This window comes from Vibrio sp. 1159, assembly GCF_033340395.1.
Classification (GTDB): Bacteria; Pseudomonadota; Gammaproteobacteria; order Enterobacterales; family Vibrionaceae; genus Vibrio; species Vibrio alginolyticus.
Map to the genome: position 1 here is coordinate 1 of NZ_JAWOWL010000024.1, position 57,671 is coordinate 57,671.

At 44.3% G+C, this 57,671-nt stretch carries 45 protein-coding genes (1 of these 45 running past the window's edge); 20 read left to right on the forward strand and 25 right to left on the reverse strand.

What is annotated here, in order from left to right:
* Nucleotides 1-88: 88 nt before the first annotated feature.
* Both R7127_RS17525 and R7127_RS17530 read right to left on the reverse strand, forming a co-directional pair.
* Nucleotides 89-541 carry a bactofilin family protein gene (locus tag R7127_RS17525; protein ID WP_080276973.1) on the reverse strand — a complete coding sequence of 151 codons (453 nt, stop codon included), beginning with the start codon at nt 539-541 and terminating at the stop codon, nt 89-91.
* Nucleotides 445-1,398 (reverse strand): M23 family metallopeptidase, encoded by a 954-nt coding sequence (locus R7127_RS17530; RefSeq protein WP_005374721.1) that lies wholly within the window; start codon nt 1,396-1,398, stop codon nt 445-447. Before R7127_RS17530 ends, R7127_RS17525 begins: the two co-directional genes overlap by 97 nt.
* 427 nt (nt 1,399-1,825) lie before the next feature.
* On the opposite strand from R7127_RS17530, the gene R7127_RS17535 reads away from it, so the two are divergent.
* On the forward strand, nt 1,826-3,580 hold the full coding sequence (locus tag R7127_RS17535) for a hypothetical protein (RefSeq protein ID WP_017634495.1): 1,755 nt from the start codon (nt 1,826-1,828) through the stop codon (nt 3,578-3,580).
* A gap of 80 nt (nt 3,581-3,660) precedes the next feature.
* Here R7127_RS17535 and R7127_RS17540 read toward each other — a convergent pair whose 3' ends face one another.
* The 12 genes from R7127_RS17540 to R7127_RS17595 form a co-directional block, all read right to left on the reverse strand.
* Nucleotides 3,661-4,305 carry an START domain-containing protein gene (locus R7127_RS17540; RefSeq protein ID WP_149191699.1) on the reverse strand — a complete coding sequence of 215 codons (645 nt, stop codon included), beginning with the start codon at nt 4,303-4,305 and terminating at the stop codon, nt 3,661-3,663.
* Nucleotides 4,306-4,382: 77 nt separating this feature from the next.
* The gene (locus R7127_RS17545; protein WP_064376320.1) at nt 4,383-5,567 is read right to left on the reverse strand and encodes a multidrug effflux MFS transporter; all 1,185 of its coding nucleotides are present in this window, start codon (nt 5,565-5,567) and stop codon (nt 4,383-4,385) included.
* On the reverse strand, nt 5,564-6,208 hold the full coding sequence (locus R7127_RS17550; protein WP_054576561.1) for a recombinase family protein: 645 nt from the start codon (nt 6,206-6,208) through the stop codon (nt 5,564-5,566). The genes R7127_RS17545 and R7127_RS17550 overlap by 4 nt, the downstream gene beginning before the upstream one ends.
* Nucleotides 6,209-6,354: 146 nt before the next feature.
* Nucleotides 6,355-7,362, reverse strand: coding sequence for a LacI family DNA-binding transcriptional regulator (locus tag R7127_RS17555; protein WP_017820101.1), 1,008 nt, complete (start codon nt 7,360-7,362; stop codon nt 6,355-6,357).
* Nucleotides 7,363-7,579: 217 nt separating this feature from the next.
* Nucleotides 7,580-9,313: a sodium:solute symporter family transporter gene (locus tag R7127_RS17560; protein ID WP_005374733.1), complete on the reverse strand. Its 1,734-nt coding sequence runs from the start codon at nt 9,311-9,313 to the stop codon at nt 7,580-7,582.
* Complete coding sequence (locus R7127_RS17565; RefSeq protein ID WP_017634491.1) at nt 9,306-10,301, reverse strand: ester cyclase; 996 nt, start codon at nt 10,299-10,301, stop codon at nt 9,306-9,308. Before R7127_RS17565 ends, R7127_RS17560 begins: the two co-directional genes overlap by 8 nt.
* Before the next feature lie 49 nt (nt 10,302-10,350).
* A complete protein-coding gene (locus tag R7127_RS17570; protein ID WP_064376319.1) occupies nt 10,351-11,325 on the reverse strand; it encodes an ester cyclase in 975 nt (324 codons plus the stop codon).
* Nucleotides 11,326-11,838: 513 nt separating this feature from the next.
* The gene (locus tag R7127_RS17575; protein WP_041059739.1) at nt 11,839-13,119 is read right to left on the reverse strand and encodes a TRAP transporter large permease; all 1,281 of its coding nucleotides are present in this window, start codon (nt 13,117-13,119) and stop codon (nt 11,839-11,841) included.
* Nucleotides 13,116-13,679, reverse strand: a complete 564-nt coding sequence (locus R7127_RS17580) for a TRAP transporter small permease (RefSeq protein WP_025768663.1) — start codon at nt 13,677-13,679, stop codon at nt 13,116-13,118. The genes R7127_RS17575 and R7127_RS17580 overlap by 4 nt, the downstream gene beginning before the upstream one ends.
* Before the next feature lie 58 nt (nt 13,680-13,737).
* Complete coding sequence (locus R7127_RS17585) at nt 13,738-14,733, reverse strand: TRAP transporter substrate-binding protein (protein ID WP_025768662.1); 996 nt, start codon at nt 14,731-14,733, stop codon at nt 13,738-13,740.
* Nucleotides 14,734-15,001: 268 nt separating this feature from the next.
* Nucleotides 15,002-15,958 (reverse strand): LacI family DNA-binding transcriptional regulator, encoded by a 957-nt coding sequence (locus R7127_RS17590; RefSeq protein ID WP_025768661.1) that lies wholly within the window; start codon nt 15,956-15,958, stop codon nt 15,002-15,004.
* A 150-nt stretch (nt 15,959-16,108) separates the two neighbouring features.
* Nucleotides 16,109-16,858 (reverse strand): HpcH/HpaI aldolase family protein, encoded by a 750-nt coding sequence (locus tag R7127_RS17595; protein WP_053307977.1) that lies wholly within the window; start codon nt 16,856-16,858, stop codon nt 16,109-16,111.
* Between the two features lie 289 nt (nt 16,859-17,147).
* On the opposite strand from R7127_RS17595, the gene hisD reads away from it, so the two are divergent.
* The 4 genes from hisD to R7127_RS17615 all read left to right on the forward strand — a co-directional run bounded on the left by hisD (nt 17,148) and on the right by R7127_RS17615 (nt 20,961).
* Nucleotides 17,148-18,440, forward strand: a complete 1,293-nt coding sequence (gene hisD / locus R7127_RS17600; RefSeq protein WP_170897379.1) for a histidinol dehydrogenase — start codon at nt 17,148-17,150, stop codon at nt 18,438-18,440.
* Between the two features lies 1 nt (nt 18,441).
* Nucleotides 18,442-19,176 (forward strand): SDR family NAD(P)-dependent oxidoreductase, encoded by a 735-nt coding sequence (locus tag R7127_RS17605; RefSeq protein WP_033906644.1) that lies wholly within the window; start codon nt 18,442-18,444, stop codon nt 19,174-19,176.
* A 65-nt stretch (nt 19,177-19,241) separates the two neighbouring features.
* On the forward strand, nt 19,242-20,246 hold the full coding sequence (locus R7127_RS17610) for a cupin (RefSeq protein WP_033906645.1): 1,005 nt from the start codon (nt 19,242-19,244) through the stop codon (nt 20,244-20,246).
* A 1-nt stretch (nt 20,247) separates the two neighbouring features.
* A complete protein-coding gene (locus tag R7127_RS17615; RefSeq protein WP_138939483.1) occupies nt 20,248-20,961 on the forward strand; it encodes an alpha/beta fold hydrolase in 714 nt (237 codons plus the stop codon).
* A 69-nt stretch (nt 20,962-21,030) separates the two neighbouring features.
* Here R7127_RS17615 and R7127_RS17620 read toward each other — a convergent pair whose 3' ends face one another.
* The 3 genes from R7127_RS17620 to R7127_RS17630 all read right to left on the reverse strand — a co-directional run bounded on the left by R7127_RS17620 (nt 21,031) and on the right by R7127_RS17630 (nt 24,707).
* Nucleotides 21,031-22,116 (reverse strand): porin, encoded by a 1,086-nt coding sequence (locus R7127_RS17620; protein ID WP_017634480.1) that lies wholly within the window; start codon nt 22,114-22,116, stop codon nt 21,031-21,033.
* Between the two features lie 177 nt (nt 22,117-22,293).
* Nucleotides 22,294-23,310 carry a nuclear transport factor 2 family protein gene (locus R7127_RS17625; protein WP_005374772.1) on the reverse strand — a complete coding sequence of 339 codons (1,017 nt, stop codon included), beginning with the start codon at nt 23,308-23,310 and terminating at the stop codon, nt 22,294-22,296.
* A 101-nt stretch (nt 23,311-23,411) separates the two neighbouring features.
* On the reverse strand, nt 23,412-24,707 hold the full coding sequence (locus R7127_RS17630) for an MFS transporter (RefSeq protein ID WP_149191701.1): 1,296 nt from the start codon (nt 24,705-24,707) through the stop codon (nt 23,412-23,414).
* Nucleotides 24,708-25,046: 339 nt separating this feature from the next.
* Between R7127_RS17630 and R7127_RS17635 the strand changes: the two genes are divergently transcribed.
* From R7127_RS17635 to R7127_RS17650, 4 genes are read left to right on the forward strand one after another with little or no spacing between them, the layout of a single operon-like run.
* Nucleotides 25,047-26,588: a sodium:solute symporter gene (locus tag R7127_RS17635; protein ID WP_104980220.1), complete on the forward strand. Its 1,542-nt coding sequence runs from the start codon at nt 25,047-25,049 to the stop codon at nt 26,586-26,588.
* A gap of 11 nt (nt 26,589-26,599) precedes the next feature.
* Nucleotides 26,600-27,958: an L-serine ammonia-lyase gene (locus R7127_RS17640; RefSeq protein ID WP_318142083.1), complete on the forward strand. Its 1,359-nt coding sequence runs from the start codon at nt 26,600-26,602 to the stop codon at nt 27,956-27,958.
* 33 nt (nt 27,959-27,991) lie between these two features.
* Nucleotides 27,992-29,419, forward strand: coding sequence for a recombinase family protein (locus R7127_RS17645; protein ID WP_318142082.1), 1,428 nt, complete (start codon nt 27,992-27,994; stop codon nt 29,417-29,419).
* A 50-nt stretch (nt 29,420-29,469) separates the two neighbouring features.
* On the forward strand, nt 29,470-29,790 hold the full coding sequence (locus R7127_RS17650) for a hypothetical protein (protein ID WP_318142081.1): 321 nt from the start codon (nt 29,470-29,472) through the stop codon (nt 29,788-29,790).
* Between the two features lie 142 nt (nt 29,791-29,932).
* Here the strand turns inward: R7127_RS17650 and R7127_RS17655 are convergent, their stop codons facing one another.
* The 3 genes from R7127_RS17655 to glgX form a co-directional block, all read right to left on the reverse strand.
* A complete protein-coding gene (locus R7127_RS17655) occupies nt 29,933-30,235 on the reverse strand; it encodes a hypothetical protein (protein ID WP_282175365.1) in 303 nt (100 codons plus the stop codon).
* An 879-nt stretch (nt 30,236-31,114) separates the two neighbouring features.
* Nucleotides 31,115-32,653 (reverse strand): hypothetical protein, encoded by a 1,539-nt coding sequence (locus R7127_RS17660; RefSeq protein ID WP_318142080.1) that lies wholly within the window; start codon nt 32,651-32,653, stop codon nt 31,115-31,117.
* A gap of 432 nt (nt 32,654-33,085) precedes the next feature.
* Nucleotides 33,086-35,077, reverse strand: coding sequence for a glycogen debranching protein GlgX (gene glgX, locus R7127_RS17665; RefSeq protein WP_318142079.1), 1,992 nt, complete (start codon nt 35,075-35,077; stop codon nt 33,086-33,088).
* Nucleotides 35,078-35,523: 446 nt separating this feature from the next.
* Between glgX and lamB the strand changes: the two genes are divergently transcribed.
* The 5 genes from lamB (at nt 35,524) to R7127_RS17690 (ending at nt 42,095) form a co-directional block, all read left to right on the forward strand.
* Nucleotides 35,524-36,744, forward strand: coding sequence for a maltoporin LamB (lamB, locus tag R7127_RS17670; RefSeq protein ID WP_053307973.1), 1,221 nt, complete (start codon nt 35,524-35,526; stop codon nt 36,742-36,744).
* A gap of 156 nt (nt 36,745-36,900) precedes the next feature.
* Nucleotides 36,901-37,731, forward strand: coding sequence for a MalM family protein (locus R7127_RS17675; RefSeq protein ID WP_053307972.1), 831 nt, complete (start codon nt 36,901-36,903; stop codon nt 37,729-37,731).
* A gap of 163 nt (nt 37,732-37,894) precedes the next feature.
* Nucleotides 37,895-38,413 (forward strand): glycosidase, encoded by a 519-nt coding sequence (locus tag R7127_RS17680; protein WP_225452420.1) that lies wholly within the window; start codon nt 37,895-37,897, stop codon nt 38,411-38,413.
* Between the two features lie 120 nt (nt 38,414-38,533).
* Nucleotides 38,534-40,147, forward strand: a complete 1,614-nt coding sequence (locus tag R7127_RS17685; protein WP_047102415.1) for an alpha-amylase family glycosyl hydrolase — start codon at nt 38,534-38,536, stop codon at nt 40,145-40,147.
* Nucleotides 40,148-40,478: 331 nt separating this feature from the next.
* On the forward strand, nt 40,479-42,095 hold the full coding sequence (locus tag R7127_RS17690) for an endonuclease (protein ID WP_172563946.1): 1,617 nt from the start codon (nt 40,479-40,481) through the stop codon (nt 42,093-42,095).
* A gap of 99 nt (nt 42,096-42,194) precedes the next feature.
* Here the strand turns inward: R7127_RS17690 and pulA are convergent, their stop codons facing one another.
* Nucleotides 42,195-46,184, reverse strand: a complete 3,990-nt coding sequence (gene pulA / locus R7127_RS17695) for a pullulanase-type alpha-1,6-glucosidase (protein ID WP_318148474.1) — start codon at nt 46,182-46,184, stop codon at nt 42,195-42,197.
* A 546-nt stretch (nt 46,185-46,730) separates the two neighbouring features.
* On the opposite strand from pulA, the gene R7127_RS17700 reads away from it, so the two are divergent.
* The 6 genes from R7127_RS17700 (at nt 46,731) to pdxY (ending at nt 54,181) form a co-directional block, all read left to right on the forward strand.
* Nucleotides 46,731-47,927 (forward strand): tetratricopeptide repeat protein, encoded by a 1,197-nt coding sequence (locus tag R7127_RS17700; protein ID WP_054578624.1) that lies wholly within the window; start codon nt 46,731-46,733, stop codon nt 47,925-47,927.
* 537 nt (nt 47,928-48,464) lie between these two features.
* Nucleotides 48,465-48,911, forward strand: coding sequence for a helix-turn-helix transcriptional regulator (locus tag R7127_RS17705; RefSeq protein WP_005374797.1), 447 nt, complete (start codon nt 48,465-48,467; stop codon nt 48,909-48,911).
* 410 nt (nt 48,912-49,321) lie between these two features.
* Nucleotides 49,322-51,502, forward strand: a complete 2,181-nt coding sequence (speF, locus tag R7127_RS17710; RefSeq protein ID WP_172563944.1) for an ornithine decarboxylase SpeF — start codon at nt 49,322-49,324, stop codon at nt 51,500-51,502.
* Between the two features lie 61 nt (nt 51,503-51,563).
* On the forward strand, nt 51,564-52,874 hold the full coding sequence (potE, locus tag R7127_RS17715) for a putrescine-ornithine antiporter (RefSeq protein WP_005374814.1): 1,311 nt from the start codon (nt 51,564-51,566) through the stop codon (nt 52,872-52,874).
* 147 nt (nt 52,875-53,021) lie between these two features.
* Nucleotides 53,022-53,210 carry an AbrB/MazE/SpoVT family DNA-binding domain-containing protein gene (locus tag R7127_RS17720; RefSeq protein WP_005458312.1) on the forward strand — a complete coding sequence of 63 codons (189 nt, stop codon included), beginning with the start codon at nt 53,022-53,024 and terminating at the stop codon, nt 53,208-53,210.
* Between the two features lie 101 nt (nt 53,211-53,311).
* Complete coding sequence (pdxY, locus tag R7127_RS17725) at nt 53,312-54,181, forward strand: pyridoxal kinase PdxY (protein ID WP_262584365.1); 870 nt, start codon at nt 53,312-53,314, stop codon at nt 54,179-54,181.
* 65 nt (nt 54,182-54,246) lie between these two features.
* On the opposite strand, the gene sstT is transcribed toward pdxY, so the two are convergent.
* The 4 genes from sstT to R7127_RS17745 all read right to left on the reverse strand — a co-directional run.
* The gene (gene sstT, locus R7127_RS17730) at nt 54,247-55,464 is read right to left on the reverse strand and encodes a serine/threonine transporter SstT (protein WP_005374821.1); all 1,218 of its coding nucleotides are present in this window, start codon (nt 55,462-55,464) and stop codon (nt 54,247-54,249) included.
* A gap of 356 nt (nt 55,465-55,820) precedes the next feature.
* Nucleotides 55,821-56,897 (reverse strand): ribosome small subunit-dependent GTPase A, encoded by a 1,077-nt coding sequence (rsgA, locus tag R7127_RS17735; RefSeq protein WP_172563941.1) that lies wholly within the window; start codon nt 56,895-56,897, stop codon nt 55,821-55,823.
* A gap of 275 nt (nt 56,898-57,172) precedes the next feature.
* Nucleotides 57,173-57,481, reverse strand: a complete 309-nt coding sequence (locus tag R7127_RS17740; protein ID WP_054579647.1) for a PTS transporter subunit EIIB — start codon at nt 57,479-57,481, stop codon at nt 57,173-57,175.
* A protein-coding gene (locus tag R7127_RS17745) for an SCO family protein (RefSeq protein ID WP_172563940.1) crosses the window boundary here: on the reverse strand, nt 57,471-57,671 show its end. Its footprint extends 414 nt past the window's final position; 201 of the gene's 615 nt are visible here — the last part of the coding sequence; its start codon lies beyond the right edge, outside the window; its stop codon occupies nt 57,471-57,473. The genes R7127_RS17740 and R7127_RS17745 overlap by 11 nt, the downstream gene beginning before the upstream one ends.

Below are 57,671 nucleotides of genomic sequence, written 5' to 3' on the forward strand. Positions count from 1 at the left end.
TTAAAATACAAAACGCCCGATGAAGTACATCGAGCGTTTTAGTTAAAAAGTGTCAACCCATATCAGGACGGGTCATTAATCAAAGCTTTTATGCTGATTTACGCGAAAGTCGCTTTTCATTGTTGGTGTTATTTTCTTTTGTGATCGCACTGTCTTGAGCCTTACCCTTTAACGTTACCACTTCCTTTTCAGGTAATTCGGCTGCTTCACCAAAGAATTTGCCACCAGGTTCAATGCTGAGGTTATTGCTCCAGATCCTACCGCTTACGCGTCCCTTGGCAAGCACTTGAATGTGTTCTGCGTGACAGTTTCCGTCCATCATGCCATTAATGATCAGCTGTTTAGCGTAGATTTCACCGTTTACTCGCCCGCTTTCTGCGACAACGAGAGTGCCTTCCACGTTAATTTGACCATCGACGATGCCATCAATCTGGACATCGTTTTCTACTTTGAGTTCTCCGCTAAGAGAACAGCCTTTGGCGATGAGAGTTGAAGCTGCTGAGCTACTCGTTGTTCCACTGTTTTGATTAAAGATTCCCATCGTATTCTTCGCTCCTTAGTAAAAATGTCTTCGAAATCATTAAGGCTCCAATCGACAAATGGTTTCGGATTCAGTGCTCGCCCAACAAATCGCACCTCGTAATGCAGGTGAGGGCCAGAAGAGAGCCCACTGTTGCCGGAAATTGCAATCAGCTGCCCTTTTTTGACGAACTGACCACTTTTTACTTTGAACGCTTTCAAGTGCGAATAAGAACTCGAAAAACCGAAAGAATGTTGTAGCCTGAGGAAGTTACCAGAGCCTTTATTACTGCGGCGGGTAACTTCCACTACCCCATCGGCAGGGGCATAAATTTTGGTACCGATATTTACGGCAAAATCGAGCCCACGATGCATTTTGGCAACTTTTGTCACCGGATGGATACGCTTACCGAATCCGGAAGATAGCCGTACGTTGCCGACTGGAGAGCCACTTGGTATTTGGTTTAATAACACCATGCGAACGTTTGAGGTTATCGCCGCTGCATCGAGCCTAGCATCCAAGTTATTTGTCGAGGTATGTTCTCCAACCCCAAGCACTTTCTCTAATTCACCCAAACGTTCCGAAACAAGTTGTACCCGTTCTTCCCGTTCTGAAAGGTCATTTTCTAGCTCTGATTTAAGTGTTTTCAGTGTGCTGAGCTCTTCACCCATGGTGCGTGAATGCTCTGTCAATTCAGCTTGTTTTAACGCTGCATTATCAACGCGAGTGTACAAGTGATGAATTAAGATTACGGTCGCGGCCAGAGCAACAACAAAAAAAACGAAAAACGTTTTTATGTTGCGTTGCATCCTTTTACTGAAGTACCAATGTCTTGAGCCATTGATAGTTGATATAGAGATCGTCAACTGGTCTTTCATCGTCTTCTATTGCTCGTATTTGGTATACGTCTCGTCACTGAGTTAGTAGGAATGTAAGGAAAACGAGTAGGGACTGCCAGAGGCAAATTGGAAAGAAGTGTCAGGTCGTGAGGCGTTTTCAGATATTAGATAAAAGACTCAATAAAGATTTAATATTCTGCTGATTTTGGTCGTAATTACTCCAAATCGCTTCATTTAACTGAATATTATGATTTTTAAGGCGGTTATCCGAGAAATTGGATTGTGAATATTGCCAATAGCATCCGCACGCAATTCAACTTACTTCACGGTTTGCCTTATAAATGTTGGATAATTTATCAAACCGACATTCATTACATCGATAACTTGTTTATGATAGCGGTTGATATAAAGCACTATTCATTGGCTTTAAACCTAAGCGTTACATTTCGTTTAGGAACACATAACTATGACAACGGAGTTGGTCGTGAAAAAACTACTATTGGCTACAGCAGTGGTCGCAGCAGCAGGGGGCGCTGGCTACCTGTACCAAAACAATACTACCGCGAGTGATGCAGGCTCACTGTTAACGCAAGTTCCTGCAGATTCACTTATGGTGACGTATCAGACTGAACCTTTTAACCATTATAAATACATGAACGCATTCGGTACGGCGAATCAAGGCTCGATTGCAGAACTTTTTGCCGATGAACCACTGTCTCCACAACAGCAGTTTGCAGTTAACTTATTCGATGGATACCTAGAGAGTGCTGCGTCGCCAGAAACATTAAAAGCTTATTTGGGCACCGGGGAAAACATTAATCCTGTGTTGTACACAATTGGTATGGTACCGGTGTACAAAGTGGATATTGAAGACCCTGCCGCGTTATGGAAAACACTGGATCATGAAGAGCAGATGAGCGGCGCTAAGCATGAGTTGGTTAAGCTTGGTGAAGTCGAGTATCGTCGTTACGAGATGACTGATTCAATTGACCCGCAGGACGGTATTGGCTTGGTTGTAGCCGTGGTTGATAACGTGCTTACGTTAACGGTTGATGTTCCGCAACTGGGCGTTCAAAACCCGATTAAAATGGCATTAGGGCTTGAAGCACCAAGTCAAAATATTGCTGACAGTGGACGCCTTGAGGCGTTGCAAGCCAAATACGGTGAAAACAACAACTCTTTTGGTTACTTTGATCATCGCGAAGTGATTAAAGGTTTGACGACGAAAGATGGCAATATGTTTGCTCGTCAAATCAGCACGTTGGATGCAATAGATCCTGAACCAACTATTGAGGAAATGCGTTCACCAGCCTGCCATACTGAGCTTACTCAAGTTGCAGAAAACTGGCCTCAGTCCGTCGCGTTTGCAGAATACAAGATGAAAGGCGATCAGGCGTTCATTAAAGGTTCTTTTGTTGTTGAGTCCAACAATAAAGTGATTCTAGATGCGCTCAAGTCAATTCGTGGTGTATTGGCAGAGTCTAAAAGTGATAAGAGTTTCTTTAGTATGGCGCTTGGTTTAGACATTAATACGCTAGCGCCATCGATTGGTCAGATTTGGGCTGACTTGACCCAGCCTCAATATCAATGCTCTTTATTGACACAAATGCAGCAAGAGATGGGCGGCCAGAATCCAGCAGCCGCTGTAAGCATGGGGTCAGGCATGGTTAACGGCCTCAAAGGCTTAAGCCTGCAAATGTTTGATATCAAAGTAGATACTAATGCTCAGCATGGTGAAGTATTTAGCCAGCTAGATGGTATGTTGTCTCTTTCTGCCAATGATCCAATGATGCTTATTCAAACTGCGCAAATGTTCGTTCCTGAACTTGCTCAATTGCAAATTCAACCGGATAACCAACCTGTTAATGTCAGTGACCTATTAGAAATGCATACTGGCATGAAGGTGGACGTGTTTGCTCGTCTAAACGAAAACCATTTCACCCTTTACAGTGGTGATAGTGCTGCGGAAGCAAGCAAAGAAGTGATGGCGCAATCACTTTCTCCAAATGGCTTGTTCAGCTTTGATTTTGATTCAGAGCGTATTTTGGAAGTGTTAGAGAGTGCGTCGTCAATCACTGGGGAGCCGGTTCCGGATGATGTTGTCAAAAGCTTACAAGGCGAGCTTGTTGGTGGTATGACGATGGACGTGACAGACCAAGGTATTGGTTTTGAGTTTGATTACCGTGGTGCAACTAAACCTGTAACGGTTGCACAACAGTAACACATTGAGTAGAAAAAGGCGGCATATGCCGCCTTTTGTTATTATGTACCGCATTAAAAAGCGAGTGGGAAGAGCGACGCTTACTCATCTATTTGAGGATGAGAGTATTGCTGATATTCAGGTAACTCTTTTCTTAAGTTACCAAATGTCGCCCATGCACTTTCTTTTGAAAGTTTGTTGATCAGCCAGTTTGGCAATAGACCTCCGGGATCAGCAAACGCCTTGTATTCCACGAGTGTTGTATCGTTTGTGAGTTTTTGTAACTCCCAAGTCGCATCAACCGAGCGAATTCGAACATAACCATTTTGTTCAGCAAGATATGAGTCAGGTGCGCTTTTGATTTCTATGGTGAATCCCAGCTCATCGACCCAGTACTTTGAGTAGGTGACCATATCCCGATTTTTGGCAGGCCATGGTGCTTTAAACTGGGTGTAAACGATGTTCTCGGTGGCCGATATCTGATTTAAAACCCGGCTATGACTGGCATTGTCAATCCAGTTCGGGATGTTGTCACTGTCTTCCAGTAGCGTTAAAAATGCACCATAGCTGGTGGGTGTGAACATCCGGGCACGGATCTCAACTAAACCGTCACTATGTTCTCGGGAGTAAATTGTGATTCCATTCTTGTCACTCTCGAACTGCCAGTTCTCGTTGGCGCTCGCATCAGTACCAGCGGATATCAATGTGGCGAGTGTTACGGCGCCCATTCTTAAATGCAACATCATGTTAGTATCCGCCAACTTTTCCTAAATTTAAATTTATACGATTTGTTGTAGCTATAAGGACAATAGTATGTTTGTTGTTATTGTTCTGAAGGTTGCTCTGCACTAAAGCCACGTTGAATGTTGGTGAAGGTAAGCGATGCAAATATTACGATAACGATCGCTAGATGCCATGCTTGACTCAATCCAAGCTGCACCAGAGTTAAGCTGACCAATGAGGAGACGACCATTTGTCCACCACCAGACATTGCCGCTGCGGCACCTGCTTGCTTTTTATAAGGTTGCATTACCATCGCTTGTGCACAAGGTAGGGCAATACCATTACCCAAGATCATTAATAGCTGTCCTAGCATCAGAAATAGAGGCTCAACAGGGCAGAAAAATAACCATATTGCGGCAGCGAGGTGAAGAAATGGGGTGCAAAGCAGCATTTTTTTATTGCCAATAATTGGCCTTACTCGGTTACAAATCGTGGTACCACATAACATACCCAAAGCGGGAATGAGCGCCCACATCGCGTATTGAGCGGAGGTCATGCCAATTTGATCTTGCATGATAAATGGCATCACAGAGACTGTCGTAATCATTAAGCTGAAGTTTAACCAACTGATACTGGCGAAACTCATAAAGTAACGAGACGTAAGTAAGCTCTTGTATTGGAGTAACATTTTTCGGGGTGACGGAATGACAGAACGTTTTGTGATGGTTTCTGTGAACTTAAAGGCGATGATTACCCAGGCCAGCGAGACATAGCCCAATAGAGAAATAAACACCATACTCCAACCGAAGTGGAAGTTGATAAAGCCGCCAATCACAGGTGCAATAAGTGGCGTGATTGAAGCCGCCATGGCGATGTAAGACATTGCCACTGGGAGTTCATCCCCGCTAAATCTATCTCGAGTCGACGCCCTCGCGAGTACCGCGCAGCATCCTGTACCTAACCCTTGTAAAAAGCGCCCCATTACCATCCCTGTAAATGTGTCACTGAAGAAAATAATCATCAGCAGACCAGACATCGCGATGAGTAAACCGGTAAGTAATACTCTTTTTCGTCCTAAAGCATCTGACACTGGCCCGTAGATAAATTGAGAGGGGCCAAAGCCGAGCAAATAAATACTCACAAGTAGTTGAGCTTGGTCGAGGGAGATGGAAAAGTCTTTTGCTATCCATGGCAAAGAGGGCATGACTAGCCCCATGCTCAACTGGCCAACGCTAATAATAAGACAGGCGAGTAGTATAGTATGAAAGTTGATTGGGCGACTCATGACTGGTCTCCATTCAAACAACCTTTTTGGCGTCGTGATCTTAAGCCGCCTTCGTCATCCACTTCATTTAGCTTTGCTTTGACCCGCTTCACAGTCGATAGACTGACTTCGCATTGCTCTGCCACGTTTTGCAATGTGTAGCCTTCTAGCAGTAACGTTGCGATCTGTTGGTGTTTGGTTTTGTTTGCGGGGCGGCCGCGAAACTTCTGTTTCCATAATTCTGGCTGCTCTTTAATGGCCTGTCGCCCTTGCTCTGCGGCAAACAGGCGATGTTCAGTCTGCACTTTCCCATATCCAGATAACACTGTGAGTAGTGTTTGAGTTTGAACAGAACCTGGCTCAAAAGTTAGTGATTCACATACGGTTTTCAATGTTACCCCTTTATCGAGTAGCATTTTTATTGTGTTCAATGCTTGACTAAAGTCGCGACCAAATGCGGTCAGCCACCAGAGCACAATCGTATCCCCAGTTCTGACGGAATCGAGCAGTTGTAAGAATGCCTCTCTCTCGGTTGGAGGCATGCAACCACGAACCTTATCCTCAAAATGCTGAGCTTCGGGAGCAAAAGCTTTTAGAGTATTAAGGTGCTCTTGGTAAGCTCGATTTTTTGGCGAATAACGAGTGTAAAGATACGTGGTCATAAGGATTATGAGCCTTTTTTTGTTTGGTTCATATAGTGTAATAGCTCATAAATATACATGGGTTCATTAATGCTTACAACACTAAATGAGCCGTTTGGGAGTCAGAGGCAAATAAAAAAGCCAACCGAATGGCTGGCTATAGCTATTTAAGCTTTTGTTGTCTGGCGCTCGATTAACTTCACTGGCACCATCATTTTTACTAGGCTGCCGTTTTTCGTATTAATTTGATCAACAATGATCTTCACGCACTCGCGAGCGAGGCGACGGAAATCCTGGCGGAACGTGGTTAATTGATAGCTTAACCATTCTGTCTGAGGAATATTATCAAAACCAATGACTTGTAAGTCCTGAGGAATCCTCAACCCGCATTCTATACGGGCGATATCCATGACCGCCATCGCAAGGTTATCGGTTGCACAGAACACTGCTTCAGGCCGATTTTTGTCTGCCAGTATGGCACGGACTTTATCAAGTGAGCTCGCGTAGTCATAGCTGGCTTCAATGATGCGTGGCGTCTTGCCGGTTAGGTCTTCAAATTCAGAGCAGAAGCCGCTTTGGCGTTCGTCATTCGTAAAGGTTGGCACTTCTCCCGTCAAATAAACCGCGTTCTTCACGCCACTTTTGTGCAGAAGTTGCGCGGCTTGTTGGCCTGCTTCGTAGTTGTCACTGATAACGTAGCTACTCCTAGTACCTTCAACAACTCGTGCGTATTGAACAATTGGGATATTAAACTCTTCACATTCTTCATAAAGGGACTTATTGAAGGTTGCGGAAGCAGCAATGACACCATCGACGCGATACTGGAAGATATTTGGGATTGAGTGGCCCTCTTCTTCATCCACTTGCCATGGAATCAATACGGCAGAATAACCTTTTTTCTGTAACTCACTGGAAATTAATTGCAGTGTTTTCATATGGATAGGGTAATCCGCATCAGGAAACACCAAACCTATCAATTTCGATTCGTTTGTGGTCAGGCTACGTGCAAAGGCGTTAGGGCGGTAGTTAAGGGCTTTAGCCGCTTCAAAGACTTTTTGCTTGGTCTTTTCGGATACTGAGCTACCCGGAACAAACACGCGCGATACAGTAGATTGAGAGACGCCTGCCATCTTTGCCACATCTTTTGATGTGACTACGTGTTTAATTGATTTCATGAATAAAACTTAGTTGCCAGTAATTGAGGTCATAAGACTAGCATAAATAGGTACGTATTCATAAATGTTCTGACGGGGTATCCTAAGTAGAATAATGGCTTTGGAGTGTTAAAAAGCAAAATGTGGGTTAACCCATTTGGTTTGCTTTGAGCTAGCACTAGATCTAGAGCGTAGATACTGTCCGTTTGTTGGACGTACAGTATCTGCGTAAAGAACATTAATTTGCTTGTTTGACTGCAACTTTACGTTTTGGGGAGAGGAGTGAATACCCCATGTATCCGATGCAAGCGGTAGCGACAAGAATAGAGCAGCCACGCATAAAGTTAATCAGCATAGGAGCGTTGTCGGTAAACGCGTTGATCCCCCAAAGCATCACGATCGAGAATACAAACATCACTAGTAAGCCATAACATGGAGCATCGATTTTGCCGGGAACGACATACCAACCATCTTCCTTGATTGGTTTATTTAGACGAGCATATTCCGCTTGCTGGCCTTTCACTGTGTAAAGATGCATTTCATCTTGTTTACCCGTCAGGAGAAGGCTAGCAATGTAAGCGACAACGGCATTCACAAGGACGCCAATCACGCAATACCAAGGCCACGCAATATCGGTCGCAACGGCTACATACCAAATCACCAAGAAGCTAGCAGCAACGCCAATTAACAAGCCTTTTTCCGTAATGTGTTTTGAGTAGAAACCAAGGACGAACATACAGAAGCTCGCACCGACAAAGTAAGAGCCTGCCTTACTCAGCACTTCCAGTACCGAGCCTGTGCTGGTGGCAAACATGATCGCTGGAATGATGACCAAAATCGCCCACGCCACCGTGAAGAAACGCGATACCTTTAAGTAATGCTCTTCCGACTCGTTTTGCTTGTAGAAGCGTTTGTAAAAGTCAGCCACAGAAACGGTCGCCATTGAGTTAAATGCGGAATCGAGACTCGACATACTTGCCGCCAGAATCGCAGCGGCAATGATGCCCATCAAGCCTGGCATTCCATATTCACTCGCATAATGAAGAATGATGGTGTTGCCGTTTTCAAACTCTTTACCGTCGTAATAAGCGTTGAATAGGACGCCAAGCAAGATAAAGACAAAGTAAATAAAGAAGGCCACGTAGCCCATCATCAACATTGCCTTTTTCGCATCGCCCATGTTTTTCGCGGCCATACAACGTTGTACCATCATCTGGTTACCGCCATACACGGTGGTGTGGAACATCGTCATTGCGATAACGCCGGCCCATACAGTCGTTACTTGGCTTAGGTCAAAACTTGTTTGTAGGGCATCGGTCATTCCTTTCGCTTTGAGTTCTGCCATGACCTCCGTCATTGGAGCAGGCATGCCATTCCAAACGGCTTCAATGATGATGAATGCGCCAATAAATAAGATTACTGCTTGAATCACATCGGTCCAAATGACAGCCGCGATACCGCCCATTACGGTGTAGATAAGGGCAATTGCAGTGACGATCATGATGCAGTACATCACGTCGATACCAGTAATGAACTCTAAAATCATTGCTGTCGCGTAGAGTACGGCTGCCGAGCTCAATGCTTGTTTGATAAGGAAGATAAACGACAAAGTCAGTCGTGAAGCCTTGCCGAAGCGTCGTTCTTGATACTCGTAGATAGAGGTTAAACCGTTGTTGTAGAAAAACGGCATAAACACAGCCACGATGAAGAAGATCACCAGCGGATAATTGAGGTGAATCGCGATAACCGACAGGCCTTCTTTGTAAGACCAAGCTGGCCCACCAAGGAAAGACATGGCACTCACGTAAGTACAAACGACAGAAATACCGATCGCCCACCAAGGGATGCTCTTATCACCCAAAGCGAATTGGCTAGCTGAAGTTACTCGCTTACCAATCACCGCACCCAATACTAGCGTTAGGGCTATGTATCCCCCAAGGATGCTCCAGTTAAGTGCGCCAAACTCATGCATAATTAGGTCCTTCTAACTGTTCTTTCATTTGTGCAAACACGTCATAGCCAAGTTGCAGCAGGATATGAACGATGTCGATCGCCACCCAGTTTTCTTTCAGTAAATCGCCTTCGCGTCGCCAAATGTCCATAACGCGAAGTTCGATGTGTTTTCCTGTCGGGGCGAGACCGAGCCAGCCACTGTGACCAGTGTGAGTACCATGCATATGTGGCCAACCACCTGTGGATACGTAGTCATTTTTGGCCAAAAAATTGACCTCAATATCGACACTTCGGTCAGGGAAGGCAAACACAAATGGCGCTTGATGGTGGTTACGGAAACCTTTGATACCGCGCGTAGTACCAATACCAGCAGGGCCGTACCACATAAAGTCATTGTGCCAGTAGTTTTCTAAATCCATCGAGAAAAGATCTTTGCCATCAAAACGACCCAAGCAAGACAGCATATCTTCAACCAGCTGGGCGCTCTTTTCACTTTCTTCCAAAGACACAACAGATTGTTGAATACCGTTAGAAGTTGCAGGAGAAGGAACCAAGCCATCGTGACCTAAGCTTTTACGAAGAGGGTTGCAGCCTGCTTGATTCATCGCGTCGATGAAGTCTGGGATCATGTAAGATTCGGTGATTTGGTCGTTCTCCACACACACCATTTCGGTGTAACGCAAGTAGAGTGTTTTCCCTGTTGCTGGGATGCCAAACAGTGGTTGTTCAAATGTACCGATAAAGTAGCCGGTAGAGTTGTACCAAGTGCGGCCTTCGTATTCGCCGTGCATAACAATTATTGGTCGGCGCTCGGCGTCAGGCAAAGCATTAACAAGTGGTGAGAGGAAAGATTCGTGGGTTGCATCTGGGCCATTAAGATCGTTCACAGGGTGCGCCACGCACCATTTTACGTCAGGGTTCAAAGTTTGCAGAGCGGCCTGTTTTTGCTCGATGTCTGCGGCTTTGAAGTAGTTCTGGTAGAACTGTTCGATGATGTTGAGTGACATGTTGCTTCCTTACTGTCCGTGATTTTAATAAATAGTGTTTAGTCAGCCGTTAGCCTTGCTGAAGCAGGATTTGCTTCCAGATTGCGGTCTCGTCAAACAAAGTGAATTCGCGACGAAGACCCCAAGGGCCAAACTCAGCGTGGCTGATCCCCATGATGTAAACCTCTTTTCCTGAAGGCTTACCAAACATCCCATATCCCTCATGCTTACCGTGCAAAGACCATCGAATTGCCGCGCGTGGTGACATCATGTCGTCATCTCGGCCAATACGATGGTGAACGGTAAATTGAGCATTTGGGAAAGACGCACGAAGTGCCATCCAAAAATGATCGACTTCCGAGTGTGATAGGGCAGTTTGACCGCCAGTGTATTCGCCGATGCAAGCGCGGTCGTACTCTTTCGGTACTATTGAGAACTCGGCATTCATAAGGCTTCTGAGAATTGCTTCATATCGATGACCATATTCGTTGTCGTTGCCTACGCCCAAATAAGGTCCAGGAATGTCGACTTCAGGTGTGAACGGAAATGGGCTTGATTCCACGCCACCTTCAAATTCGATTTGTTGGCGTGCAAACTCTTCTGACGTCATGCCCAGTTGGTTCGCGATATCGGCTTGATCGCGAACCAACCATTCGTCATTGATTTGGTTATTGATAGCGTGGCAATCTGCGATAATACGGAAACGAAGTTTGCGGTTCGAGGCTTGCCCGTAGAAGCCGTTGCCACTGTGTGTTGCAGTAGAGATGATTCGATGAGAAGAAAGCATGCCTTGTTCCGGGGTGCCTGACCAAATGACGTCTTCGCCATATAGCGTGCGATCGGGAAACTCGGCCAGTGTCGCCATTGTTGCACTGATCACCCCTTCGTTTCCTTGAACGATAGAGAGTGGAGTACGCACAACAATGTCGGGAGAGTAGTAGTGTTCTAAGGTGTTTAAACCTCGGTCTTCCCAAATCTCTTTTGTGATACCAAGAATGTAGTCGGGAAAATCACGCCACTTTTCATCGAAGCCAACCATGGCCATAAATCACCTCCGTAATTGAATAATTATGTTTTGATTACGTATTCAAAATATATCATGTTGCCATTTTGTCAACGGATTGTTTTTTGATTGTTTAAATAGCGTGCTGATGATCAGACTTTTAACAATTGAGCGGAAAACAAACTAAAAAAGTACAGGAGAGATGGAAGCTATCTCTTATCGAGACGTGTTAATAAGAAAGGAGGTCAAAGTTTTTTGTATGAATTTCCTAATATCTTATTGTTTTTTAATCGCTTAATTTATTTTTATCTGTTTGAATGGAAACAAATGATTAAGCCAAAACTGATAATCATGCAGATCAAGGCACCCAAATAGACTTTATCGCTAATATTCAGCTATTTTGGTGTCAATTATCCTTATATCTTTCAAATTTTCCTTTTGCATACGAATGCTTAAAGGCTTTTTTATTAAATCGGAAGTAAATAACGAATAAGCCACTAGAAAGGTGTTTATCTAGTGGCTATAACAGTCATAAGCGCTCTATGAGTGCAACGATCAGGATAAAAGCGCAGGTAACGATAGCGAGATGGCAGGGATGAAGGTAATCAACATCAAGGCCACTATCATTGCCCCAATCCAGCCCATAATGGCTTTAGAGAGCGACTCTATCGGTACTTTGCCTACCTGACTTGCCATAAACAAGTTGGCACCTAAAGGAGGCGTAACAAAGCCAATGGCCAAGTTCACGATCATCACGATACCAAAATGAACGGGGTCCATGCCGAGTGCTGACGTTATGGGTAGCAGAATTGGCGTGAGAATAACAATGGCCGCCAGCGTTTCCATAAAGGTACCGACGAGCAACAACAGGACATTGATGCAAAGCAGTATCAGAAGTTTGTTTTCGGTAATCGATAGAATGAACTGAGCAATTTCAGTCGGCAGACGTTCTAGGGTCAATATGCGGCCAAACGTCACGGACGCACCCACAATGACGAGCACAGCGCCAACTAACAGTGACGACTCTAGAATGATTTTCACCACTTGCGCTGGTTTGAGTTCTTTATAAACAAACATGCCAAAGAATAAGCCATAGAGAACTCCGATGGCGGCTGATTCGGTAGGCGTGAAGATACCAGAATAGATACCGCCGAGAATGATCACGGGGAGTAGCATTGCCCAACTGGCTTCTTTTAGCGCATCAAGACGCTCTGCCCAGGTCGCTTTGCGCTCGTTACCTGTGTAGCCCCGCATTTTTGACACAATTAGACAATAGCCGATCAATACCATACCGACGACCAAGCCAGGAATGATTCCCGCCATGAACATCTTAGTGACGGAGACTTCAGCAGTGATCGCGTAGACGATCATCACCACAGAGGGTGGAATAATGACGCCAATTCCGCCGGAGGACGCGATTAAAGCACCTGCAAAGCTGCGGTCGTAGCCTTTCTTCACCATCGAAGGAATCATCGTCAGGCCGATAGCGGCAACAGTGGCAGACCCTGTACCAGAGATGGATGCGAAGAACATACACGCCACAATGGCCACGATACCAAGCCCGCCAGTAAAGTGGCCAAAGAAGACCTCCGCCACATGCAATAATCGTTTTGAGATCCCTCCTTGGCTCATAAGGTTACCTGCTAAGGTAAAAAGAACGACGGCGAGGAGAGGGAAGGAGTCGAGCCCTGTCACCAAGCCTTGTACTAAAAACTCGATGTTAAGGAATGGCAGGCTTAATATCGCGACCATACTGGCTGCCGCCAGAGCAATACCGACCGGAACGCCAATGAGCAGAAGCAGACCAAAGCTGCCAAACAAAAGTGCAGACGTCATGCGTTAAACTCCAATAGTCGGTTAGAAGTACGATACTTTGCTTTGATGTGGCGATAGCGTTGGCGAGAAAAGCGAACTCGTTCATTGCTGGTGGAGCACGCGTTCACACGTTGATAAATGCTTGTCACTAGGCGCGCGCAGCTTAATAGTGCGCAAACTAAAACAGAGGCATACAAACACGCAATAGGAATTTCCATTGCGGGTGCAATCTGACCGAGTTGCAGGCTGCGGTTTATAACCTTAAATCCAAACCAGGCGACAGTGGCACTAAAGGCAAGGTAGATAAGATCAGAGACAATCAAACTGAATTGCGTCCAATTGCCCGGAAGTTTATCGATGAACACACGAATGCGGATGTGTCGATCATCTCGGATACAGTAGCTGATGCTCAGGTACATCGCCCATACGAATAAATAACGAGCCAGCTCTTCAGCCCACGCGATCGTTGCATCGAACAGGCGTAGGGCGATTTGCAAGCACAGTAAAGTTGTCATCGTTGAGATCGCGATAACGATAAGGGTTGGTTCTAGGTATTTGTCTAGTAAGCGAAACCACTTCATGTTCACCTCCAAAACGAGAAAGCACGACCTGTTGCCAGATCGTGCAAAAGAGTGGGAGTTATAGGCGTTCTATCTCGGCAATCACGTTGTCAAACAAGTCTTCACCTGTCTTGCTACGCAGATCTTGGTACACGGCTGCATTCATTTTTTCTTTCATGATGCTGCGTACCTCGTCTGGGACGATGTTAACCGTCATGCCTTTTGCTTCGAGCTCTTTGATTACTTCTTGGTTTTGCTTAGCGGCGAGCTCACGCTGTTTTGCGATGGTTTCTTTGCTTACTTCACTGATCAGCGCTTGTTGTGCGGCCGGCAGTGAATCCCAAAACGATTTGTTCATGAACAACACGTAGTTGGTGTATATATGGTTAGTTAAAGAGAGGTACTTTTGTGCCTCGTAAAAACGTTCGGCATAAATAGAGTAGATAGCACTTTCTTGAGCGTTAATCAGGCCTTGTTGTAACGAGGTGAAAATTTCTCCCCAAGACAGAGGTGTTGGCGCAGTACCAATAGATTTCCACGCGCTTATTTGAGTGGGGTTAGATGCCGAGCGAATCTTTAGCCCTTTCAGGTCCTCAATACTATCAATTGGCTGTTTGTTGTTGGTCACGCTACGAAAGCCGACCTCCATAAAGCCAAGTCCATGAAAGCCTTTTGATTCCATAGCATTCAACAATGGTTGTCCGATCTTCTCACTGTCGAGCGCTTTGTGTGCTTGCTCTTCGCTATCAAAAAGGTAGAACACGTCGAGCACGTTAAACTCTGGGACGTAGGGAGAGAGTAAAACTGACGCACCAAACGTCATTTGTAAGTTGCCTTGCTGTACGAGTTCAGTCGTCTCACGCACATCGCCTAGTTGTCTTGCCGGATAGATTTCAACTTCTATCTCACCGTTTGAGCGAGCTTCCACTTCTTGTTCGAAATAGAGCATTGCTTTGTGTACGGGAGAGGTTTCTTGACTGTCATGAGCAAGACGAATAACACTGGTTGCAAACGTATTCATGCTGCTAAATGCAAGCCCCAATGCGGTAAGTGAAGTAAGGATTGCTTTCTTCATCGTTCTTCCTTGTTTCTGGTATGACCTGCCATGGGCATTCGTTGGCAAGTCACACAACTTTTTATGTTTTTATAAATTAGTTGAGCAATTCATATCCATTTTGCATACGAATCCAAAATAAAACATTAAAGTAACAAGTCAATAACAAGATTGATGAATTGATGAGGTATTAAATAACGATTGGTGAAAATTTAATCGCGATCACAGAAAATGCCTTACTCGAAAGCAAGGCATTTTGTTTTATGAAGAATGAATAAAAATGGATTTATTAAATGGTGCTACTACGTTCGATCAAGGTGCCTTGCTCGAAAAGGTATTCGCCAGTTGCATCCAGGTTGCCGTTGATTCGATTCATCAAGTCTTCAACCGCTCGTTTAACAATTTTGTCGACTGGTTGAGCAATGGTGGTCAAATCATAGCTCGGCCATGCAGACATCGGAATGTTATCTACACCCATCACAGAGAAGTCTTGGGGGATCTTTGCTCCGGCTTGTCGCAAGCCATCCATCACACCCATGGCGAGGATGTCGTTTGCACAAAAAATTGCATCGGGTTTGCTAGTGTGCGACAAGATCGCTTTCGCCGCTTCTAAGCCTGCTTCAAAGCTGTACTTGGCTTGGATAAAGGTTGGTGACGGGGAGCCGAGTTCTTGCAATTTTGAAGAGAAACCCAGCCAACGCTCTTCACTGGTCATGGAGCCAGCATCGCCACTGATGTAAGCACACTGTTTTGCGCCTTTCTGCGTTAAATACTCGGCTGCTTGTTGGCCCGCCAATCGGTTATCAATACCAGAGCTATTGGCATTAATACCCTCGGCGTAGCGGTTGATCAAGCTTAAATGAACGCCAAACTTTTCGCATTGGGCAAACGCGCGTGAGGTTAAACGGCTGGTGGCGATAACGAGTCCGTCCACTTGGTATTCAATGGCGCGTGAAATGGCGAGATCGAGGTCGTCCTTGTCGATAGGGCAAAGCACAACTTGTCCGCCTCGCTTTTGAATTTCGACAGCCAAAGCACGAGATTGCATGTCGTACATTGGGTTTGATTCGCTATCTAACGCAATCGCCACTAAGCCTGAACGATTCGAAATCAGACCTCGGGCGATGGCATTCGGTGTGTATCCGAGCTTAGCTGCGGCATCCATCACCATTTTGCGTTTCTTCTCGCTAATACTCGCAGTCGGGCTGAATGCTCTAGATACCGTCGATTGAGAGACGCCGAGCATCTTCGCGACGTCGATCGAAGTTACTTTCGCTTTAATGGTGATACTCCTTATTTAAGGCCATTGAACCTTCTCATACGTGCTGAGTGTATGGGCTAGGGGATTTCTGTGTCTAGAGCATTACATTGATAAGGCGTAAATATCAGAGAAAACTCAAGAATTCATCACATTTCTCTCTTGCTTGAAGCCATCAATGATCATTTTGTGTTCAGAGCCAACACAAAAGAAGCTAACGCCGAGTTCACGCCATTCCCGAGCTTGTTGAGCCGTCGCGACAAACATGCCAACAGGTTTATTGGCGGCTCTGGCCGCTTCGATTACTCGCATACTTGCTTGTGCGACTTTCTCATCATGAACGCTATCAGCACCATAAGCGACAGTGAGATCAACTTGGCCAATGAAGAGCGCATCAATTCCTTCAACATTGGCAATCGCTTCAACATTTTCAACCCCTTGAGGGTCTTCAATTTGTGCAATGACAATCGTATTCGCACGGCTGTCTTTTAAGTGTTCAACCATGGGCTTAGTGGCGTATTGCGCTGCTCGACTGGAACCAGCATACCCTCGGCCACCTTCTCCGTAATGGCAGATTTTCGCCAGTTGCGTCGCTTGCTCAGCAGTACAAACATGGGGAATTTGTACACCCGCCGCGCCACAGTCAAGCGCGTTCAAAATGGTTGAAGGGGCGCTGTCTTGTACTCGTACCACGCACGCGAGGTCATTCGCTCTGGCCGCCATGATGCACAGATCAAGCGAGGAGCGATCGAAAGGTGCGTGCTCTGCATCCAGTACCACAAAAGGCAACTCTGCCAGTGCCAATACTTCGATAATGTGAGGGTGAGGGGTTTTAACAAATGTACCTAATATCGTTTCTTGATTCAGACGTTGTTTAAAATTGCTCATGATTCTCTCCTTTGCAAAGGTATGCAAAAACTAACATGTAGAAATGTAAATGATGAGTAAAAATGATGTGATCTAAAACTCATTTTTGATTAAAAATTAAACTCAATTAAGGTCCTTATTACTTGCTTTTATTTGTTTAAACTAATAAATGCAAAGGCTTAAGGATTGTTTTTGTGGTTTGTTGACTTAACTTGTCAAATGTTAATTAAGTGTTTAATCTGATTTTGCATTCGTATCCAAAAGCATAAAAATAACCGTTCGTCAGCCTCAATGTTCAAGGAGAAACCCAATGGCACGCATTTTAAAAAACGGAATCACTGAAGAAGTATCAGCATCAAACGACGCAAAAGTGCGTCAGATTGTTGAAAACATTCTTGCTGATATTGAATCGAAAGGTGATAGCGCTGTACGTGAGTTGTCTGAAAAGTTTGATAACTGGTCGCCGGAGCAATTCCGCCTGTCAGAAGAGCAAATCCAAGCCTGTGTGGATGCGCTTGATGAATCGACTCGTCATGATATCGAGTTCGCTCAGCAACAAGTTCGAAACTTTGCTCAAATTCAACGTGACTCAATGAAAGACGTCGAAGTAGAAACCATGCCTGGTGTGGTACTGGGGCATAAAAATATTCCAGTCAACAGCGTGGGTTGTTACATCCCTGGTGGAAAATACCCATTGGTTGCATCCGCTCACATGAGTGTACTGACGGCGAAAGTCGCGGGCGTAAAACGTGTTATTGCTTGTGCGCCTCCGTTTAACGGCCAGCCGAACGTCGCGATTGTCGCTGCGATGGCAATGGCGGGTGCGGATGAAATCTACTGCTTCGGTGGTGTTCAGGCGGTAGGTGCAATGGCTCTTGGTACAGAGACTATTGCGCCAGTCGATATGATTGTAGGGCCGGGTAACGCATTTGTGGCAGAGGCAAAACGTCAGTTGTTTGGTCGCGTTGGTATCGATTTGTTTGCAGGGCCAACGGAAACCTTGGTCATTGCTGATGAGAAAGGCTGTGACCCGGAATTGGCAGCGGCAGACTTGCTTGGTCAGGCTGAGCATGGTTACAACTCTCCCGCTGTATTGTTGACCAATAGCGAAACATTTGCGCAAGAAACCATTAAAGAGATCGAACGTCAGTTAACCATTCTCCCAACGGCTGAAGTCGCGGGTAAAGCGTGGGCAGATTACGGACAAGTGATTGTGTGTGATAGCTACGAAGAAATGGTGGAAGTGGCAGACGATATCGCTTCTGAACACGTTCAAGTGATGACGGAAGATCCTAAATACTTCCTAGATAACATGACCAACTACGGTGCCTTGTTCCTAGGTCGTGAAACCAACGTTTCTTACGGCGATAAATGTATTGGTACCAACCATACACTGCCAACGAAGAAAGCGGCGCGATACACCGGTGGTCTTTGGGTAGGTAAATTTATCAAAACCTGTACTTACCAGCGTGTAACGGAAGCTGCGTCCCTCAAAGTCGGTGAGTATTGCTCTCGCTTGTGTGCACTCGAAGGTTTTGCTGGCCACAAAGAGCAAGCGGATATTCGTGTGCGCCGTTACAAAGGCAAAGTAGAAGAGGCGTAATATGTCGAAACTTGCCTTAGTCACAGGCGGCAGTGGCGGACTGGGTGCCGCCATTTGTCGCAAGCTAGCTGAATCGGGATATCGCGTAATTCTGACTTACAACAGTAATCATAAAGCGGCCGAGGATGTGCTTTCCTCGCTGCCACGTAACGAGCATCTAGCATTCAAATTGAACGTGGCAGATTCTAGTGCGATTGAACAGCTTAAACATCAAGTCAGTGAAATAAGCGACAAGCTGGATTTGTTGGTCAACTGTGCGGGGATGACGAAATTCGTCGCGCACTCTGATTTGCAAAGCTTAGATGATCAACTGTTTGACCAAATTTTCCAAGTGAACGTCCGTGCGCCTTTTGCCATGGTTCGAGCGTTTGAGCCTTGGCTTAAGCAAGCCAATGGTTGTGTGGTGAACATTACTTCTATCGCGGCACAGACTGCGATGGGGAGCAACATTGCTTACTGTGCAAGTAAATCTGCCGCGGAGAACATGACCCGTTCTTTAGCTCGCGCTCTGTCTCCCGAGGTTCGCGTTTTGGCTGTTGCTCCAGGGCTTGTCGACACTGAGTTTGTCAAAGGCTTGGATGACGCATGGCGTAATCAACAAGAACAATCCACACCGCTTAAGCGTTTAGCCAATGATGAAGAAGTCGCTCAAGCCGTGTACGCCGCAGCAGAAGTTTTGACCTTCTCGACAGGCAATACCATCGCGGTTGATGGTGGGCGACCTTTAGGTCTGTAACACACTTTCGGTCTGTAACTAACAATTCAAAGGCTAGGTCCAAACAAGGACAACAAGGATTTACAATGACTCTACAATCTAAAATGAATAATAATCTGGTCCGCTACATGGAACTGATTCCGGGTACGAGTGCGTTTATTGATGCGCGCACGCCAGGCAGTGATCTCAAAGATAACTTTTGTATTATCGGTGCAGGGGTGGCAGAGAGCAGTCGTCAGCATGTTCATATTCGCGATACGGCGGGCTTTAATATTGGTGCCGCAGGCCAACCGCCGGGCATCAAAAATTCGTTACATTCTCATCGCACCGCTGAGCTTTTCTTGGTGTTCAAAGGTCAGTTCCGTTTTTATTGGGGGAACGATGGAGAGCACGAGGCGGTGTTGTCTCACGGTGACGTCATCTCGATTCCAACCAATCTCTTCCGTGGATTTGAAGTGGTTGGCCGCGATTACGGCTTTATGTTCTCGGTACTTGGCGGCGACGATTCAGGTGGCGGCGTTATTTGGCATCCAAACGTTATTAAAGACAGTCAAGGTTATGGTTTATACCTCAAAGCCGATGGCACACTCGTGGACACCATTAATGGCGACCCGGTGCCACAAGAATCAGAATTGATACCGCTGCTTACCGAAGAAGAGCTCGCGACCTTCGATACCTACACCGCAGAAGAGATGATGCCATTTGTCGCTCTGCAAAAAGATTATCGTGAAATCAAAGGCGATTTCGGCGGAAGCAACGTGAAACAATACGCCTTAACGGGTCATCCTTTGGCGAGTTATGACTTCCAAGTAAAGAGTGAAGATGAAGTGAGCATCATGGCTTATGAGCTTTCTGAAGGTGGCTCGATTCCTCAACACTGCCGAGAAGAAAAACAAGTGCTTATCAACTTTGATGGCGATACTGAAGTGGTCCTCACGCATCAAGGCGAACAAGCGAGTGTTGTTTTAACGCGCGGTGATGTGCTGAATGTTCCAGAAGGTGCGTCATACTCACTGACGAACTTGCGTGGTAATAGTTTGACGTATTGCATTCTTGGCTCTGATCAACCAAAGCCGCTGGCAGGAGAATAAAATGACGCAACCCACCTCGTTAGTTTGGCTACCCGGACTACTTTGTGATGGCACATTGTTTGAGGAAGTCAACCGAGCGTTGCCAAGTTGGGTTGAGCCTTCATGCCCGACGCTGGCCTCATTGCCGTCAATGGAACAGCTGGCGCAGAAAGTGTTGCAAGACGCACCGCAGGAGTTTGTCTTGGGTGGCCTATCAATGGGTGGGATTCTTGCCTTTGAGGTGTACCGTCAAGCGCCAAACAGAGTCAAAGGCTTGATCCTCATGGATACCAATGCAGCAGATGAAAAGCCAGAGGTGACACAAAAGCGTGATGCACTGGTTAGCCGTGCGTTAAGTGGTGAGTTTGAACGCATTACGCCTGACACTCTGATGCCTGTGCTGATTCATCCAAGCCGTTTGCAAGACAAAGCGTTAACTGAGCGTATAGAAGGCATGGCGGTCAATGTAGGTTTGGAGGCATTTGAAGCACATGCTAAAGCGTTAGCAACTCGCCCGGATGCTCGACCTTTATTGGCGGACATTCAAGCTCCTACGTTGGTGATAACAGGTAAAGAAGATAAGCTTTGTCCGCTAGACAATCATCTGCTCATGGAGAGATGCATCCCAAACGTCACGCTTCATGTTATCCCTGAGTGTGGGCATCTATCTACGCTTGAGCAGCCTTTAATTATTAGTGAAGTGATGACTACTTGGCTTCAAGATAACTTTGCTTAGTGTTGATAAGAACTTCATCACTCACCACCTTAAGGTTACTTGGGTATAGGTGGTGAGCGATGAGTATTATCAGAAGTAGTAGCGAATACCTGCCGCGAATTGATCATCACGGTTTTCGAATTTGCTGCCATCGTACTGATCTTTACCTAGGTCGAACTGGTATTCAGTCCAAACTAGGAATTTGTTCTTCTGGAAGTGGTATTCAAGACCAGGAATCAGCAAGTTACGCTCATAACCTTGTGTCTCGTCACCGCGATCTTCCATGTAGTTGTAGTTCAACGTTGGGCGTAGGCCGTTGTCGAAGTGGTAGTAAGTGTAGATTTCGCCACCTAGGGTATCGAACATCACGTCCGTACCGCCTTGACTCACTGCTTCCCAGTTTTCGCCAACGTGGAAAGTCGCACCCGCGTAGAAGCCACCGTTGCTGTAGTTCGCGCCCAATAGCATGATGCGCATGTTGTCGCCGTTTTCTACGCCAACCACGCTTGCGTCTAGATCCGCAACTTCATTTTGATGGTAAGCCGCACCCAGTGTTACGCCATCAACCGGTTTGTAAGTGATCGACGCACCCATGCCGTTTTTCAATGAGGCTGTCGCATTGCTTGCTAGAGCAACATCTTCACGCGTGGTTTGGTAAGTAAAGCCGTAGCTCACTTTTTCATTGATTGAATTACGGTACGTGATTGAGTTTTCTGCACGACCAGCACCGGATGCGATACCCCAGTCAGCTAGATTGTAAACACCTGAGCCACGAGTACCGAATACACGACCTAAATCGGTGTACCATGCTACGTCGTAGAAGGTAGACCACTGCTTAGTACCCGCAGCAATCTTGCCGTATTTTTCGTGATCAACACCTGCGTATAGCAAGCGGTCGTAAATGTTGTCGCCGTTCGCGCCAGAGTTGTAGCCCCATTCCGCGTGACCGAAACCAGTCCAGCCGTTATCCAGACCCATTTGGCCTTTCAAACCGAAACGTGAGCTGCCGCTGTTCCATTCGCCGTTGTCATCACCGCCACGGTCTTGGTAGCGAAGATCGAAACGGCCATCGATGGTTAGGCTGTCGCCAGCGTCATTAACAAAAGTGTGTGCAGCAAAGGCTGAGCTAGAAGTAAGCGCTGCTAAAATCACTGCAGAAAGGGTCGACTTTTTCATCATCAATCTCATTATTCAGGGCGCAGAAAGCCACCGTGCGTTCATGCCCGTTTTGAATAAGGGTTCTATCTTGAGGTTGTGCCCCATCCTTGAGGCACGAGTTGGGAGCATGTCACCTGAACCGAGAGGGGATTCAGGCAACATAAAGGCGGGTTGACAATCCGCCCCTAGGACTTCTTATAGAGAAGGGTTTAGGATCTGTTGAGTACGCTCGAACACGTCTAGACCTTGCTGTTTTAGCCAGTAAGGAAGGTCGATCAGTACCCAGTTCTCAGATAGCTTGTCGCCGTCACGGTAGTAAACGTCAACCACTTGCATGTCTGCACGTACTTCACCACCTGTCATACCTAGGAAACCACCGATTGGCGTGTTAGATAGGTTTGGCCAGCCGAAGAAACAAGAGAAGTTACCTTCTGCGAAACGACATACGTGGCCGTTAAACTTCTTGTCTTTCAGGTTGTTACGGAACGGCAATTGGTGCTGCTGTTGGTAACGAGGAATTGTGTAAGACGCACCGATACCACATGGACCGTACCAGATCATGTCTTTAGACCAGCTCTTCTCAAGAACTTCTGGTGGGCAACCCATAGCGCCGCTGTCGTTCAGTGCAGATAGGTCATCAACCATCTTGTTCACTAGTGCTAGTGTTGCTACGCCTTCTTCTGGTGCTGCGTCTTCGAACAGTAGACCGTCGTGGTTACGAGGACCAGGGTATACGAAGTGCTTACCTGTTGATGGTGGTAGTGGGTAACAACCCGCTTGGTCCATTGCGCCTAGAAGGTCTAGGAATAGGCCAGTCTTAGTGATCTTGCCGTTTTCAACACAGTTAAATTCTGCGTAACGGATGTTCATGATTTTGCCAGTTGGGCGCATGCCTAGGTATTCAGCGTCGAATAGACCCATGAAGTGACCCATGCTCATTACCCAGATTTCACCTGATGTTACTTCGTTCTCACCACCGATGAAGATGTCTTGACGACGCTGCATGCGAGTCATTGATTTCATCAAAGGAGCCCAGAAAACGTCAGCCGCTGCTTGAGCGCCTTGTTGCTCACGGAATGGGTAAACACCACGCCATAGGTAATCTTCTGAAGTGTGTGCTTTTAGTACTTCTGCCACGTTCTCGTGAGTTGCGTTTTCCATTGCGCTGAAGTATTCACGTACAACGCGTTTCGCTTCTTGATATTTAGACATAATAAACTCTCTTATTTGCTGTCGAGTCGGCTTTGGGAACAGGACTCGAAATTAAGTTTTTTCATCCGGCCGGGGAGCCAGCCGGAGTTTTTGAAATTCAGTTACGCTTTTGCTGCTTCGGCTTTTTTGCTCTTATCGAACACGCCGCCTTTTAGTGTCTCTGGCAGTGATAGCCATAGAAGACCAGCAAGGATCCATACGATTGGTGAACCCCACATTGCGGTTTGTAGGTCGGTACGCTCTTGGATGAAGATAAGTACCATTGGTGCCCACATACCGAGGATACGACCGCCGTGGAATAGCGCCGCGCCGTAGCTACGTAGGTGTGCTGGGAACAGTTCTGAGAAGTAACCACCCCATACCGCAGAAGAAGACAGACCGAAGTTGTAAATCAGACCAAGTAGAGCCAGCATGTTTAGGCCGCCAATCACCATGTCGCCAGGTGCAACAAAGAAGATTGAAACCATGATGCCCGCTAGGATGAAGCCAAACGCGTTCACCTTACGACCGAATTTGTCAGCTACCCAACCCCAGAACCACGCACCAAACAGTGAACCAAATGCTGAGATAGAGAAGATGAGACCGATGGTTGCACCGTCGAACATACGTACATCACGTAGGTAAGTGGTTACGAAGCCACCAAAGAATTGGAAACCGTAGAAGTTAAGGCCAGCCAGTAATAGACACGTTAATGTGATCTTACGGTAAGGCTTACTTAGCATTTCGCCCCAAGAGCCTCTTTTCGCTGGTGCATTTGATTCTTCTACTTTTGCTTGCTCTTCTTCACCGTAAGCGATCACTTTGCTGTCGCTAGGTAGTACAAAGATCATGACCACAGCGGCTGCCAATGGTGGGATACCACCTACAAGCATTAGGCTTTCCCATGGTGCATCAATGCTTGCAATAAATGCTGCATACGCACCCATTACCATCAGTGCTACAGAGAACATAGAAGACGCGAATGCCGTCAACTTACCACGTACCGTTGGCGTAAATAGGCCGATCATTAGGCTTACTGCCACGGTGAAGTAACCACCCAGTGACAAACCAATGATGAAACGCATTGCTGCCCATGTTGTGTAGTCGGTGAACATCATATTGATGATCGTTGCGCCACCGTTTAGGGCTGTGATGGTAATAAGAGTGGATTTCTTACCAAATTTTGTTGCGAACCAAGCACAGCTCAATGCACCGATAAGTGCACCAACCGACTGCCATGTATAGAACTGGGCAGTGTCTGACAGGCTAATACCATCATACGCTTCAACGATGTATGGGCGTACGTAGTCAATAATTACAAAGTTATAACAATAGAAAAAGTAACCAACCAGTATCGCTAGATAGGCAGCTACCCTTTGAATCATAGGAACTTCGCTCATGTGTCTTTTGGCATTCATGACCGATAAACCTCTATTTCACTTAGGATTTGTTGCTATTCAAACTTAAAGAACACGATCTTATTGGGATCATCTTCGATTTCGTGTCGTGGTGAATCATAGTTTTTTTAAGGTCATTAGATCCGTGATCAATATCAATTTTAAAATGAATGCGTACCCAATTAGTGGTTTTTAGTGATGGGAGTCTCATTAAATCGGTATTTTTGGCATTTTTGAATATATAACCGTCTATATTGGTGATTATAGTCACATTTATGGTGGGATTATCGTTTAGATATGCTTTTTTAAAGTAATATCCAAGCACAAATAATTAGCACCCAGAATTATGGAAACCCTGAAATGGTTACGTACTCAAGTTTTGTGGTGATTGCGTTATACGTGTTAATCACCATATTAATCAGCTATTTAGTGAATAAGCGCTACAGCAATGGTGGCGACTTTTCTACGGGTGGAAAGCAATTTGGCTGGTTTACGGCAGGTGTTTCGATACTTGCGACTTACATTAGTGCGATGACGTTTGTAGGGATGCCTGGTTGGGTTTATAGCTCTGGCATGGAAGCGATGAGTATTCACCTTAACTATCCCATCGTTATCTTTTTCACTGTTATTTTCTTTGTGCCTGTCTTTTATAAGCTGGGTCTGACTTCGATTTATGAATACCTTGAGCACCGCTTTGGGGTGTACGCAAGAACCATCAACTCGATTGTGTTCATTGTGGTTCAATGTATCTCTGCGGGTGTGATTTTGTATGCCGTGGCGCTGATCTTAGTGCAAGTTCTGCCTATCAGTATTTCTGAAGCCATTATCTACATTAGTATTTTCACCGCTTGCTATACCTATGCGGGCGGGATTTCCACGGTTATCTGGACCGATATGTTGCAATCTGCAGTATTAGTAGCAGGCAGCATCGCTATCTTTGCCATTCTAATGACAGAGATTAATGCGGCAGATTACCTTTCTCGTGATCACCTGAATATCATCAATTTAGACTTTGATTTAGGCGTAGATACCACACTCTGGGCTGGCGTGGTTGCCGTGAGCTTTTTGCATTTGAGTGTGTACGGCACCAACCAATTGATCATCCAACGCACGTTAGCGACGAGATGTGAAAAGACGGCGCAGAAGTCGATGCTGTTGTGTGGTTACGGTGCGTTTTTCGTGTACTTGTTCTTCGCGGTACTCGGTGTTCTTTTGAGTGTTTTCTATCAAGAGCAATCGTTTGAAAACAGCAATGAAGTGATTTTGGATTTTGTATTCAACCACACTAACCCTATTGTGGTTGGTTTGATCATTTCCGCATTGGCGGCGGCCGCAATGTCGACGCTGGACTCGACCTACAACTCAATGGCGACCGTCGCAACGTTCGATATCTACAAGCGTTTCGTTCGCAAAAGTGCCGATGATGAGCACTACGAAAAAGTCGCAAGAAAGATGAGTTTGCTCGCTGCGGCTATGGTGGTAGTGCCAGCTCTTCTGGCGGTATCGAATGAATCGGTACTCAAAACCATAGCTAGCCTGACTTCCATCTTTGTTGGTATCCGTCTTGGGTCATTCGTGCTTGGCTTATTCTGGGCAAAAGCCAATGAGAAAGGCGTGATCGTTGGCAGTATCATGAGTGTGATTGCGGTGTTTACTGCAATGTATCTCGACGTGGCTTGGCCGTGGTTCGCGCCAATTGGTACGTTCGTCTTCCTTTTGTTTGGTGTGTTAGTGAGCCGTCGTTGGGGCGCTGTGACTGCCGAGCAACAAATTTTTATCAATAATCAAAAACATCTTTTTGCAAAGCCAACCGCAAGCCATTACGGGCTGTTGGTGTTCGCCGTGGCGACCATCGCTGCTTGTATGGTTCTCCCTGATTGGCTTTATGCTGCATTGTCGTAATAGGTAAGTTTATGCTGTCCATCTTTGATATTTACAAGATTGGTGTGGGTCCTTCTAGCTCTCACACCAATGGTCCAATGATCGCGGGTTACCACTTCACTCGTTTGATTGAATCGAACTTGGCAAAAGTGGTTCGTATTCAAGTCGATTTATACGGCTCACTCTCGTTAACAGGGATTGGTCACCATACTGACCGTGCAACGATTTTGGGTCTGTTGGGTAACAAACCAGATACCATCAAAATCGCTTCTGCGAATAAAGCGATGCGCAAGGCGATTGAAGAGGGCATGATGTCTGTCGATGGCCGTCATGAAATCGAATTCAACTACAAAACGGACATGTTGTTCCATGAAGAGAACCTTCCTCTGCATGAGAATGGCATGACGATTACTGCGTTAGATGCGCACGGCTATCAGGTTGGGTTTGAAACTTACTACTCTATCGGTGGTGGGTTCATTGCAACGGCGGATGAACTGCAAAATGGCAGTGCGACTGCTCCCGTAGAAGTTGAGTTCCCATTCTCCAGTGCGGACGAAATGTTGGCGCAGGCAGAGAATAACGGCATGAGCCTTGGCGGCATGATTCTGAAAAACGAACAAGCGTTTCAGGATATGGAAGCCATCAATCAACGCGCAGAACAGATCTGGCGTGTGATGACGCGTTGCATGGAGCGTGGTTTCGAAACAGAAGGTATCTTGGATGGCGGCTTGAACGTGACCCGCCGTGCGCCTAACTTGCTGAAGAAGCTTGAAGCAAATGAAGCAATCGAAAACGATCCGATGGAAATCATGGATTGGATTAACCTGTTTGCTTTTGCTGTGAGTGAAGAAAACGCTGCTGGTGGACAAGTCGTAACGTCGCCAACTAATGGTGCGGCGGGTGTGATTCCTGCGGTATTGATGTACTATCATCGCTTCATCAAAGAGCTTGATACTAAACAGCTTAAAGACTTCCTTGCTGTATCTGGTGCGATTGGCATCTTGTACAAAACCAATGCGTCTATCTCGGGTGCCGAAGTGGGTTGTCAGGGCGAAGTCGGTGTTTCTTCTTCTATGGCGGCAGCTGGCTTGACCGCGCTGCGTGGTGGTAGTAATGAGCAAATTTGTATTGCGGCCGAGATCGCCATGGAGCACTCACTAGGCATGACTTGTGACCCAATTGGTGGCTTAGTGCAAGTACCGTGTATTGAGCGTAATGCAATGGGTGCAATGAAAGCGATCAATGCATCTCGCATGGCACTAAAGCGTAATAGTAAATGTTTGATCTCGTTGGATAAGGTGATTGAAACCATGTACCAAACGGGCAAGGACATGAACAAGAAATACCGCGAGACGTCACAGGGTGGGTTAGCTTTGATAAACATATGTTAATATCACTACTCAAATGGATTTTATGGTAGTGATATGAAAAAAGCATACTCATACATACGTTACTCTTCCCCTCAACAAGCAAGCGGTGATAGCTATCGCCGCCAACTGGCGGCTACACAAGCCTATTGTGATGCCAATGGCTACGAGCTTGATACTGAGCTATCCATTTACAAAGAACTTGGTGTAAGTGGATTCAAGGGCGACCAAGAGCATTTAAAGCAATTTATCAATGATTGTGAAACGGGAAAGGTTAAGAAAGGGAGCTTGCTTGTAGTCGAAAACCTTGATCGGCTTTCTCGACAAGCGATTAATGTCGCTATGCGACAATTTCTGAGTCTTCTCGAATACGTTGATATTTACACCTTACAAGACAAGAAACACTATTCGAACAATGACGGGCGAGATAGTGAAAACCAACTATTAGACATAATGACAAGCCTTATCATTATGTCGAGAGCGCACGAAGAAAGCCTCACGAAGCAAAAAAGATTAAAAGAATCTTGGGCTAACCAACGAAAAAACGCACATAAAATTAAGATGAGTGGTTGTTATCCTCATTGGTTGGTGCGATCTGACGATAAAACCGAGTTTTACGTCAAAGAAGACCGAGCACAAATCATCGTAGATATGTTTGATATGTGCATAAACGGACTTGGGGCAACTCAAATAGTTCGCTCTTTAAACAATAATATTGAGAAATATCCCCCACCATCTACAAAAAAGGAGTTTTGGGTTAGATCAACCGTGAAAAGGTTGCTGTCTGATCGAAGGTTGTTAGGTGAACACCAACTTTATAAAGGGCATCACGCCAAGCGTGAGCCTGTTGGAGAGCCGATCAAAGACTATTTTCCACAAGTCATTGACGAAAAGACGTTTGTTAATGCGCAAATTTCACTAAAATCACGAAAGATCGGAGCGGGAAAAGTAAAAGCGGATTCTTTTTCAAATATTTTTCGTGGTTTTTTACGTTGTGGTCATTGTGATTCGCCTGTTGAATATGTCAACAAAGCCGCTAAACAAGCCTCTACGCTGTATTTGACTTGTAGTAATGCAAAGCGTGGCGGTGACTGTAATCACTCAAAGCACTATCGTTATTTGCCGTTAGAGCATATGTTAATTCATTTATCTACCGCTAACGGTTTCCTTCCAAAACCTGAAAAACCAAGTGATTTAGAACAACAATTAGAAATCATAAAAGAAAAGAAAGAACAAGCAAATAAAAAGCTTTCTGTGCTGCTTGAAAAAAACTTTACTGCACCTATCATACTGGAAAAAATCGAAGAATTAACAAATGATGTAGAACAATATAGTTATCAAATAGCTGAAATTGAAGATAAATTACTATCTATAAAGCCTGATTATACATATGAAGATCTGTATCATGACGCTGTTTTAGAAAGCGATCTACTCAAAAAATTCTCAAATAGATCCATGTTTAATAGCTATCTACGAAAAAAATAGATAGTGCTTACCTGTATTCAATTGGTTTATTTCCTTGTATAGCGTTTAAAATGAATAACAAGAGCGTCCATGTGCTTGTTTTAGACGAGCGTTATAATTTTGGGGGCTGTTCCTTGCCTAATGAAAAAGACAAGCTAATAAGGCTAAATGGTGAAGAAATAGAGGCTATTGATGAAATGATTTGGAAAATGTTTGGTAATGCAATTGATTTTATCAATGGTATTGATGAGGAAAATGAGGAACTAAATAAAATAATAAGGAAAATAAGTCTATTGATGAGTAAGTTTATTATGGATAATAAAAATAAAGAGCTAATATCTGAGTTTAATTCTTTTTTGAATACCTCGATTGAAAAAAGTTATCAAAATTGACAACTTTAATTAGTTGTCTTTTTAAAAATCCCCGCACCTGTCCCGCAAGAACCTTCGAAAACCTTGTAGGACGGTGTTAGAAAACAATGTAACATATATTATTGTCTTTATTTCCTTAAATTAAGTTATCAAAAATGACAACTTAAAAGGGAGCTAATGGCAAGAATGTTATTTTCGTCTTATTAGTTTCTTTTGTCTTCCTTTCGAAATCAACAAACTTCGCTTCTTTGAGTTTTTTTAAGCATCGTGAAAAATTTGTTTTATTCATTCCGTTAAATAGATGCTCAATATCTGAATATTTGGTGAAAGATACGCTATTGCTGTATTCTTCTTTTTGTTTTAACAATGTGTAATAAACAAATAAATCACTTTTTGAAAGATCACACATAAAAAACTCTTCCATCATTCCTAATAAATCTTCTATTTGTATATTTTGATTTTGCATATTTTCTCCTTTGTCTATGAGAATAATATAACACAAAAAATAAGTTATCAATATAGATAACAAAAAAAGGTTCGAACGGACCAAAATTGATAACAAGCATCTGTGTAAGTGATTTTTTCTATAATATAATTGAACTACAGTATTATGAGAAAATATCTTAAGATTTATATTTAAGGGAATGCGTTAGCATTCTATTGGGGACCCGATGCAGCAAACCGAGTCCCTATGCATTTCACTAAAAAAAACTATACTTTTAGTAGTGATTTGCATATATCGGATTGCAGCTTCAGGTAACTCATGGGAACCCTTCGCAGGTCTTAATCATTTGCTAAACGTTAAGACATTGGAAACTATTCAGACTTAGCTTTGTCTGCCACCGCACCCTTTCCAACCACTCATATTGTTTTAATTAACCCTGTTTATGACTACTTTTAAAGTCGAGCATCTGGGTAGTACACCTCTCGCCTGTTGCTTTATTCTAATTAAAACGAGTGTCCTCGTAGGTTGTCTATTGACGGTAATCCTTGTTATAGACTGAAGCAGCTCATCCCAAAACATCTTTATTTCCAAAATGAACCGTATTGCTGATTTTTACAAGAGTTAAAACAAAAAAAGCATAACTCTTGTTGAATTATGCTGGCCAGATTTATAAATAATCTCATTTTTTTACTCTTATGTCTTGCAAGTTTTGAGAGACGTGGTAAAACAATAAATGAGATTATCGAGCGTGTCCAAACATTCAACAATCTTATTAAGGGCTTAGTTTATTTCGAAGCCCTTTTTACTTCTAATAATAAAGCTATCATGTATATTTTAATTGTCAAATCGCAACATTAGTGTATTACTACCGCCTCGCTATCGCTCCTTATCTTTATTCGTTCAGCGTCTCATTTTATTGTTTCTACGTGATTTTTTAGTTTCGTGATAATCAATTTGTTTTTCTGCAGTTAATTCGTTATTAACGCTTTCACTAATCAATTTAGATATATCTTCATCTTGTTGTTCAATGTCATTATGATAATCAACCGCTTCATTTCTGGCTTTAATGTCATTTGTTTTTGCATATTGATAAAGATTTGAAAAATATTTAATAATCTCATCTTTTCTGGTTTTAATTCCTTCGCTCAATCTATCAAGAAAACTTTTTTGACTATCTATTGTTTTATTATTAGCATCAATATCAACTTTCTGCTCTTTAATAACTTCAAAATTAGCATTAACCATTTTATTTGTTTCTTCAAAATTCCCTTGCGCTTTTTCATTCTCTAATGCAAGTTTATTTTGTAAGTTATATTCACGATCTGATGATTTTCTCTTTTTGTCCAAAAACTTTTTAGAATCATCTTGTTTTTCTTCTGGACTTCTTTTTTCAACAGTAAAATCATATTCTAATTTTTCAAGGCAATCGTGAAAAATATTAAAAACTTTTGTCTGATATAATTCACCAAATGTTTTAACCTCTTCCTTTGAGAGTTCGGAATATCGTTTATTTTTTGGTAAAAGATTGTGGTGGTCATTATCTCTAATTCTATTCAGCAATTGATTTTGAATGTCAAAAGCACCTGTTTTTTTGTTTTTGCCACTTAAACGGCAATGAACATGATTTGATAATTCATCGGTATGCACCGTAGAATATATCAAATCAAAATCTGGATATAACTGCTTTTTTACAAATTCAGCAACTTTCAAAAAATGCTCTGGTTTAATATTAGCATTCCATTGGTCTGGTATTTTAAAAACAAGCTCTTTTGTAATTACTGATAAATTAATATTTCTGCTTGTTGTCCCTACCAAATCATTCAAATTATCTATTGATTGAACAGCTTTTCCTTTGTAACTTCCGCCTGTTAACGCTCTTTTTTTGTCATTAAAACGTTTAACTGACTTACCAAATGATTGTAATTCATTTGCTAAATCTTCACCGTTTAACGCTTCACTGCCTAATCTTTCGTGAATGTTTTGCCAAAATTCACGCTCGTTTTGCTCTGCCTTTGGATTTTCTGACCATTTCTTAATCTTTGATTTTAGCAATGTTCTGTCTTGGATCAGCTCCGCTTTTCTCTGGTTGGATAGAGAAACGTTCTGGTCGTTCTGGTTGGCCGTATCTACAAAATCCCTTTTCAGTGCATCACAGATTGATTTAACAAGCTTGTAGTTCGTTTCTCCGTTCATTGGATCGGCTCGTTCGCCATCGATGACCAGTAGATTGTTTTTTGTTTTGGAGTGGATCACGTTTTTATTATCTGGATCTGCTCTGAGGTTATGTTTGTCACTTGCATTTCTAATTCCGTCTGAATGACCTAATTCGGAAATAGAACTATGATATAATCTTGCAACTCGTTTGGATGATTCTGTCATATTATTTTTTTCTCCAGCTTGGGTGAACTTGTTCACCATTTTTTGATTAAACTTTTTCAAAGTTTACCAACACGATATATCACTTTCTCAAACGAAGTTTGAAAAGTGCTATATTGTACTCGTTGGTAGTTGGCTTATCGCACTTTTTTAAAATCTCTTAATTAAAGTTTTATCATTGAAAAAACATAATGCAAAAAAGTTAATAAAATTATGGCGCTGAAAAATGAAAAATAAGGACTGACGAAGAATGAGGAAGGAACATTTTTTATTTTGGCTGGTTGGGTTGAGAAAGGAGAGGAAATCACATTACTGATGGGGAAGACAGAGACACTGTAGAGTGTCTCTTTTTTGTTCTCAAATCTATAGTAGTGTTATTGACACAAGTTTATTCACCTAGCGGCGCCTTGCGAATAATGAGTTAGGCACATCTAACCAACAAAAAAGCCGAAGCACTGAGATGCATCGGCTTTCCTTTTTTGGAACGTTTATAATTTAGCTATGCGTTTGCTCAACTTTTGGTGTGCTTTGGTTTGGTTGATAGTGCAAAATCACCATCGAGGTGGGTGACAGCAAGACTTCGCCTTCAGCATGTCCTGGGTTGAGGTTACGTACGTTTGTATCACAGATCGTCACCCACTCTTGCTTTCGCTCATTGGGGAGCTTAAAGCGAGCTGTGGCGTTAGTTTGGTTGATGAGGTAGACCAGCTCTTGTCCTTCTTTACCGATACCAAGGTGAAGTGCGACAGAGCTTAAACGGTTCCAATCATCGTGCTCCATTAAGCGACCGTCTGTACGGCGCCAGAAAATACGGTTGTTATTGCGATTCTCGCCACTGAAAGCTCGGATAAATGGCACCATGTATTGATTTCGGTTGGCGACCATTTGTGACATCCATGCTTTGAAATGTTGCTTACGTTCTGTCTCTTCCCAGTTCAGCCAACTGGTTTCGTTATCTTGGCAATAGGCATTATTGTTACCGCCTTGGGTGTGAGACAGAACATCAGCAGTGAGAATGTGTGGGATACCGAAGGCAAACAGCAAGCTAGCAATAAGGTTGCGTTTTTGCTTCTCACGCGTGGCGATGATCATCAGATTTTCCGTCTCGCCCTCAACACCGTAGTTTTCTGAACGATTGTCACCGTGACCGTCGCGATTTTCTTCGCCATTGGCTTCGTTATGTTTGTGCTTGTAAGACACTAAATCTTGCAGTGTGAAGCCATCGTGATACGTGATGTAATTTACGGTGAGTTTGTATGGCCAGTTCGCTGCACTATAAATGTCACGAGAGCCCATTAATCGAGTGGCAAACTCTTTTAAATAGCCTTGATCACCGCGCCAAAAACTGCGGGAAATATCACGCAGTTTGTCATTACATTCGTTCCAACCAAATGGAAAGTTACCCACTTGGTAGCCATTTGGACCAATATCCCAAGGTTCGGCAATCAATTTGGTTTCACGCAAAATTGGGTCTTGCGCAACGGCTTTAAAGAAAGCGGCTTCTGGGTTGTAATCATCGCCCTGTCGACCTAACGTTGCAGCCAAGTCAAAACGGAAGCCATCGACTTTAAATTCGCTAACCCAGTAGCGCAATGTATCCATCACAAGGTTTAAGGCTGGTTGGTAGGTGAGATCCACTGTATTTCCGCAGCCAGTGTAATTGGCGAAGTGGTTGCCATGTTTGATGTAAAAACAGGAGTCGAGGGCTTTCAGGTTGAAAATTGTAGGCCCTTCACCACCTTCAGCAGTGTGGTTGTAAACCACGTCGAGAATCACCTCAATGCCGTTTTTATGCAATTCGCGAATTGTTGTTTTTAATTCCGTAACGGCGTCTTGTTCTGCGTAGCGCGGATCGGGCACCATAAAGAGATAAGGGTTGTATCCCCAATAATTGACCTTTTCCATCTCTAGTAGATGAGGCTCATGCATGCATGCTGCGACAGGTAGCAATTGCAGCGTGTTGATGTTTTGCTGTTTGTAAAAGGCCAGCATTTCAGGTGATGCAAGACCTAAATAGCGCCCCTTCAGCTTGTCCTCAACCTCTGGGTGGCGTTGGGTAAGCCCTTTGACGTGCGTCTCAAACAATACCATCTTTTCTCTGGGTATACGCGGGTGATCCGTGTTTTGCCAGTCAAAATCATCTTCGATAACGACGCACTTCGGCATATCGAAACTTTTGGCTGGAGAGTAGGGAGGGTGATAGTGGAGGGCTTTATCTATTGATTTTGCGTACGGATCAGAAATTAACAGTGGCTCGTCCTTGTGGGAGACAAGGTAACCGTATTTTTGCCCCGGCTTAATATCTGGAATAAAAGTATGACGTATGCCAGCGTATTCATTCGGTAAACCGTGAAGCTCGTAGCTGCCATCGTCTGCAAACAATGCCAGTTGAATGTCTTTTACGCCTGGAGCATGAATAGAGAAGTTACAGCCTTCTTTATTCAATGTTGCGCCCAGGGGGTAGGGGCGAGAGAGAAGTCGTGTCATCGGAGATACTTTATTTAATATTTATTGCTACCTTTAGGAAACTATAAGTTAAAAACTTTGTCTTACTAAGGTCAACCACCCTAAATATAAAAATATTCGTGTAATTTAATTACTTTATGTGACGGCTTAGAGTCAAAAATATGAAATGGCTATCACTTTGTAGCGGCTCAAAACCGAACAAACTTACTAATTCCTCCCTAGATTGGTGATCTGACTCGAAAAAACACCATTCGGTAAATTTTCTACTCCCTTCTCATCCCCCTTAAATTAGTTTAGGGCGGAGGAAGTCATCCTTGTACGCCTCGGGTAATCTCACAACTGTTGAAACAAACGGGGATTCGTTCCCATCTTACCTCTCTTTCTTTAGGTGTGTTTTTACTGCCTATATTCACCTAAAAGAGTGAGCAGGGAAGACAGAATTATAAATACCCTTAATGGAGTTAAGAATGAAAAAAGTAAGTGTAATTGCTGCTGCTGTTGCTGCAACTTTAGCTGCTGGTTCTGCGTTTGCAGTGGATTTTAACGGTTACATGCGCGCTGGTACTGGTATCAGCGGTAATGGTAATGGTGACCTTGCTGTAAACAAATTTGGTATTGGTCGTCTGGGTAACGAAGACGATAACTACTCTGAGTTTGGTTTGGCGGAAGAGTTGAAAATGGGTGACCAGACTTGGCGTATCGAATCTATGATTGCTTCTGGTGCTCCTGGTGCGAATGGTTGGGAAGATGCTGATTTTAACGTTGCTCAGTTTGCTGTAAAAGCTAAAGGTCTGATTGCTTCTGATAAAGACGCAACTATGTGGGCTGGTAAAACTTACTACCAGCGTAAAGATATCCACATCACTGATTTCTATTTCCTAAACACTTCTGGTACTGGTGGTGGTATCGAAAACCTCTCAGTAGGCAACCAAAAACTATCTCTAGCATTGATTCAAGATGGTGAAACTTCAGATTCAACGGGTTACATCTTTGATGCTCGTTTAGCGAACATCGGCCTTTGGGATAATGCTGCTCTTGAGTTGGCTGTTGCTTACAACTTTGCGACAGATTCTAACGATGCAAAAGAAGAAGCGGATGACGGCGTATTGGCGTCTGCGATTATCCATCAAGGTATGAGTAACGGTTTTAACCAAACAGTATTTCAATACGGTACAAATGGTTACGGTGTTCAAGCTGCTAACTTCTGGGGATCTGGTGCTTATTACGCGCGAGGTACAGAGGCATTTAATGATGCATCAGGCTTCCGTTTGATCAACTGGGGTGTAATGAACCTAGCTGAGAACTGGGAAATGGGTCACCAACTTGCTTACCTATCAGGTAGCGACATTGGTGGTCAAGCTGCTGGCGCTTACACAGGTAAAAACTTCGATATTGATCAATATTCTGTAGTTGTTCGTCCTATGTACAAGTGGAACGATACAATGCGCACAGTATTCGAAGCGGGTTACAACTCTGGTGAGAAAATCGCAGATAGTGGCCTAGCAAAAGAAGATTTTGGTAATGCTAAATTCACAGTTGCTCAAGCTTGGGCTATGGGTGACAGCTTCTGGGCTCGTCCAGAACTACGTGTATACGGAACTTACTTGCTAGATACTGAAAATGACAATGCGTTCAACGGTGACGATACAGAGTTCGTATTTGGTGTTCAAGCTGAGGCTTGGTGGTAATCAAATAAACTCTTAGTTATCTAGCTGTCCTAGTCAAATAGCCGACATCAGTCGGCTATTTTTCTAAGGGTTATTGAAAAGTTAGACGTTTCATTAAAGTCACTCTAAGATGCTTTAGTGCCAAAACCTTTAGAAAAATAACTAGAAGGAAAAAGTATGTACTTCCGTGCCCTCATGTTAAGTGGATGTGTAGCGCTTGCTGGCTGCCAATCCACTGAAGTTATCGAACAAGTTCAAGTTGCTCAAATGCAACAAGTTGACACACTCTCTGAACTTCAATCGGTAAAAATGAAGCTTCCTAGCTCTGCCATTATTGATATCACTGCTCAAAGCCAAGTTCTGAAGTATCAGAATATCGATAGCCGTGTCGCTGTGTTTGAGCTTCCAGCAGATCGTGGTGAGTTTGCTATTAAAATCACCAGTCTAATCGAAGAGACGGCTTTTGTACCAAGAGCAGTTATTGTCGATAAAAATGGTAGAGAGCTCGAAAATTATGATAAAACTGAATTTGAGTACAAAAAACCTCGCCTGCATCTTGGTAATCGCTTGGCTGCCGAAAAAGACTTTTTCCCCCCAACGGGATTAGATTCTGTTTATCTTATTATTTATACAGATAAAGCCGACCTTGGCGGGTTTACCGAAGTGATTCACCCCGCGCGTTTGGACGCTGAGGGGAGAGGTAACTACTTACCAGAAGTAAAAGATATTCCAATTCCTAACAGTGATACAGGTAAGATTGAAGTCTCGATTGACCGTGTGAGTTTCTTCTCAATCGGAACATCAAGTAATGAACCAGCGGCGGCTCCAATTGCGGCTAAGGCGGTTGAATCAGTACAGCCTGAAACACAAACTTACTACCACAACGCAATTAAAGCGGCCGTAAAAGCAGATGATATCCCTAAAGCTCTGAGCTTACTTGATGAAGCAAAAGCGTTAGGAATTGAAGGTGCGCAAGAAGTATTTGTAAAAGCAGTTAATAGTAAATAGATAATTTTAAAAAGCCGGCTAAGATAGTCGGCTTTTTTATTACGCATTTAGTTATCTTTTTCACATATTATATTATTCCTATTTAAAATTTATTTTATTTCGATCCATAATATATATGTTCTAATTTAATTAGTACTTGGTCTAATAAAAATAAGGATATAACGTGAAAAAAATAATTATAAATACAGCATGTACTTTAGCTGCTGTGTCTATCTTGTCTGCTTGCTCGTCCACATCATCAGAAAATACAACCCAAGGTGAAGTAAATAATGCGGTTGCGTTTACGAGCACGCAGATTGATATAATGACAAATTGTAGTTTGCCGGATTCAGCCGAATCTGGCCCATTGTCTAAAGACATTTTTGTTGTAGGTAGTTTCCCAAATGCAGATTGGAAGCACACTGCCGAGCGCAAGCTGACCTATAAGGGGAACAATGTCTATCAAGTGATTACCGATGAAATTTCAGGTAATTATAAAATGCAGTATGCCGCTGAACAATGGAAACCACAGTTTACTGCCAAAGGTAAAAAATTATCGGTCGGACAATTAAATGAACTGACTTACGGTGGTTACGGTACAGATACAAAACTAGAAATTAAAGAGCCTGGTAAATATCTTTGGAGTTTAGAATTTACAGATGATGGCTCACCTTATTCAATTATGGTAAATAAGTGCCAATAATATTCCATTCAATTATTTAAAATCTATTTTTATTTATTAACCCCTGCATGAAACACATGTCGGGGTTAATTTTATTACTCAAATTTCCGTAGTTTATTTGAGTAAGTTAGGGAGAATAAAATGCGTAATATCCTACGTAACCATCGCCTGTCTCGATCGTTGCTTGCGTTAAGTGTGATTGGTGCTTTATCTGCGTGTAATTCTTCTGGTGGTGGCGACACTAATAGCAGCACTCCGCTACCGGATACCAGTTATGCTTGCCAAGCCAATGTCATGGCGCAAAGTAACCAACTTCGTACTTATCAAATCATGGTAGAGAGTTTTGTGGATGGTGATGCGAGCATTGGTCACGGTACAGGTTATGGCACCAGCCATCATAACGGCGATTTGCAAGGAGTGATTGATTCACTCGATTACATCCAAGATTTAGGGATGAACGCGATTTGGTTGACGCCAGTTTTTGAATCGGAAGCGATAGCGGGCCAAGAACACTGGGCCGATCGTCTGGATGCCACGGGCTACTTTGCAACGGATTACTTCACCATTGATCCACGTTTTGGTGATTTAGAAACGGCGAGAACCTTGGTCGAGGAAGCACACAAACGCGGCTTATACGTGTTTTTTGATGGTGTATTTGGTCATCACAAAGATGGTTTGATCAAACCATCTCCTTCCGGTTTGTTGCCATCGGGATCGAGCAATCCCGTTGATTACCCGGCCAGTCTCGATTTCTACAAAGAAGTGGCAACGTATTGGATCAAAGAACTGAAGATTGACGGCTGGCGTTTAGATCAAGCCTATCAAGTTCCGACAGACGCTTGGACACAACTTCGTAAAGCCGTCGATGAAGCCTCACAAAGTGTGACGTACACCAATAGCAAAGGCGAACAAGTGAATCCGTTGGGCTATATGGTGGCAGAGATTTGGAAAGGGGAGTCTGAAATCGCGAATGAGGCGTATGGATCGAACAGCGATCCAGCATTGTGCTCTGCGTTTGACTTCCCTATGCGATATCGCATCGTTGAAACTTTGGCCGTGAATGAGAGCGGCGTGGGTGGTCGCGGTGCGGATTGGTTAGACAACGGCTACAGCACACACAACCAATATCCAACACATGCGCAGCCGAATTTGATGATCGGCAACCATGATTTAGTGCGCTTTGGTGACTTGTTACAGCGCGGAAACTTGGCGGATGTGAATGATGCAGAATATTGGTTACGCCATAAAGCCGCGTTTGCTTTCCAAGCGGCGTACACCGGGCCAATCACGTTGTACTACGGTGATGAAATCGGGGATCAAGTGGATGGTTTTGCCGCAAAAGAAGACAACAGCACCTGCGCCATTCAAGGTTTGTGCGATGATCACGTTGCGCGCAGTAGTGCGAAAATTGAAGGCGTGACGGCGACGCTTGATGCAAACCAAGCCGATCTCAAATCTTATGTGACATCGCTGATGACAATGCGCGATGCGCATCCTGCACTTTATCAAGGGTCACGCACGAATTTAGTTGCGAGTAACGGCAGTTATGTGGACTTGAAACAATCTGGTTCGGACAAAGTCTTGTTTGCGCTAAATACCTTAGAGAGCGCTAGAAGCGTCACTCTTACTCAGGAGAGTGTTGGTACTGGTGAGTTGGTGGATTTGCTCACGAATGAAAAAATTACTCCGAGTAATGGTCAATATCAGATTCTGATGTCGCCACTACAAGGACGATTCTTTGCGGTAAAACCTTAAGGAATTATCCAGAATTGATGCTCACCAGTTGAGCTGACCACAAGCTTTCTTATAAACAAGCCAAGTGTTGTTGCTGACCTCCATAGGCTCACACTTGGCTTTTTTCTGTCTGTTTTACTTTTCCCTTAATGGTTTTACGACGATGTAGCCAACAAGTTGCTTCGCTTTTTGTATTGGCATTTGTTTTCAGCAGATGGATATTTGTGAGATAAGCTGCACATTAAAAAGTAAATTAACACTTGTGCAACGTAAAAATGTGACTGAAGGATTACTTATGCCCCGCTAATATGTTTATCGTGTTTGGGATTTATATAACTAATGGAAAAGTATAATGAAATCCATAACGAACTCCCTCTGTCTCCTTGTTGCTGCTAGCTCTCCGTTTGCATATAGCCAAATTATCAACGGTGACTTTGAACAGTGGAATGGCAATGTACCTACGCAGTGGTCAGAGATTGACGCGGGCATTACAGTGTCGCCAAGCAGCGAGCAAATCAAATCGGGTGGTCTGGCTGCCCAGGTCGTCGTGAATACAGGTACCCAAAGCAACACCGACTTTTTGCAAACCATTAATGTGGAGCAAGGGAAAACCTATCCGTTTTCTGTCTCGGTTTATCATACCGAAGGAAATGTAAAAGCACGTCTGGTGGTTGATGGTTATCACAATTACTCGAACCCACAACAGATAAACCAGTGGCAAGAGCTCGTGCACAATTACACAGCGAGCTCGAACAAGACCATCAACGTCGGTTTGCGTTTTTACGATGAAGCCAGTTTTGATGGCTCAGAAGTTGTCTACGTCGATAATTTTCAACCGACCGAGACAAGTACACAACCTCCTGTAGAAAGTTGTAGTGATCACCAAGTGGTCTTGACTCTCACAACCGATAATTATGGTTCAGAAACTAGCTGGACGTTAAAAAACAACCAAGCTGAAGTACTGTTTTCTGGTCAGGGATATGAGTCAGCAATCACCATTGAAAAGAGCATGTGCTTAGCTGACGGTAACTACCAATTCACGATTCAAGACGAGTATGGTGACGGCATTTGTTGTGGCAGTGGCGCGGGGTCGTACACGCTGACTGAGGGAGATAAGACTCTTGCTTCTGGCGCTGAATTCTCGAAAAGTGAAACCACCGATTTTACGTTAGGTGACTCAACCACGACCCCACCAGTGGTTGATGGTTACTATCAAGCGGCATCTGGTAAGACGGGATACGCTCTAAAAACAGCGTTGTTTAACATTATCAATAATCACTCCAGCCGAGGCTATTCTGCGGTCTGGACCTTGGTAAAAGATGCCGATATTGATCGTTATTACGAAAATGATGGCTCTATTCTCGATATGTATTCTGAAAAGCCATCTGCTAGCGATACAGTAAGCTTTACCAAAGTCACAGACCAATGTGGCCAATACAAAACGGAAGGGGATTGCTACAACCGTGAGCACTCTTTTCCGAAAAGCTGGTTTGGCGGTAAGGTTGAGCCGATGAACTCAGACGGTCATCACTTGTTTGCAACCGATGGTTATGTAAACGCGAAGCGCAGTAATTGGCCATTTGGTGAAGTGGGCACCGCGACCTACGTGTCTAGTAATGGCTCTAAACTTGGCCAAGCAAGTACTAGTCTGGGCTACTCCGGTACGGTGTTTGAGCCGATCGATGAGTTTAAAGGCGATTTTGCTCGTGCCTATTTCTACATGGCAACCCGCTATGAAAATATTGTAGGTAACTGGGAAGGCAATTCAAGCAATGCGGATGCTGTCCTTGATGGTTCAAGTTCAACGGTTTTTGAACCTTGGATGTTAAACATGCTTAAGCGTTGGCACAAAAATGATCCCGTTAGTGAAAAAGAACGAAACCGCAATCAACAAGTGTTTGATTTTCAGGGCAATCGTAATCCATTCATTGATCATCCTGAGTTTGTTGAACAGATTTGGGGAAACTAACACCTTTTTGATTTTGGTATCCACCATTTAGTGACGCCAACAAAACAAAGGGGAAGCGTGATGCTTCCCCTTTTTCATTACGGATGTTTTTAAATGAAACTAGTTTTTCGTTACCGTCACGATTGGCGCCGACTTGTCAGCCGCATTGAAGTGGAAGTTGTAGTTTCCTGCTTCTGCAATCGCAATTTTTAGGTTTGCGCTACCGCCACCGGCTTCCATCGTCAGCGCTTTACCAAGCTCAACACTGCCTTCACCACCGAAGTTGGTGTCTGCTGCCCAGTCTGCGCTCGCAACTTTCATCTCGTAGTTGCCCGCCGCTAGGGTAATGTCTAGCGAATAAACGTCATTTGCAACATAGCTGAACTTCGCTGTTGAGTCTTGTGCTGGAGCATCCCATGTAGTGATAGTGCCACGTAAGTAAAGTGCTGTTTCACCGAATGTTGGTGCATCTGCTGACTTGGTCACTGACACGACCGGTTTTTCTACGCTTTCATCTTGAACATGCAGCGCGTTCAGAGTGAAGTTGTACTTACCTGTTTCAGCAACAGACAGCTTACAGTTACCTTCTGAACCTAAGTCTAGTGAACCAGAAGCTATATTCGCAGCATCACAACCGATGTTTGGATTTGCCCAACCAGAGTCCGCGAATTTGAACTCGTGCTCACCTGCTTCAAGAACGCCAGTTACAGAGTACATGCCGTTGCCAATAAAGGTCATCGCCCAATCACTGCTATCAGACCACTCGTTCATCGTGCCTTTCACGTAAACAACGGTTTCGCCGTAAGGAGGAATGCTCGATACGTCTTTGTTATCCGTGTTTACTGGTAGGCCAGCACCTTGTGCGCCGTCTTGTGGCTGCACGAATACCGCTGTTGTCAGTGCTGGTACTGTGAACGTTTCATTGGTGAAGCTTGCACCTTTCACGATGTCATCCGCAGAGTTTTGTTGAACTTCATGTAACTCGAAACCAGTTGCGCCAGCAACTTTGAAAGACTTCTCAGTTGATGTTGAGTTCACAACGGCCACAACAGCATCGTAGTTCGAATCTAAATCGGCACCTGCTGATGTATCATCGTCGATAGACATCACAATCAAGCCTTCCACTTGGTCTTTCCCTACGTTGCGGAAGTCCACACGGTTCATCACTTCTTGCGCGGTATCTAGGCGGAACAGTTCGCTTGTGCTACGGATTTTTAGTAGCTCTAGGAATTGTTGCTTAGTCAGCTCGATGTCGGTTGAATCTGGTTTCGCCGTGCTGTCACCAACGATGGTTTTGATCAGCTCCCAGTTTGCACCGTCTTTGTCTTCACGTGGTAGACCAACGTTCCAGTTATTGTCGCTTCCGTCGAAGAATACACGGTTGAACCAGTCACCAGAATCGTACGAGTCGCGCTGCATGGATTTAGAGCGCAATAGCTCAGAACCCATGTGGATGAATGGAATGCCTTGACCAAGCATCACCGTTGATAGGGACACAGACTGCATACGTGCACGCTCGGCAGATGAAGTGCCTGTCGCAATCTTGTAGGCGTTGTTATCCCACAATGTTTGGTTGTCGTGCTTAGACACGTAAGAGATGTTCTCTGATGGCACTTTTGTGTAGCCTGCAGGCGCACCATTGTAATCAACGTTCTTACCCAGTTTGGTTTCGCCTTTGTAATCAAGAAGGATGTAATCAGCCAAGTTACCAGCCATACCTAGACGAACCAGATCTTGGTTGTGTAAACGACTATTCACCGACTCTGCGTCAGTTTTGGTTTCTTCGTTAGGATAAGCGGCGTTACCAAAGCCTTGGTTAAAGCGAAGTGGGTGCTTACCTTCAGAATCTACACCGCCATCAAACGGGCTTCCGCCACGAACTGCGTCACGCAGACGATCAGAGAAAGTACCGATTTCTGTCCCCGCCATGTTGACTTGTGTCGCCTGATCGAAGCGAGCGTTTTGCGCGACTTCACCAAAGTCCCAACCTTCGCCGTAGAACAAGGTATTCGGGTCAATTTCACGGACTTTTTCAAGTGCGTAAACCATCACATCTTTCGGCTGGTGGCCCATAAGGTCAAAACGGAAACCATCGACTTTATAGTCATCCGCCCATACCATCAATGAGTCAACCATTAGTTTACCCATCATCAAGTTCTCGGTTGCGGTGTTATCACAACAGGTTGAGTTTTCGACTCCGCCAGTGTTGACGTTTAGGCGGTGGTAGTACCCAGGGACAATCTTATCCAGTACTGATTTTTCGTTCACACCAGATGCATTTGTGTGGTTGTACACGACGTCCATGACCAGTTTCAGATCCATTTTATGCGTCGCTTGAACCATTTCGCGGAACTCAAGAATACGCTTAGACCCGTTAGGATCGGTCGCATAACTGCCTTCTGGCACGGTGTAGTGGTAAGGGTCGTAACCCCAGTTGAAGCTGTCTAGCATGCGAAGATCGTTCATCAACGCTTGTGCTTTGCCCGTTGTTGGGTCGTAGCTATTTAATACCTCTTCAATTACTTTGCCGTCATCTTCGGTCTCACAAATGGAGGCTTCTGGCTTGATGCCACAAAGTTTACCCACGGTGTCGGTGATATCGACTCGCTTGTCAGCGTCTTCATCCACGGTTGCAATATCAAACGCAGGCAGGATATGTAGCGTTGTTAGGCCAGCATCTTTTAAAGCTTGTAAGTGAGATACAGACTCACGCTCAGGTTCTGTAAGCGCCAGATATTTGCCATCAAGACTTGGTGTGCCTTTGCTGTCGTTAAAGCTGAAATCACGAATGTGTGACTCGTAAAGGACGTGGTCTTCGTCTTTTTTAACCGTTGGGCGTGCGTAGTTTTTCCAATCTTGAGGCATTAAGCTTGGATCATCTAAATCAACCACTTGCGAGTATCGTGAGTTCTTAGACAAGCTCATTGAATATGGGTCTGTTACCAAACGCGTTTCAACGACGCCAGTTGTTGGGTGGTATACCTTAACTTGGTAGCGATAGTATTTGTTGACAACGTTGCTTTGTGCCTCAGAAACCCAGATACCTGTTGCTGGGTCTTCCTTCATGGCAACGGTCGCTTCTTCTGCTAAGTTTTCATCGTAGATTATCAGAGCAACATCTTGGGCAGTTGGTGCCCATAGTTTGAAGGTTGCGGCACCGCCTTCCACAATCGCACCGAGTTCTTGACCGATCGCGTTACCTGCCTTGGAATCGGCAAACACCGCATCCAAAACGCCCGGTTTTTGCACTTCAGTTGCAGAAATGACGTCACCATTTGCGTTGTAAGCCACCATAACGATTTGTGACTTCAGGATCGTACGCAAGGTCGCGTCATCGACATCGATACCCGCAGCTTGAAGGCTAGCAAGGTGACGGAAGCGTGATTTTAGTCCATCAGATAACTCACCAGCTTTTGTCAGCTCAACCGCAGTACCGCCAGAGATTTGCTTGTCTTCATCCATTTTGATGTCATTGCTAAGGCTGTAGAACAGCTTCATGGAATCCGCACTGGTCGCCGCTTCCCATGCAATGGTGTTGGCGTCTAACCAATGGGCTTTTTGACCATCAATATCAACAGGGCGCTCTTCTATTGGCTCGTAGTAAAGTTCACTGCTGCCGTGGAAGCCAAACAAACCTTTCGATTCGCCGATTTTCGTCAACTCTACTTTTGAGTTTGCGCTGCCGAACGCTTTCTCATCACCTTTGTGCAGAATGAAGTTCATGCATTCGTGTGGGTCAGAGGCGTCTGGGTTTATTTTCAGTACGTAGTAAGCACCGTAGGTGTCGTTGATGCCATCGAATGGGTGTGGCGCAGACCAATCCGTTCCTGTTCCCGGAATGCCCATTGCGTCTAAATCTGTGCTGGTACAGCCCTCACCGTTCCATAGGTGCAAGCCCCAACCTTCGTAGTCGCTTGCTGTTGAAGCTGATGCTACATCACGTTTGTAATAAATGACGACTTCGTTCTCTCCCGCAGGGTATAAGCCTGAGCCAGGGTTCGTCGTATCTTCGTTCGTGCTATCACTACCACAACCGCTGATTACCGCGACGGAAATCAAAGGCAGTACGGTTTTGGCAATTGTTGATAATTTAAATGTCTTATTGTCCACGTTTACAAATCCATTGTTATTGAATTGATATTGAGCTGCGCGCTGCCTTCGCTGACTCAATCATCAAGAAGGTTTTGCACACGCTAGAAAGGCAGATGCCAAAAAAGGAAATGTTCAATTAGATGCTAATACACTGAATCATCAGCAAAATGTGAGAGCAGGCTGTTAAGTTTTTTACAGGTGCAAATTTTCTGTCACAGTCGATTTTGTTCACAAATTAAATAATAAAACAGGCGCATAGTGAGAGACTCTGCACATCATTAAAATGTAAATTTTTATGGGATGAGTAAGGGGGGATGATAGGGGGTGAGAATGTCTCAGCCCCAAAACCGTGATTAAGTTCTATAAAAATGAGGGCCATATTTTTCTTTTAAAAATAAGTTGCAGTGATGTTGAATAAAATACCGCCATTAAGTCTTCGCAAGCTTCAGATTTTCGCTAAGTGGTCGTTATATAATGAAGGTAGTCGGCGTTATGTCGGCGCGTAATCATAAGATTTCCCTGAAAGGGAGTTGAATTGGGCCCTGAAACCAAAAGAGGCTATTTATGAGTAGTATGGGCATTGCCATTGCGGCAACTGGCCTTTCACTCGTCCTGATATTTGTGTGGATGATCTCGTTGTCGATGCGGAAACAGAGACTCGAGGCAGAGAGGAAAGCTCGCGAAGCCGCTTATCGAAAGGCGATGCATAAAGCGCGAGAGCAAGAGCGTAAAGAGCGAGAGTTCAAAGCAGAAACCGGGCATATCCCCACCATTTTATTTCTAGCGAAAGAAGCCGAAAAGGACAACATTCGTCAAGCGCTGTATTGGTATGATAAAGCCGCTAAACTGGACAATGTGACGGGGATGTACGGCATTGTTCGCTTAAGTGAACGCATGCGCGAAGATGTGATTTTAAAAGAGCAGGCAAACTTCTGGCGTACCGCAATTGCGGGAATGGAAGGGGATACCGAAGCGAAATTTTCGACGGGCAAGGCCTTGGTCTTTGGTCGAGGAACTGAAAAAAATATCCCAAAAGGTAACCAACTGATTGAAACTGCCGCCGAAGAAGGCTGCATTGATGCCATGATTTATATGGGGGAATGGCAGCTTTCACCAGACAATAGTGCAGGACGCAGTGCAGATGCGCTTTACTGGTTTATGAAAGCGGCGGAAAAAGACAGTGCAGACGGCAAGATCCAAGTCGGCTTATGTTACCTAAATGGCATTGGTACAGAAAAAAGCATGGTTAAAGGTTGCTACTGGCTGGAACGGGCCGCGGAAGGTGGCAGTGCTAAAGCGATGTATCATGCTGGCGAAGCGTGGAAGGATAAAGGTAAAACGGGTAATGCAATTGCTTACGTTTGGCTGTTTCTTGCTGCCAATATGGGCTACCAACCTGCACGTACGTTGCGTGATGAAGTGGCAACCAATATTGGTGTTGATGTTGTCGTTGGATTGCAGTCCATAGCGAAGCCGTTGCAAAGAAAGCTGGCCTCAGGAATGGTGAGAAAGCACTCTATTATTCGAGCCCTTAACAAAGTGTACAAACGCGAAGCGTATTTTCCTGCGGAAGAGGAGCTCAATGCGGTGTTGAATGACGAGAGTAAAGAAGCCTCCGAGGCTTGGGAGGAGGCATCAACACTAGATTTTCAGCCTAACATGACAACGGTAACAGCAGAAGGTCAGGCAAGCACATCGCCCAACGAAAAAAAACTTTCTAAAGAGGCGCTCGATTTCACTCAAAACTTCCTTCAACCATAACCTATCTTATCCAGAAGCCTCAAGATTGAGGCTTTTCTTTTGCTCTTTTGCCAGTATCTCTATCAGTCACGACAACAGAATGTAAACTTACTTAAGCAGTCATTTTACTGATGTGCATACTATTTATGCGATTTTTCAACATATTTTTAGTACTTAACTAAGATGGGATCTGTTTACCTTAAAAAAGAGGTTTTTCCCTCTTTATTTACTTCCGCTATTGGGCTTAGATCAAGCCTTTTCAATTGATAGTAATAATGATTGAAGAGCAATACTTGATGCCCCGATTTATAGGTGAATAGTACTCATTACTTTATCTAATAATGTAAATTAAAAAATGTATTATAAATCTTAAATTGTTCTTTTATATTTAGGTGTCGATTATTGATTTTATGATTAATTAGGCGCAATATAACGTAAAAATAAAATAGCATAGTTAATATGCAGAATTACACTAGGAAGTAACTTTTTCATTACATGTTTCATAATAAATAGAGATGATTTTTTATCTCTGTTTTTATTTATATTAGAGATTTGTGTATGTTGAGAATCATTAGTGCAGATAAATTTATCTCTTCAAGGTTTATCTTAGAGTACAGTAAGGCTGAGTTCGCTTCTTTATTAGGTGTTTCCGTCGCTAAAATAAGTAATATTGAAAGTGGAAAATCTTCAATCCCCCCGGTGTATGATTACGCCATTAATTACTTGTTGAGTGAACATCCATTTAAAGATAGTGCTGTTGATGCTTTATGTTCTCATGAAACGTTAAACTTTGCTCGTCGTATTGACGTCAATACCAAAGTAAAACGCTTGTCCTGTAAGCGTTGCGATAGCCGTAGACTGCACGTTATGGCTGGCATGAGTGGCTTGTATTTTGTCGAGTGCATGGATTGTAAACACACTATGTACTCGTCAGGCATGTCTGTAAAACGTTATCAGCAATGGTCGAATGATGGAGTCAAACTAGATAGTCATTTATTTAATTGAATTGTGTTTCCTTTGCACCTAAAGTAAAAAGCCATCAATACATGTGTTGATGGCTTTTTTATTATGTGTTTAAATTTAGTTAAAATTAAAATATTTATCATTCCTAATAATATAGTCCTAATAATTATATAGTGATGGACATCTCAAAAAATTATTTTCTTGATATTTTATTTATAATAATAATGGTTGTGGTCACACAATTTTTAATTATTTTTCCTTTTAATTCTGGTTTCAATATCATTGGACTATCAATTGGAAAGTGATGAAGGTCGCGAAATTTTAATTCGAGGAAATAAGTCTTTTAAATGTGAAAATTTAATCACGAAATTTGTTTTTTGAATTTTAAATATCGTTTTCGTTTGTAATATCTGTACTTGTCAATTTTAAAGAACAAAACAGAGATATTCCAAATGAAAAATTTAATTATAGGTGTTAGTAATTACATGCCAGAAGACTTCAGTTTATTAGCTGAATCTTTAGATGAACAATTTAATCGTCATTTACAACCTTTAGAGCAAGTTGAATTAACCGACGTTGGTGCGGCTATTATTACTTCAGCAGACATTAAAGCAGGTCTGCATAAAATGATTTCCGAAACGGGTTACGGTATTCCAGTTTTCTTAGTAACGGATGAAAACCCAGTTTCGGCAGAAGATTACGTTTGGCTAACTGGCGTTATCGATTTAGAAAGACAATCTATTGAGTACTACTGTCGTCAAATCAACGAAGCAGTAACCAAGTACGAATGTCGTCTGCTTCCTCCTTTCTTCAAGCAATTAACGCACTATGTTGAGATGGGTAACTCAGCGTTTGACTGTCCGGGACACCAAGGTGGTCAGTTCTTCAAAAAACACCCAGCTGGTAAACAGTTCTACGATTTCTTCGGCGAAAACCTGTTCCGTAGTGACTTGTGTAATGCGGACGTGGATTTAGGTGACTTGCTGATCCACGAAGGTTCTGCACATCAAGCGCAGGCGCACGCTGCAAAAGTATTTAACGCAGACAAAACTTACTTCGTACTCAACGGTACTTCTGCTTCAAACAAAGTGGTGTGTAACGCGCTGGTAACTGAAGGTGATTTGGTACTGTTCGACCGTAACAACCACAAATCGAACCACCACGGTGCGTTAATCCAAGCGGGTGGTATGCCAGTTTACTTAGAAACGGCGCGTAACCCTTGGGGCTTTATCGGTGGTATGGATGAACACTGTTTCGATGAAGAATACATTCGTGCTCAAATCGCGAAAGTGGACCCAGAACGTGCACGCGATGAACGTCCTTTCCGTCTTGCTATTATCCAACTTGGTACTTATGACGGTACTATCTACAACGCTCGCTACGTAATGGATAAGATAGGTCACCTTTGTGACTACATCCTGTTTGACTCTGCATGGGTTGGTTACGAGCAGTTCATCCCGATGATGAAAGACTGTTCACCACTGCTGCTGGATTTGAAACCAGAAGACGCAGGTGTGATCGTGACTCAGTCTGTTCACAAACAACAAGCTGGCTTCTCTCAAACATCGCAAATCCACAAAAAAGACCGCCATATCAAAGGTCAAGCTCGTTACTGTAACCACAAACGCTTTAACAACGCGTTTATGATGCACGCATCGACTTCACCATTCTACGCACTGTTCTCTGCGCTTGATGTGAACGCGAAGATCCACGACGGCGAAGCAGGTCTGCGTTTATGGCGCGATGCGGTTAAGACTGGTATCGAAGCGCGTAAAGAAATCCTTAAGAGTTGTGAATTGATTCGTCCGTTCATTCCAGACGAAGTCGAAGGTCAACCTTGGGGCAGCTACGACACTGATGTGATCGCAACGAATAAGAAATTCTTCATGTTTGAGCCAAACGCAAGCTGGCACAAATTTGAAGGTTACGGTGAAGGTCAATACTTCGTTGACCCATGTAAATTGTTGCTAACTACTGCGGGTATTGCAGAAGACGGCAGCTACGCAGATTTCGGTATTCCTGCAACGCTATTGGCGAACTTCCTTCGTGAAAACGGCATCATCCCTGAGAAGTGTGACTTGAACTCTATCTTGTTCCTACTCACTCCTGCGGAAGATATGGGTAAGATCCGTCACCTTGTGGCTCAAATTAACCGATTCGAAAAATTCATCCGTGATGATGCGCCTCTAAGTATCGTACTTCCAAGCGTCTACGAAGCGAATAAAGAACGCTACCGTGGCTACACCATCCGTCAGCTATGTCAGGAAATGCATGACATGTACAAAGAGCTGAACGTGAAACAGCTACAAAAAGCGATGTTCCGCAGCGAGTACTTCCCACAAATGGTTCACAAACCAGACGTGGCAACACGCAAATACTTCCGTGGTGAATGCGATTACCTACCACTTAAAGAGGCCGTTGGTCGCGTAGCCGCTGAGGGTGCACTTCCTTACCCTCCAGGCATCATCTGTGTGATCACTGGTGAAATCTGGACCCCACACGTGGTGGATTACTTCCTATCTCTAGAAGAAGGCATCAACCGCTTCCCAGGCTTCGCGCCAGAAATTCAAGGTGTGTACCTTGAAGATGTTAACGGTCGCACTACCGCACATTGTTATGTCCTAAAAGATTAATCTACCCGTTCGCACCACGCTCCGGCGTCGGTGCGAACCGCTTATTCGTGGAGAATAATTTATGAGTACTGAAACTAAAAAAATGTCGGTGGTGCAGTTAACCATTCTGACATTCATCAACATGGCCGGCTCCGGCATCATCATGCTGCCAAGTAAACTGGCGCAAGTGGGCACCATTTCTGTGTTGTCTTGGCTGATCACGGCGGCGGGCTCTTTGGCGTTGGCCTATGTGTTTGCAAAATGTGGTCGCTTTAGTAAACGTGACGGCGGTATGAACGGTTACGCGTCTTATGCATTCGGTAAATCGGGTGCATTTATGGCGGGCTGGACTTACGGTTTGTCGCTCCTTATTGCGAACATTGCGATCGCGATTACTTGTGTGGGTTACGGCTCCGCATTCTTTGAAGTGACCCTATCTCCGGTCGAAACCTGTTTGTACACCATCGCCATTCTTTGGATTTGTACTTTCGCTAACTTCGGTGGCGCGAAAATCACAGGTCAAATTGGTACATTCACCGTGTGGGGCGTAATCCTACCAGTATGTTCATTGGGTATTGTTGGTTGGTTCTGGTTTAACCCAACCATGTACATTGAAGCTTGGAACCCACACAGCTTGCCATTTGGTGAAGCGGTGAGTGCTTCTATTGCGATGACTCTATGGGCATTCCTTGGTCTTGAATCAGCTTGTGCGAACTCTGAAGCGGTAGAAAACCCAGAGAAGAACGTACCAATCGCAGTACTGGGCGGTACACTAATCGCGGCTGTGGTTTACATTGTATCGACAAACATCTGTTCTGGTATCGTTGCAAACTCTGAGCTTGCTGCATCTACAGCGCCATTCTCAACTGTATGGACAGTGATGTTAGGTTCAGCCGCTGGTAAAGTGGTTGCGGGTATGGCGGTATTGGCTTGTGCAGGCTCTCTATTGGGTTGGCAATTCACTATCGCGTCAGTGTTCAAATCGTCTTCTGATGCTGGCTTCTTCCCTAAATTGTTCTCTCAAGTGGACAAACGTGGTACGCCAATCAAAGGTATGATCGCGATTACTATTATCCAATCTGTATTGTCTCTAATGACGATCTCTCCAACGCTGAACGAGCAGTTCGAAGCGCTGGTTAACCTAGCGGTAGTAACAAACGTTATTCCTTACATTCTATGTATGGGCGCAATCTTCATCATGCAGCAAGTGGCACACGTGCCGGAGCGCGAGATGAAAACCACCAACGTTATCGCTCTGATTGGCTCTCTGTACAGCTTCTACGCGCTTTACGGCTCCGGCTACGAAGCGATGATGTGGGGCTCTATCGTAACCTTCCTAGGCTGGAGTGCTTACGGTCTGATTGCTGCGAAGCATGAGCCTTTAGCAAATTAAAAAATAATACTGAAAGAGCCTTCCCAAACGCGGTGTGGAAGGCTCTTTGTTTTTAGGCATTTACGCCAAATCCAAGTCAGCTCAATGTATTTGAGACTAGACATCCAATGACGTGAAAACTCATTTTCGACATTTGGAGGACGAAAGATGATAAGTCAACCTGTTAAAATCGGTGACGATACCGCCGTAGTCATTCCAAGCGCAATCCTGGCTCAGCTCGGGATAAGGGAAGGAGATACCCTAGAAATCGCACTGAATAAAGACAAAATGGAAATTAAGAAGATGGTGTTGAAAACCAGCACTCCAACTTACTCTGAAGATATTGAGGAGAATTGAGTTAGAGAATCTTGGTTTGTCGGATACACTACTGGTTTCGCAAAACTGGCGCTTGCCGCTGTCTTTGAACTATCGATAACAACAATAAGAGGTAAGGTACTATGCAAGGTATCCTCTCTATACAATCTCATGTTTCTTTTGGTCATGCTGGTAACAGCAGTGCCGTTTTCCCAATGCAACGCATGGGTTTCGAAGTATGGCCGATTCATACCGTTCAATTTTCTAACCACACTCAGTATCAAGAAGGCTGGACTGGGCGAGCGTTTGCGGCTGAAGACATCAGCGAGTTAGTTCGTGGTCTTGGAAACATCGGTGCATTGGAAAAATGCCAAGCGGTGTTGACCGGCTACCAAGGCAGCGCAGAGCAGTGCCTTGCTGTTGAAGATACCGTGACGAAAGTGAAGCAAGCGAATCCGAACGCACTTTATGTTTGCGACCCTGTGATGGGCGCGCCAGACAAAGGCTGCATTGTGGCTCCGGGTATTGCTGAAAATCTTTTGACTCGTTTGATGCCAATGGCGGACGTGATCGTTCCGAACCAATTCGAGCTAAGTCAATTTGCTGAGATGGAAATCCACTCACTAGACGATGCGATCACCGCATGCCAACGTGCGCTAGCGAAAGGTCCAAAAGTTGTGCTAGTTAAGCACCTTTACTGCCTAGAAAATGGCAGCTTCAACATGCTATTGGCTACGCAAGAAGGCATTTACCTTGCGAAGCGTCCTCAATTTGAGTTTGCTAAACAACCTGTTGGCGTGGGCGATCTTATTTCAGCTATCTTTACCGCGGGACTCTTAAAAGGCTGGTCTCCTAAACAAGCTTTCCAACATTGTCACGACGCGTGTTACGGGGTGTTGAGTGCAACGTACCATGCGGGTGAGTGGGAACTGCAAACTATTGCTGCGCAGCAAGAGTTTGTTGAACCAAGCAAACACTTCCTGATTGAAGAAGTGGCTTTGGTCACCGCGTAATTGAGCGCAATTAAACAAAAAAGGGGAGCCATCATCGGCTCCCCTTTCTATTTGTTCTGTCAGTCTTACTGAGCTTTTTGCTGCTCTGATTTACAAACTGCTGCCGTAAAGACAACGTCTGTTGAGCTGTTTAGCGCAGTTTCTGCAGAGTCTTGAATCACACCGATAATGAAGCCAACCGCTACAACCTGCATTGCTACGTCGTTTGAGATACCAAACAGGCCACACGCAAGTGGGATAAGTAGTAGAGAGCCACCTGCAACACCTGATGCGCCACATGCAGAAACCGCAGCCACAATACTGAGCAGTAGCGCAGTCAGTAGATCAACTTCGATACCCATAGTGTGCACAGCTGCAAGCGTTAGTGTTGTGATAGTGATTGCAGCACCAGCCATGTTGATGGTCGCACCTAGAGGAATAGATACTGAGTATGTATCCTCGTCCAGTTTTAGCTTCTCACATAGTGCCATGTTTACTGGAATATTCGCTGCACTTGAACGAGTGAAGAACGCTGTTACACCACTTTCACGTAGACAACGGAATACAAGTGGGTAAGGGTTTTGTTTGGTTTTAACGAACACGATCGCCGGGTTTACAACGAGTGCGATGATCATCATTGCGCCAAGAAGAACCGCCAGAAGGTGTGCGTAGCTTGCTAGCGCGCTAAAGCCTGTTGTCGCAAACGTTGAAGCAACCAAGCCAAAGATACCAAATGGTGCAAGACGAATGATAAAGCGCACAATGTGAGACACGCTGTGGCTTAGATCTTCAAATACGGCCTTCGTTGTTGCCGATGCGTGGTGTAGTGCAAGACCCAGACCCACACCCCAAGCAAGAATGCCGATGTAGTTTGCTTCTACTAGTGCATTTACTGGGTTGTCGACCAGTTTAAACAACAATGTGCGTAGAATTTCAGCAATACCTTGAGGAGGCGTTGCACCTTCAGCGCCGGTGACAAGCGTTAAATTGGTCGGGAAAAGGAAGCTTAGAACCACTGCTGATAGCGCCGCGAAGAATGTACCCATCAGGTACAGTACAACGATTGGGCGCATGTAAGTGTGTTGGTTTTTCTTTTGGTTTGCAATTGAAGCGGCAACCAAAATAAACACAAGAATTGGCGCGATCGCTTTAAGCGCACCGACAAAAAGGCTACCAATTAATCCCGCGCTTTCGGCATGGCTTGGAGAAATTGTCGCGAGCAAAATACCAAAGACGATACCGACAAGGATCTGGACGACGAGGTTACCACGAGCATATCGGGCAACGAGGCTGTTGTGTTGCATACATCATTCCTGCAATTTTATGCCAGAGTGGCAGGGCAATAGTCCATCATTACACGGCGATAATGCCCTTATATTACAAGGGGTGAGCATTGCTTCTGGTCACTAAGACACATGATTATCAATTATCCTGTTTTTATAAATTCAGCCATTATCTTGCTGAATATCACATATCTTAGCTTGGTAATATTTTGTGTCTAGTTTTAGTTTGTTTTTGGATTAAATGTTTGCTCAATGTTATTTAAATAAGATTTTTATGTTGAAAATTATCATTAGTTATGAGTAATGGTTTTTAATAAAGTTGTTAAAAAGGAGACTTTCGTCTCCTTTGATTTTATTGACAACTCAAACGCAACAAATTAATAACTTTGTTGGCGCCTGCGCTTATCACTCATGGCATTGCGAGCAAGTTTACCGAATTGTCGACTTTGAGCTCGTTGCTCTGCCAAGGTCGCGCCGTTAAAGGCTTGTTCTCGCAATAGTTTTTGATAGTTATTGAAACGACGAACCTCCAGTTTGCCATTTGCAATCGCAGTTTGAACTGCGCAGCCTGGCTCAGTTTGGTGCTTACAATTGCCAAAGCGACAACGCTGAGCGAGCGCCTCAATGTCAGAAAATGCCTCACTGACCCCCGATTCACAATCTGCTAGTTGAAGCTCGCGCATTCCCGGAGTATCAATCAAGATGCCGCCATCAGGTAATAGATGGATAGAGCGCGATGTAGTTGTATGTCGCCCTTTGCTATCGTCTTCACGAATATGCCCAGTTGCCTGTTCTTGTTGCCCGAGTAATGCATTAACAAGAGTTGATTTGCCAACGCCTGAAGAACCGATAAAAGCGAGGGTTTGTCCTTCTTTGCACCAGGTCATGAGTTTAGAAGCACTCTCTATTTCTAAGCCGTTGACTGTCTCTATAGCTAATAGAGGGTCGAGCTTCTGTACTTGGCTTTTTAGTTCATCAGTATTGTCACACAAATCGGCTTTGGAAAGCACGATGACGGGTTCGACTTCGGCTTCATGAGCCAAGGCAAGATAGCGTTCAATACGACTTAAATTGAAGTCGTCGTTAAGGGAACAGACGATAAACACTGTATCCACATTGGCTGCGATAAGTTGCTCTGCCACTTTGCTGCCAGCGGCTTTGCGGCTAAAGAGGCTCAAGCGATCCAGTAAGCGAACAAATTGCTGATCTTCATTTAAGATTACCCAGTCTCCGACGGTCATATTGGGTAAAGAATGGTGGGCATTAAGATGAACTTGCCCAGTTTCTGTTGCCAATAAATAACCACTTCGGTGATGCGCAATTACACGAGCAAAGATAGTGTTGTCGTAATCGTCTAATGTCAGTTGTTGCTGAAAAAATGGTTTCCAACCCAATTGTTTTAGAGGGTTTGAAGTTGAAACTAATGTGTCACAAAAAGTATGTGTTTGATTCATTATTGAATTATCCCAGACGCAACAAAGCGCCTTAATACAAATCGCATTAGGGTCTAATTCGGATAGAGTTGACCCCGGTGAAGACCGGGCAGAGAAGGGGAGTTGTGGCTATGCCACAGAGTTGGTGCTGTTAGGGTTACCCTTGCGATGCCCAGTTAGTGTTATTCAATACAATCATCTTGTGTCCTCTTCGTTGGTTAATAAATAAGTGAGTTAATTAAGCCAAAAGAGTATAGCCGCCCTTTTTTAAAGAGGGTAGCTATACTGCAAAAATATTAACTTTGTTTTGTGATGCGCTCTTCCATAATCTGCGAATACGTGTTGGCTTTTAAGCCGTATATGATTTGGACATGACGATCATCCAATATCACGACTCCATGCGCGCCATGATTTTTGAGTGTGTTCTTATCGATGACGGACGTCGCTCTGAGGGTAAGACGTAGCCGAGTCGCACATGCACCAGTTTCTAGCAGGTTCTCTATGCCCCCAATGGCGTCAATGATCGTATCGACGTCTTGTTCGACATTGGGGTTGGTATGAGTTAGGAAATTGAAAAATTGCTTCAGCACTGACTTAACCGTCATTTGAAGAGCCTTCGGTCGTTAGTTTTGAAATGGCTTCAACAATCGGTGCCGGCGAGAGCGTATGCGGTACTTTAGTGATTAACGTGCCATCCGGCTTCAAGAAGTAAAAGTAAGAGCTATGATCCAGCGTGTACTTTAGTTCCGAGCCTTCCAATTCTGTCTTGCGGAAAATGACACCATAGTTGTGTGC

Excerpts from the sequence above, each read along its gene's own strand:
- R7127_RS17530 (WP_005374721.1), bottom strand. The coding sequence starts at position 1,398 with ATGAAAGACCAGTTGACGATCTCTATATCAACTATCAATGGCTCAAGA.
- R7127_RS17630 (WP_149191701.1), bottom strand. The coding sequence starts at position 24,707 with ATGAATGCCAAAAGACACATGAGCGAAGTTCCTATGATTCAAAGGGTA.
- R7127_RS17575 (WP_041059739.1), bottom strand. The coding sequence starts at position 13,119 with ATGACGTCTGCACTTTTGTTTGGCAGCTTTGGTCTGCTTCTGCTCATT.
- R7127_RS17620 (WP_017634480.1), bottom strand. The coding sequence starts at position 22,116 with ATGAAAAAGTCGACCCTTTCTGCAGTGATTTTAGCAGCGCTTACTTCT.
- R7127_RS17610 (WP_033906645.1), top strand. The coding sequence starts at position 19,242 with ATGACTCTACAATCTAAAATGAATAATAATCTGGTCCGCTACATGGAA.
- potE (WP_005374814.1), top strand. The coding sequence starts at position 51,564 with ATGAGTACTGAAACTAAAAAAATGTCGGTGGTGCAGTTAACCATTCTG.
- R7127_RS17605 (WP_033906644.1), top strand. The coding sequence starts at position 18,442 with ATGTCGAAACTTGCCTTAGTCACAGGCGGCAGTGGCGGACTGGGTGCC.
- glgX (WP_318142079.1), bottom strand. The coding sequence starts at position 35,077 with ATGACACGACTTCTCTCTCGCCCCTACCCCCTGGGCGCAACATTGAAT.
- R7127_RS17540 (WP_149191699.1), bottom strand. The coding sequence starts at position 4,305 with ATGATGTTGCATTTAAGAATGGGCGCCGTAACACTCGCCACATTGATA.
- R7127_RS17635 (WP_104980220.1), top strand. The coding sequence starts at position 25,047 with ATGGTTACGTACTCAAGTTTTGTGGTGATTGCGTTATACGTGTTAATC.
- R7127_RS17615 (WP_138939483.1), top strand. The coding sequence starts at position 20,248 with ATGACGCAACCCACCTCGTTAGTTTGGCTACCCGGACTACTTTGTGAT.
- R7127_RS17645 (WP_318142082.1), top strand. The coding sequence starts at position 27,992 with ATGAAAAAAGCATACTCATACATACGTTACTCTTCCCCTCAACAAGCA.
- R7127_RS17590 (WP_025768661.1), bottom strand. The coding sequence starts at position 15,958 with ATGCTCGGCGTCTCTCAATCGACGGTATCTAGAGCATTCAGCCCGACT.
- R7127_RS17595 (WP_053307977.1), bottom strand. The coding sequence starts at position 16,858 with ATGAGCAATTTTAAACAACGTCTGAATCAAGAAACGATATTAGGTACA.
- R7127_RS17690 (WP_172563946.1), top strand. The coding sequence starts at position 40,479 with ATGAAATCCATAACGAACTCCCTCTGTCTCCTTGTTGCTGCTAGCTCT.
- R7127_RS17675 (WP_053307972.1), top strand. The coding sequence starts at position 36,901 with ATGTACTTCCGTGCCCTCATGTTAAGTGGATGTGTAGCGCTTGCTGGC.
- R7127_RS17550 (WP_054576561.1), bottom strand. The coding sequence starts at position 6,208 with ATGACCACGTATCTTTACACTCGTTATTCGCCAAAAAATCGAGCTTAC.
- R7127_RS17740 (WP_054579647.1), bottom strand. The coding sequence starts at position 57,481 with ATGACGGTTAAGTCAGTGCTGAAGCAATTTTTCAATTTCCTAACTCAT.
- R7127_RS17570 (WP_064376319.1), bottom strand. The coding sequence starts at position 11,325 with ATGGCCATGGTTGGCTTCGATGAAAAGTGGCGTGATTTTCCCGACTAC.
- sstT (WP_005374821.1), bottom strand. The coding sequence starts at position 55,464 with ATGCAACACAACAGCCTCGTTGCCCGATATGCTCGTGGTAACCTCGTC.
- R7127_RS17650 (WP_318142081.1), top strand. The coding sequence starts at position 29,470 with ATGAATAACAAGAGCGTCCATGTGCTTGTTTTAGACGAGCGTTATAAT.
- R7127_RS17720 (WP_005458312.1), top strand. The coding sequence starts at position 53,022 with ATGATAAGTCAACCTGTTAAAATCGGTGACGATACCGCCGTAGTCATT.
- R7127_RS17565 (WP_017634491.1), bottom strand. The coding sequence starts at position 10,301 with ATGTCACTCAACATCATCGAACAGTTCTACCAGAACTACTTCAAAGCC.
- R7127_RS17580 (WP_025768663.1), bottom strand. The coding sequence starts at position 13,679 with ATGAAGTGGTTTCGCTTACTAGACAAATACCTAGAACCAACCCTTATC.
- pdxY (WP_262584365.1), top strand. The coding sequence starts at position 53,312 with ATGCAAGGTATCCTCTCTATACAATCTCATGTTTCTTTTGGTCATGCT.
- R7127_RS17545 (WP_064376320.1), bottom strand. The coding sequence starts at position 5,567 with ATGAGTCGCCCAATCAACTTTCATACTATACTACTCGCCTGTCTTATT.
- R7127_RS17535 (WP_017634495.1), top strand. The coding sequence starts at position 1,826 with ATGACAACGGAGTTGGTCGTGAAAAAACTACTATTGGCTACAGCAGTG.
- R7127_RS17705 (WP_005374797.1), top strand. The coding sequence starts at position 48,465 with ATGTTGAGAATCATTAGTGCAGATAAATTTATCTCTTCAAGGTTTATC.
- R7127_RS17555 (WP_017820101.1), bottom strand. The coding sequence starts at position 7,362 with ATGAAATCAATTAAACACGTAGTCACATCAAAAGATGTGGCAAAGATG.
- R7127_RS17585 (WP_025768662.1), bottom strand. The coding sequence starts at position 14,733 with ATGAAGAAAGCAATCCTTACTTCACTTACCGCATTGGGGCTTGCATTT.
- R7127_RS17700 (WP_054578624.1), top strand. The coding sequence starts at position 46,731 with ATGAGTAGTATGGGCATTGCCATTGCGGCAACTGGCCTTTCACTCGTC.
- speF (WP_172563944.1), top strand. The coding sequence starts at position 49,322 with ATGAAAAATTTAATTATAGGTGTTAGTAATTACATGCCAGAAGACTTC.
- R7127_RS17655 (WP_282175365.1), bottom strand. The coding sequence starts at position 30,235 with ATGCAAAATCAAAATATACAAATAGAAGATTTATTAGGAATGATGGAA.
- R7127_RS17560 (WP_005374733.1), bottom strand. The coding sequence starts at position 9,313 with ATGCATGAGTTTGGCGCACTTAACTGGAGCATCCTTGGGGGATACATA.
- R7127_RS17625 (WP_005374772.1), bottom strand. The coding sequence starts at position 23,310 with ATGTCTAAATATCAAGAAGCGAAACGCGTTGTACGTGAATACTTCAGC.
- R7127_RS17525 (WP_080276973.1), bottom strand. The coding sequence starts at position 541 with ATGGGAATCTTTAATCAAAACAGTGGAACAACGAGTAGCTCAGCAGCT.
- rsgA (WP_172563941.1), bottom strand. The coding sequence starts at position 56,897 with ATGAATCAAACACATACTTTTTGTGACACATTAGTTTCAACTTCAAAC.
- R7127_RS17640 (WP_318142083.1), top strand. The coding sequence starts at position 26,600 with ATGCTGTCCATCTTTGATATTTACAAGATTGGTGTGGGTCCTTCTAGC.
- hisD (WP_170897379.1), top strand. The coding sequence starts at position 17,148 with ATGGCACGCATTTTAAAAAACGGAATCACTGAAGAAGTATCAGCATCA.
- lamB (WP_053307973.1), top strand. The coding sequence starts at position 35,524 with ATGAAAAAAGTAAGTGTAATTGCTGCTGCTGTTGCTGCAACTTTAGCT.
- R7127_RS17685 (WP_047102415.1), top strand. The coding sequence starts at position 38,534 with ATGCGTAATATCCTACGTAACCATCGCCTGTCTCGATCGTTGCTTGCG.